The following is a 55,566-nucleotide window of genomic DNA, read 5'->3' as shown; positions in this document are numbered from 1 at the left end:
CAATGGCCTCGCCGTTGCCGATCGAGGAGATGAAGCTCGTCGTCGAGATCGATGAATTCGGGATGGCCGAGCGGATGATTTCCTGGTCGCGGTCGTTGGCAAGGCGCATGGCAAACAGCGTCGAGCACTGCGACAGGATTGTCTGGTCGAGCTCGCCCGGCCGCTGGGTGATGATGCCGAGGGAGACGCCGTATTTGCGGCCTTCCTTGGCGATGCGGGCGATCGCCTGGCGCGTCGGCACGAAGCCGAGGCTGGGATCGGAGGGGATGTAGCGGTGGGCTTCCTCGCAGACGACGAGCATGTGGATCGCGCCCTCGCTCCAGAGCGCCACTTCGAAGGCCATGCGGCAGAGCACCGAGGCGACCGAATTGACGACTTCGGAGGGGATACCGGCCAGCTGAAAGGTGCAGATCGGCTTGCCATCGCCGGGGATGCGGAAGATCTGCGCGATCGTTTCGGTGATCGTGTCGCTTATCGTATTGTTGGAAAACATGAAATGATAGCGCGGATCGTTGATCGCGGCGATGAGGCGCATCTTCAATGAACGCAGGAAAGGCTTTTCCGCACGGCCCTCCAGGCGGCCGATGCGCTCGTCGATCAGCGCCAGCAGATCGGCCATGCGGTAGGGAACCGGCGTATCCGCAGTGATCGAGCTCTTTTCAGTCGTGCGGCGTACCAGCGAATTGTCGCTGCCGCGGAAGGCGCGCTTGGCCTCCGGCATGATATCGCGCAGCATGTCGAGCTCTTCGGGCACCGGCGAGCGGCCGCGGAAGACCACTTCGGCGAATTCTTCGAGCCGCATCAGCCAGAAGGGCAGGTCGAGCGTGTCGGTGTCGATGGTGACGGCGTGCTTGGGAAAGGCGGCGGCGAATTCATTGTGCGGATCGAGGATCAGCACGCGCAGCTTCGGGTTCGCCGCGATCGCCTTGTGCAGGAGCAGCGACACGGCCGTCGACTTGCCGACGCCGGTGGAGCCGACGACGGCGAAATGCTTGGAGAGCATCGAGGGGATGTGGATTGCCGCATCGATGCTTTCGTCCTGCGTCAGCTTGCCGATGACAGCTGTTGTGCCTTCGCCGGCATCATAGATGCGCATCAGGTCGGCGGCGCGGATGCGGTGGGCGATGGCGCCGAGATAGGGGTAACGCGAGATGCCGGTCGAGAATTCCTCGGTGCCGTCCTCATCGACGCGGACTTCGCCGAGCAGCTCGGTCTCGATCTGGAAGTAATTGTCCTCGCCTTCGCCCCAGGCATGGCTGCCGGTATTCATCTGATAGACGAGGGCGACGACGCGGTTGCGGCCGACGCTGATCGAAATCAGCCGGCCGACGGACCAGAGTTCGGTGAGATCGGTGCCGCCCTGTTCGGCGACGGCGGCAATCGTTGCCCTGGAGCCGCTGCACGCAACGACGCGGCCGAGAAAGCGATTTCCCGGCGCATGGCCGTCGCGTCGATCGGGCTCGCCTGCCTTGCCAGACATGCGCAAGTCGTTGTTGAGCAAAGGCTACTCCTTGCAGTAGCGTTAAAGGATAAAGTCGATCCTTTAACAAATCCTTCATCCTATCGATTTTCGGGGGCGCGGGCCTGGGGCAGTTTTTTATTGCGGCATGCGTTGACGCTGCGAAATTTTCTGTCTATCACTTCCGACCATGAAAATCGCAACGGCTCTTATCGTGGTGGGAAGGCGCATGGGCAGGGTGGTGTAACCATCCGGCGATAGCCACCCATGCGCTAGATGACAGGCTCCTCCGGGGCCTTTTTTTATGCCCGAAATCAGGGCTTCCGGCCACAAACGCAAATCCCAGCATCAAACGGAACATACAGATGAGCACGGACAATCAGGCGGCAGGCAATCGGATGACGGGAGCGGAGATCGTTCTCAAGGCGCTGAAGGACAATGGCGTCGAACATATCTTCGGCTATCCCGGCGGCGCGGTTCTGCCGATCTATGACGAGATCTTCCAGCAGGACGAGATCAAGCACATTCTCGTGCGCCACGAGCAGGGGGCAGGCCATGCGGCCGAAGGCTACGCCCGCTCCACCGGCAAGGTCGGTGTCATGCTGGTCACCTCGGGTCCCGGCGCCACCAACGCGGTCACACCGCTGCAGGACGCGCTGATGGATCTGATCCCGCTCGTCTGCCTGAGCGGCCAGGTTCCGACTCCACTGATCGGCTCCGACGCCTTCCAGGAGTGCGATACGGTCGGCATCACCCGGCCTTGCACCAAGCACAACTGGCTGGTCAAGGATGTCAACCAACTCGCCGCCATCATTCATGAGGCCTTCCGCATCGCCCAGTCCGGCCGTCCGGGCCCCGTCGTCGTCGATATTCCGAAGGACGTGCAGTTTGCGACCGGCACGTATACGCCGCCCGCCGATTACGCGATCCAGAAGAGCTACCAGCCGAAGATCCAGGGCGATCTCAACCAGATCCACGCGGCAATCGAGATGATGGCGAATGCGCGCCGTCCGATCATCTATTCCGGCGGCGGCGTCGTCAATTCCGGCCCTGAGGCCTCCAAGCTGCTGCGCGAACTGGTCGAGCTCACCGATTTCCCGATCACCTCGACGCTGATGGGCCTCGGCGCCTATCCCGCTTCTGGCAAGAACTGGCTGAAGATGCTCGGCATGCACGGCTCCTACGAGGCCAACATGGCGATGCACGACTGCGACGTCATGGTCTGCATCGGCGCCCGCTTCGACGACCGCATCACCGGCCGTCTCAATGCCTTCTCGCCGAACTCGAAGAAGATCCACATCGATATCGATCCTTCCTCGATCAACAAGAACGTCCGTGTCGATATCGGCATTCGCGGCGATGTCGGCCATGTCCTCGAAGATATGGTCCGCCTGTGGCGGGCGCTGCCGAAGAAGCCGGAGAAAAGCCGCCTCGCAGACTGGTGGAGCGATATCGCCCGCTGGCGGGCGCGCAATTCCTTCGCCTATACGAAAAACAGCGACGTGATCATGCCGCAATATGCGCTGGAACGGCTCTTTGCGCATACCAAGGACCGCGATACCTACATCACGACCGAGGTCGGCCAGCACCAGATGTGGGCGGCGCAGTTCTTCGGCTTCGAGCAGCCGAACCGCTGGATGACTTCGGGCGGCTTGGGCACGATGGGTTACGGCCTGCCGGCGGCCCTCGGCGTCCAGATCGCCCATCCCGAAAGCCTGGTCATCGACATTGCCGGCGACGCATCGATCCAGATGTGCATCCAGGAAATGTCGACGGCGATCCAGTACGATGCGCCGATCAAGATCTTCATCATGAACAACCAGTACATGGGCATGGTGCGCCAGTGGCAGCAGCTCTTGCACGGCAACCGCCTGTCGCACTCCTATACGGAGGCGATGCCCGATTTCGTCAAGCTGGCGGAAGCCTATGGCGCGGTCGGCCTGCGCTGCGACAAGCCGGATGAGCTCGACGACGCCATTGTCGAGATGATCGAGGTCAAGAAGCCCGTCATCTTCGATTGCCGCGTCGCCAATCTCGCCAACTGCTTCCCGATGATCCCATCGGGGAAGGCCCATAATGAAATGCTGCTGCCCGACGAAGCCACGGATGAAGCGGTCGCCAACGCGATCGACGCCAAGGGCCGCCAGCTAGTCTAAGAAGAAGTCAGAGGAAACCCAGGATCATGAACGCACACCTTCAGCCCACGGGCTCTGCCTACTTCATCTCTCCGGAAACGACGGCGGTCGAGAGCCATACGCTCTCGGTTCTCGTCGATAACGAGCCGGGCGTGCTTGCCCGTGTCATCGGGCTGTTCTCCGGCCGTGGCTATAATATCGAGAGCCTCACCGTCTCCGAGACCGAGCACCAGGCGCATCTTTCCCGCATCACCATCGTCACCCGCGGCACGCCGCAGGTGCTGGAGCAGATCAAGGCGCAGCTCGAGCGCATCGTGCCTGTTCATCGCGTCGTCGATCTGACGGTGCGCGCCCGCGAACTCGGCCAGGAACGGCCGATCGAGCGTGAGGTGGCACTGGTCAAGGTGATCGGTGAGGGCGAGACGCGCGCCGAGACCCTGCGCCTTGCCGATGCTTTCCACGCCAAGGTGGTGGATGCGACGATCGACCATTTCATCCTGGAAATCACCGGCAAGTCGTCGAAGATCGACCAGTTCGTAGCGATCATGAAGCCCCTTGGCCTCATCGAAGTCTGCCGCACCGGTATTGCTGCGATGAACCGCGGCGCGCAGGGGATGTAAGAATTGGGTTCCGTTATGCCGGTGCGGTGTAACGGATTCCGCCCAGCTGAAACGGTGCCGTGCCACTTTCCCAGATCGTGGAATGTCCGACGAATGCGGATCGTCGGCTCGGCCTCGTTTCACTGAGGTTTCTTCGATAGTACCACCGCCGCCATGTAGGGTTCATGGGGTTTGGGGTCTTCGGAGAGGCGACGCTCGAAACGGCTGAACAACTCGTCGACGAACGCGGTCTGTTCGCATGAAGCTGGAGCTACGCCGGCGAGCAGCGGGCCGCTCCAGGCGCGTGTCATGTCTGCATGCTGCCTGGCGAACGCCAGTCTGTCGCCGCTGCCTTCGAATTCCGGCCAGAACGGATCGCTCACTTTCACCAGATCGAGATGTTCCAGCGCCAGTTCGGCGAAAGAACCGGACTGCCTGAAAGGAGCCTTGATATCCTCCAGGGACCGAAGGCCGATCGGTATGGTCACCTGCTCCTGTTCCTGTTCTGAGAGCAGGCCATCTCTTCTCATGTCTGCAAGCGCCGACCATAGCTCGCCAAGCAGCCACTCCCAGCCGGTCTCAGCGTTTGCGCGGGCCGTGAAGCCGGCCACGAATTTCGCGCCCGGCCGCATCTCCCGGGACCGTTGCGTCAGAAAGCATTCCCAATCGCTGGCCTGCTGCGCCGCGACTGCAGCGGCTACGGCCGGTGACCTGCTCATGCCCGCGAGAATATGATCTGGCGCATCGATGGCATTGGTACTCATCCATTGCAGCGACCAGGTCGACCAACCAAGGTGCACGCGGCCAGGCGGAAGCAACGGTGCGAAATATGATTTGCCGATGGCCAGAGGAAAAACGTCGGAGCTTCCCGTCATGTAGCTATTCGGGTCTGAAATCAGCGCTTCGAACAGGGAGGAGAAGTCGTTCGATGGAAGGTCGGTGTGGACGACTTCGATGGGAATGCTTGCGTCCACTCTGGAGCGCATAACGTCGACGGCCTTCCGCATCGGGATCATCGAATTCCGGCCTTGCGAGCAACCATAATCGACGATGGTCACCGGACGGTCGCTAATATCCACCGTCTGGCACGCGGCTTCCCATAGGGAAAGCAGAGCGGCAATGCCGGTGGCCTGCATGGTGGAGTGCCTGTTGTAGAAGCCGCCCCCTTGCATAGCCGCTAAATCACTGCGCGTCGGACCGCCTGGCATGGGATTGCCTCGCTTGCGATCCGCAAATTATCAGGCTTTCTGAGACGTGGCGAGCCTATTCCCTTGCGCCGCCGGCGCTCAGAGCATCTCCAGCGACCTTTTGCTCGCCGGCGGCGGGAAGACGGCGTCGAGTGCGTGCCAATCCTCGTCGGTGATGTCGAGCGAGACGCAGTCGCGGTTTTCGCGAACTCGTTCGGCATTCGATGTCTTCGGAATGACGATGACGCCGTCGCGTTTGAGCAGGAAGGCGAGCGCCAGCTGGGCGGGCGTCGCCTGATAGGCCTTGGCGATGCGGATCAGTTCAGCATTGTGCAGGATGCGTCCCTGTTCGATCGGCGAATAGGCCATGATCGGGATGTTGCGGCTCTGGCACCAGGGCAGCAGATCGAATTCGATGCCTCGGCGGGAAAGGTTGTAGAGCACCTGGTTGCCGGCAACATTGGCGCCGTCGGGCACGCGGAGTAGCTCCTGCATGTCGTCGGTATCGAAGTTGGAGACGCCCCAGGCGCCGATCTTGCCCGTGGCCTTCAGCGTCTCGAAGGCTTCGACCGTCTCGGCGAGCGGATAGTTGCCGCGCCAATGCAGGAGATAAAGATCGATGCGGTCGGTGCCGAGCCGTTCGAGGCTGTTCTCGCAGGCTTCGATCGTGCCCTTCAGGCTGGCATTCCAGGGGTAGACCTTGCTGACGATGAAAACCTCGTCGCGCCGTCCCTTGATTGCCTGGCCGACGATCTCCTCGGCGCCGCCGTCGCCATACATTTCGGCCGTGTCGATCAGCGTCATGCCAAGATCGATGCCGACCTTCAGGCTTTCGATTTCGGCCTTCGCATATCCGGCATCCTCGCCCATGGCCCAGGTTCCCTGGCCGAGTGCCGGCACTTCAGCGCCGTTCTGGAATGTGACTGTAGGGATCGGGTCATCTTGCATGATTTTTTCCATTTTGGAGGAGATTGCGCGGCGTTCTTATCTTTCAAGTAATCCTGTCATCGTGACAATGATGTCATGGCATCAACAGTTTAGGGCAGTTATGCTGACCTAAATAAAAGCGGGCCTGACAAAAGCCGGCTTCGGGAGGTCGCATGCCGCTGGATACATTTTTCGCTCTCTTTCTTTTCGCCTTCACGACATCGATCACGCCGGGGCCGAACAATATGATGCTTTTCGCTTCAGGCGTGAATTTCGGCTTTCGCCGAACGATCCCGCATATGTTCGGGATCGGCGCCGGCTTCTTCTCGCTGCTCATCGGCGTCGGCCTCGGGCTCGGGGCGCTGCTGCATACGATGCCCATGGTCTATATGGTGCTGAAGTTCGCCGGCGGCGCCTATCTCGTCTGGATCGCCTGGAAGATTGCCTCTTCGCGTTCCCTCAGCGAAGGCAATAGCGGTGCGGCGCCGATGTCGTTTTTCTCGGCCGCCGCCTTCCAGTGGGTCAATCCGAAGGCCTGGGTGATGGCGGTCACGGCGATGGCAACCTATACCGATCCCGAGCTCTATCTCTTGAGCGTGCTGATCGTCGGCCTGGCTTTCGCGGTCGTCAACGTACCGAGTGTTTCGACCTGGGCGGGCTTCGGCTCGGCGCTCCGGGAATGGCTTTCCGATCCGGTGCGGTTGAAATGGTTCAACATCAGCATGGCCGTGCTTTTGGTCGCGAGCCTCTGGCCGATGCTAAAATAGCGCGATAGACGGTTTCGTCAGCATCAGCCAGAGAATTCCGACGACGGCGAAAAAGGCCGGAAAGCCGCAGGCGAACCAGATGCGATAGAGACTGATATAGATCGGCGGGAGGGCTTGTCCCGAGCTTGCTGCGGCGCGGGCGAGATCGCGCAACCGGATCTGGATCCAGACGACCGGCAGCCAGAACAGGCCGGTCACGACATAAAGCAGCAGCGACAGCGCAATCCAGCCTTCCCAAAGGTCCCAGCCGATCGAGCGCGCCAGGAGATAGCCGGTGACGGGCTGGAGAATGGCAGCGGTGGCGGTGAAGACCGTGTCGGCGATGACGACGGTTCCGGCGACATGGGCGATCACTATGGGATCGCGCGTGCGATGCGCCATCACCATGAAGAAGGCGATGCCGGCGCCGGTGCCGAAAAGCACGGTCGCGCCGATCACATGGGCAAGCAGCAGCAATTCGGCAAGCATCAGCGTTCGTCCAGAATGGCGAGAGCGGCGAGCGTCAGGAGCAGCGACGGCAGCACCTTGACGAGAGGGCCGAGCGGATCGAGCCAGAGTGCCGGTTCGAGCAATGTGGCGCCTGTGAGATTGGCGAGCGAGACGGCCAGCATGCCGAGCAGGGCGCGTTTCGTCAGCGGGCGGACAAGGACGGCCGCGCCGAGCGCGATGTCGATGAGGCAGGTCGCAAGCGTCAGTGCCGTCGCCGCCGCCTCGGGCATGAAGGGCAGGAAGTGAGCGGAGGTCTTCTCCAGCGCCAGCAGCGGGATAAAGCCGGAGAGCAGCCAGAAGGCCGAGAGGCCCGATATGAAGAGCGGCTTCAGGAGATAGAGGCGGGCAAACCAGAGATCCTGCACGCCGGCGGGATTGGCTGCGAGCACTGCTGCCGCGGATGTCCCGGCGAGGCCGTTTCCGGCTTTCGCGCTTCTGATGCCTTCCGACATGACCGTCATCGCTGTCGAGCGCAGCGGCGAACGCCAGCCGAGCAGGCCCGCTAGATCGGCGAGCCAGGTCACCGGCTTCGCAAGCCAGGGAGCAAAGGCGATCACGCGGGCGGGTGGAAGGCCCAGCCATTGCCGGTGCAGGCGCACGAGATCGGCGAGCGTCAGCGCCTCTTCGGCGGCGAGAACGCGATCACCGCGGAGATCTCCCGCGACCGCCCGCGACACGGCCTCCGCCACATCGTCCACGGAAAGCGTTTCGACCGGGTTTTCGGCATGTACGAGCGGCAGTGCCAGGGGACAAGCGGCAAGCGCCCGGATGAGCGACGGGCCGCCATGGGCATTGCGGCCGAGAACGAGGGCAGGGCGCAGGATGAGGTGAGGCAGGCTGCTTGCCGCCAGCGCCTCGTCGGCCCGCCGCTTGGTGGCGAGGAAGGGCAGATCGCCGGCCGGCCCGGCCGTCCTTGCGGATATCTGCACGATCAGAGCGCGCGAGCGTTCTGCGGCGGCATAGAGCGCCAGCATAGCATCCGTCTGCGTGGCCGCCAGATCGTCCGACAAACCGTCCTGCAGGGCGCCGGCACAATTGATGACGGCATGCTGGTCCTTGAGTAGATCCTCCCAATCCTCGGGCCTTGTCATCTGCGAGAGGTCGGCCTGGCGCCAGTCGATGGCCGGCTGCTTCAGGCGCGCCCGCCCGGGATTGCGCCCGAGCCCGGTGATGACATGGCCATCGGCCACGAGCCGGGCCGCGACGACGGAGCCTATGAAGCCGGTTGCACCGAGAATCAGGATGTTCATGGCAGGAGATTAGCGGAAAAGCGTCAGTGGGATAGGAGGGCTTGGCGGGCGCGTGGCGTGTGATAAAAGGCGCAGACGATGTTTACATTGCTTGTCTGGATGCTTCGAGGGAGCGTGGGGTCTTGCCGCAGATCTCTTCTCCCCAGCGGGGAGAAGGTGCCGGCAGGCGGTTGAGGGGGCGGCACGGCACGACAAATATCGTGCCTTCGCCTATGCTCAGTGCATTCGCGGCCTTGCCGCTCACCCCCTCATCCGGCTGCCGCCACCTTCTCCCCGCTGGGGAGAAGGGGATCCAGACAGCCGCCGCAGAGAAAGAGTAGACGTCGCCTATTTGCGTTTCGGGAGGACATTGCCTTGCACGACCATGACCACCATGACCATCATCACGGGCACGATCACGACAACCATTACTCCGACATGCAGGCGCGCGTGAAAGCGCTGGAGACGCTGCTGACGGAAAAGGGGTTGATCGATCCGGCGGCGATCGATGCGATCGTTGAGACCTATGAAACGAAGGTGGGGCCGCGGAATGGCGCGCGTGTCGTCGCGAAAGCCTGGAACGATCCGGAGTTCGCGGACTGGCTGAAGCGCGATGCGACGGCGGCGATTGCGAGCCTTGGGTTTACCGGCCGGCAGGGCGAGCATATGCGCGCCGTCTTCAATACGGCCGAGACCCATAATCTCGTCGTCTGCACGCTCTGCTCCTGTTATCCCTGGTCGGTGCTCGGCCTGCCGCCGGTCTGGTACAAGGCGCCGGCGTATCGCTCGCGCGCGGTCATCGATCCCCGCGGCGTTCTTGCCGAATTCGGGCTGGTGCTGCCAGAGGAGAAGAAGATCCGCGTTTGGGATTCGACGGCGGAGCTGCGTTATCTCGTAATCCCAGAGCGGCCAGCGGGCACGGAAGGAATGGACGAGGCCGGGCTTGCCGGGCTTGTCAGCCGCGATGCGATGATCGGGACGGCCGTTGCCGGCAGCGCGGAGGCTCTGTCATGAACGGACCGCACGATCTCGGCGGGCAGATGGGTTTCGGTCCCGTCGCGCCCGAAAAGGACGAGCCCTATTTCCATGCCGAATGGGAAAAGCGGGCGCTCGGCATCACGCTTTCCTGCGGCGCTTTCGGTGCCTGGACGATCGATGAAAGCCGGCATGCGCGCGAGAATATTCCACCGGCCGATTATCTCTCGGCGAGCTATTACGAGATCTGGATCCGCGGCGTGGAGACATTGCTCGAACGGCACGGCTTTGCGACGCGCGAGGAGCTCTCGTCCGGGCACAAGCTGCAGGACGGGACGACGCCGAAGCGAGTGCTGAAGGCGGAGATGGTTGCGGCGGCTCTCGCCAAAGGCGGGCCTTGCGATCGTTCCGTCGAGACCGCGCCGCTCTTTGCGGTCGGCGCGCACGTGAAGACGAAGAATTTCAACCCGGCGACCCATACGCGGCTGCCGCGTTATGCGCGCGCCAAGGTGGGTGTGGTCGAAGCGGTGCAGGGATCTTTCGTCTTTCCTGATGATAACGCGCATGGCAAAGGCGAGAACCCGCAATGGCTCTATACCGTCGTCTTCGATGGCGGCGAGATCTGGGGCGAGGGCGCGGATCCGTCGCTGACGGTCTCGATCGATGCGTGGGAGAGCTATCTTGAGCGTGTGTGAAAACCCCTCCCAGCTCTCGCAATCCCCTGATCGGCCGAAGTCGCCGGAGGGCGATCCCGTCTTCCCGGAACCCTGGGCGGCCGAGGCTTTCGCCATGACCGTGCATCTGCACGAAAAGGGGCTGTTTTCTTGGGGCGAGTGGGCGGAAACCCTTTCGCGGCAATTGCATCAGCCCGGCCGCGCCGAAGACGGCAGCGATTATTTCGACTGCTGGGTGGCGGCGCTTTCCGAGCTATTGGTCAGCCGCGGCGTGGCCGATGCAGGCGCCATCCTCGACCTGCAGAAAAGCTGGCAGCGGGCAGCGGAGGCAACGCCGCATGGGCGGCCGATCGAACTTGCCAACGATCCGCTGCGCTGACCCTTACGACGGGAACTGCCTGTAGCACTCCTCGGCCACTGCGCGCAGCGTCTCGCGCGAGATTTCGCCGGTGACGGCGTAGCCGAGTTCGCCGTCGATCCAGTAGAAGGTTTCGAGATTGCCTGAGGAGGCAAAGCGGAAGCTCGTGGTGCGGTTTTCCCTGTTGCGGCCGACCATGACGGTCAGGCGCTCGCCGGCCTGGTTCTCGTACATGAACATCGCCCCCGGCTTGCCGTCGACCGGCAGCAGGCGGCCGCCGACCAGCTTGAAGCCGAGTTGCTGCAGGTTCGGGATCTTGAGGTTTTCGATCGCCAGGCGCTTGCCGAGCCAGGTGGCGAGATGCGCCTCCTCATCGGCAAAGACCTCGACGGGGTGGCGAACCTCGGCGGCATAGATCGTGAAGGCGGTCTCGGCCTGTTTCGGCAGGGTTTCGGAGCCGGCAAGCTGCAGGTCCGGCTTTTCCAGAAGGGCCGGGCCATAATGACCGCTGACGGCGCCGAACGCGAAGACGAGGAGAGCCGCGGCGGCGGCCGCCCAGCGTTTGGCTCCCGGCGAGGCGGTACGCGGGGGTGCCAGAAGCAGGGGATCGGTCTCCCTGGCCTTCTCGTAGTCTGCAAACAGTGAGCGGATCGCCCCATTCTGGCCCTGCCATTCGGCAATCATCGCCGCTTCGTCCGGATTGTCGGCAAGGTAAGCCTCGATGTGGGCGCGCGCGGCTTGCGGCATCTGGCCGTCGGCATAAGCGTGAAGATCGGCTTCGGTGACGATCGGATTGGTCTCGTTCATTTCGGTCTCCGAAGCGTAATGATGTTGTCGGCCTTCAGGTGTTCGGCCACACGCCGGCGGGCGCGCGACAGGCGGGACATGACCGTGCCGATCGGGATATCGAGAGCGTCGGCGACCTCGCTATAGGTGTATCCCTCGATGACGACCAGCATCAGCACGGCGCGGTGCTCCTCCGAAAGGCTGTTCAGCGCATCGTTGAGACGGGCGCGCTCCAGCGGATCGGCCGGCGGTTCGGGTGCCGCCATGTCTTCGGCGGCGTCGAGTTCGACCAGGCTGTCGCGCGTCCTGCCGCGCCGGCCGTTGCGGTAGAGATTGGTCATGATGGTCAGGACCCAGCCGCGCAGGTTGAGGCCGCGCCATTGGCCGCGGCGCGTCAGGATCTTCTCGACGCAATCCTGCAGCAGATCCTCGCCATCGGCATCCGAGCGCGTCAGGCTGCGCGAGTAGCGCCTGAGCGACGGCAGGAGGGCCAGGATCTGGCCCTCGAAGGTTTCGGGTGCGGGTGTCTTCACGCCTGTTCTCTTGTGATCAGGGCTTGACGAGTTCCCAGTTGCCACCGACGCCATCGCCGGTGATGTCGCCCATCTTCTTGTCCTTGACAAAGTAATAGAGCGGCATGCCGTCCTTGGCCCATTGCTTCGTGCCATCCTTGCGATCGATCACCGAATATGCACCATCGGCCTTGGCGTCGCCAGCCGCCATCAGCGGCGGCCAGTTCTTGGCGCAATCGCCGTTGCAGTTGGAAACGCCTTTGGCATCCTTCTTGAAGGTATAGAGGGTCATGCCGTTTTCGCCGGCAAGAACCTTGCCTTTGGTGGAATCGACCGTGTTGACAGGAGCTGCGGCAAAAACAGCGGTCGCGGCAAGTGCGCCAGCCGCCACGACGGACAGGAATTTCACGGACTTCATGATGTGTCTCCTCAGGTTGGGCACGCAATCCTGCGATACCTCCCATGAGACACGGGCCGAGGCGGTTTTATTCCCGATGCTGAAAAGTTTTGGCGGGCAGGCAGGTTGAACCGCCTTGCCCGCGCATCATGCGCTTCGTCCTATTGCGCCGAAGCGGCGGCCGCCATGTCGGCAAAGAGCGCTTCGAATATATGCCCGTCCGGGTCTTCGAAGGCGCGGTTGTAGAGCCAGCCCATATCCGTCGGCGGGCGCGGATCGGCCTTGCCGCCGGCTCCGGCCGCCGCTTCGACGATCGCATCCACCTCGTGGCGGCTCTCCATCGTCAGAGCGATCAGCACCTCGCTCGCCTTCTGCGCCTCGGCGACGGGCTTCGGCGTGAAGGTCGCGAAGAAATCGCGGGTCAGCAGGTGAAGGAAGATGGTGTCGGACCAGACCATGCTCGAGGCCTGGTGATCGCTGAACTGTTCATTCTTGCTGCAGCCGATCGCTTCATAGAAGCGGGTCGCGGCGCCAAGGTCTTTCACCGGCAGGTTCACGAAGATCATCTTCGGCATTGCTGTCGTCTCCTCTTCCATTGTCTGGGCGTTCGGCTGCGCTCACAGGAATTCCTGCACGATCGTATCGCTGGCATGAATGCAGATGATTTCGAGCCGTCCCGTGCCGATATTCTCGAAGCGGTGGGGCGTGTTGGCAGGCACGACGACAATGTCGCCTGAAAAGGCGCGGGTCTTGACGTTATCAACGGTGAATTCCGCTTCGCCCCGCCTCACGGCCCATGTTTCCGAATAGGGGTGGACATGCAGATCCGGCCCCTGGCCCGGCTCGTTGTCGACAATGAAGAGAGATATGGCGCCGCCATGGTCGCGGCCCTCGAAATGGACCGTACGGCTCTGGCCCGGCTGCGGCTCCTGGTGGCGAAGAATCTTGAACATCATGTGCCTCCAGCATGTCGTCCTGAAATTATCTTCGCGAGAAGATATATTCCCAAAACTATCTTCTCGTCAAGATATTTTCGTGGCTCGTCTGTCATGGAAAGTGTATGTATCGGCGCTGTCACCGGGGCGTGAGGCAAAATGACGGACGGAATCGCAAAAGAGGACCATGTTGATCGGCTGCGGCGCCAGTGGGCGCGCGAGCTGCCCGATCTCGATACGGAGCCCATGGCTATCCTCGGCCGTGCCTATCGGCTGTCGAACCTCGTGCGCCCCAGCATCGAGGCGACCTTCGCCGATTTCGGGCTCGACCGCGGCGAGTTCGACGTCATCGCCACGCTTCGCCGGTCCGGACCTCCTTATCGGCTGACGCCGACCGACATGTATGCCGCGCTGATGATCTCTTCGGGCGGCCTGACCCACAGGCTAGATCGGTTGGAGAAGGCGGGTCTGATCCGCCGGGAGAAATCGCCACATGACGGGCGAAGCGTGCAGGTGGCTCTGACCGAAGCCGGCGCGGCGCTTGCCGAAACGGCCTTCCGCACCGATATGGCAAGCGAATCCTCCTTTCTGCAGGGGCTTGACGCGAAGGAGCGCGCGACGCTGGCGGCCTTGCTGCGCAAGCTGATCGCTGGCATCGAAGGGGAGCCGAGGCCGAGCGGAGGCGAGACCGAGGCGTAGCGGGCCGCATCAACCTTGCCGGTACGTTAACAGGTTGCTTTTGCAGATCATTTACATCATGCCGCTTTGCGGATATCATATATCCTTAATTCTATTCGCCGAGCCAGCCATGACGAGTTGCTGAATGATCCTGAAAAGCCAGGTCGAGTGGGCGCTGCATTGCTGCGCCATTCTCGCGGGCCTGCCTACGGGCAGGTATCTCTCCACCAAGGCGCTCGCGGAGCTTCATGGTCTGCCGAAGGAATATCTCTCCAAGGCGCTGCAGAGCCTGTCGCAGGCGTCGCTCGTCGATACCACGCTCGGCCCGAGCGGCGGCTACAGGCTGGCGAGGCCCCCGTCCGAAATCAATTTCCTCGACATCGTCGAGGCGGTCGAGGGCAAGGCGCGCAGCTTCACCTGCACTAACATTCGCGAGAACAATCCGTGCCGGCCGGCCGGCTATTGCGACAGCAAGCCCTGCGCGGTCGCCCGAATCATGTGGGAAGCCGACGAGGCCTGGCGGGAGACGCTGAGGCGCGTGCGGCTTTCCGATCTCGTCGGCACCTTGTCGGAAGAGGTTCCGCCCGATGTCTGGCGGGAGACGTTTGAATGGGTGCTGAAGCGCGCCGGCTAAGAGGGCGTGCGGGGTGGATTTTCATCGCGGCATCGGCGAAGCAGTGGGCGCCGATGCATCAGTGTTTCAGCGCATGTCCGTTGTCTTGCCGGCTTCTTCCCGCACTCTGTGCGCGATGCTTTTGCAATAGGCCCGCAGCTTTCTTAGGCTTTTTATTACCGCAACCGTCAACGACACGAAGAGCGATTCCAGAGCGAAGCGTATCGGCTTCCTAAAGATCACCAGAATCACGAGCAGGACTAAAACCGCTGCTGCGATGCCGCCCGCGACGACACGGTCGTGGAACTGCTCGGCTCGAACCTCTTCTGCCCATGCGTTCTCTTGCACCAGGCATTCTCGGAGGAGTTGTTGCTTGTCCGCTGGCTTCCCGGTCTTACCTTCCGAGACGCGGGCGAGATAATCGATGTAGCTGCTTCCGCAATGGGTATTTATCAAAAAATCTGACGGCTTCACCGCGTCCGGCATGCTCAATGTGCTCCCAAGAATATGCCAGAGATTGCACGAAATAGTAGAATATTCCAGTGGTTTCGCCGCTGGCGGCGGCCTCTCGCACTACGGCCTGAAGATGGTTCTGATGGTTTTCAGGATGGCGTGGGCGCTGCGGGCATGTTCCGGCGGCAGGGCCGCGCCGTCGCGGAAGCGCTCGGCGCGGCCGGCGAGGACTTCGGCAATTTCCTGGGCCAGCGGCGGACGCTCCGTCAGCAGCGGCGCGAAGGCTTCCTGGTCGATTTCATAGACCGTCACCGGGGTCAGGGCCTCGAGCGTGCAGACTTCCTGCATGCCGGCGAGCAGGCCTGTCTCGCCGAAAAAATCACCCGGTGCCAGCCGCCCGCGCTCCTCGTCGCCGCGCCGCGCGGCGATGGTGCCGGCGCGCACCATCATCAGCGAGGGCAGCATTTCAGCCTCCCGCACGATCACGTCGCCCTTGCGGAACTGCCGGACAGCGGTGGTTTCGGCGAGCTTTGCCTTTTCATCTGATGTCAGCGTCGCAAAGACCGGAATGGCGTCGATCAGCGCAAGCGGCGTCACGCTCGGCGGCTGCGCGTTTTCTTCCGTCGGCAGTTCTGATGTCAGCACCGTCGCCGCCGGCGGAATGGCCAGCAGCAGGCCGGCCGATTTGCAGTGGCGATAGACGAGATCGAGCACCTCGTTTCTTGCGGAGATGCGTTGGCTCGGGCTCGAGACCCGGAACTGCAGCTCGATTTCGAGCGACGTCGCATCCAGCCCCTTCAGCGCGACCACCGGCGGCGGCTCACGAACGATGGAATTGCAGCTCGTGAGCGCCGTCAACATGATCTCTCGTATCGACGCCGGCATGCGCGTCGGGGCGATGTGGATGGGCAGGGTCTGCAAATGGGTTTCATCCGGCCGGCTGATATTCGTCAGAGCGAGCTTTGCCAGAAAGCTGTTCGGCAGCACAATGACATTGTGCGCGCCGGTCAGGATGTGGGTCGCGCGCCAGTTGCTTTCGACGACGCGCCCTTCGGTGCCGTCGCTCAAAAGGATCCAGTCGCCGATGACATAGGGCCGGCCGAGGGTCAGTGCGATGCCGGAGAAGACGTCGGCGAGCGTGCTCTGAAGCGCGAGGCCGAGGATGATCGCGACCACGCCCGAAGTGGCGACCAGCGTTCCGATCGGCACGCCGAAGACGAAAGCCAGGATCGACAGCGCCATGCCGATATAGACGACGCCGACGACGAGATCCTGGAGCAGGCGGGCCTCCCGCGGGTTGCCCTCCAGCACCAGATAGAGCCTGATGAAGCCGATGACGGCCCATGCCAGATGGACCCACCAGAGCGATTTCGCCAGGACGACGAGCAAGGCCTGCGGGTCCTCGGACTGATATCCCTGAAACCGGTGGGGTTCGATGCCGCTGCCGACGATGATGAGCGTCATCATGCCAAAGAAGAGGATCTGCACCACCAGCCGCGTCGTGGGCCGCTGGCGGGAGAGGAGGAACCAGACGACGATACCGGCAAAGCCGACGGTAACGAGGGATATCAAAGGCTTGCCGAAGAGTACGTCGTGAATCATCTATCAGTCTCCGGGATGGCAGGCGGCACATGATTCAGCATGTCGGCCGCCCGCGCAAGCATCGAAGCTTCGCGCGGGCGGCATGATCGGACCGTTACTTCTTCAGCGGGAAGGTGAGCTCTTTCTGCTTGGTGTCGACGACGAAGACGGCGAGCAGTCGGGCAGGCTTGGTATCGCTGCCGTTGGCGCTGACGCCGTGGCGGTCGCCCGGCATTTCGGAGAAGCTCTCTCCGGCCTGATAGACCTTGACCGGGCCGTCGTTGACCTGGCTGCGGATCGATCCTTCCAGCACGGTGGCGTAGATGAAGGCCGAGTCGGGATGGGTGTGGCCGTCGGAAAAGCCGCCCGGACCGTATTCGACGAGTACGCCCTTGATGCTCTTGCCCGGCACATTCGGAAGTTCGTGCTCATAGACGAGCGTGACATTGGCAGCCTTGCTGCTGTCATGCGCGCCGGCGCCGGTGGCGGCCAGAAAGGCGAGGGCGGCGGCGAGGAATGATTTTCTGATCATCGGAATCTCCATGGATTCTGGGTTGGGAAGGAGGCGGCCGAGCGGCCGCGTCCTGAGGGCAGGCCGGTCACTTCGGTTGCGCGGACGTTGCGAACCATTGCTCGAAGGTGATCGAGCCGAGCCGCGGATTGGCGTCGGAGACGAGCGACTCGTCGTTGAGCCTTGCGCCGAAGTATTTCGCTTCGGCATCGGCCTTGACGGTGCGCGGGTCTTTCATCGCCTGGAGATAGCGGGCGACGAGTTCGCTGAGGCGCGCCCGTTCCGGGCCTGATATCTCGACCGTCGCATTAGCGGGGGCGGAAAGAGCTACGTCCGCCATGGCGTCGGCGACGTCGTCGGAGGCGATCGGCTGCACATAGGCCGGCGACAGGTGGACCGTCTGGCCGACGGTGCCGGATTGGGCTATGCCGTTCAGGAATTCCATGAACTGCGTCGAATGCACGATCGTATAGGGAATGCCCGACGCCTTGATCAGCTTTTCCTGGGCAAGCTTGCCGCGGAAATAGCCGCTCTCCTGCAGGCGCTCGGTGCCGACGACGGAGAGCGCGATATGGTGCTTCACGCCGGCGGTCTTTTCGGCGGCGAGAAGGTTGCGTCCCGAGGTTTCGAAGAATTCGAGCACCGCCTTGTCCTCGAAGGAGGGCGAATTGGCAAGGTCGAGGACTACTTCGGCGCCTGCGAGCGCTTCGGCCAATCCTTCTCCCGTGATCGTGTTGACGCCTGAGTTCGGCGAGGCGGCAATCACCTCATGCCCGCGCTTGCGCAGGCGTTCGACAGTCTTTGAACCGATGAGGCCGGTTCCGCCGATGACAACGATTTTCATGACAGATCTCCATTCGCTGCCGGATGCCCGGCAGCGTCAAAGTTGAATCTTCTCAATGAATTGTGAGAGTTAGTTCAGGCCTGCCTTATCGAGGCCGTAAGCCTTGTCGGCCGAGCCGGGCACCGCCTTGAAGCCGACATTGACGCGGTTCCAGGCGTTGATCGCCATGACGACGAAGGTCAGGTCCGAGATTTCCTTCTCCGAAAGCTGGCCGCGAACCCGTTCATAGATCTCATCGGGAATGCCGCCTTCCGGCAGCTTCGTCAGGGCTTCGGTCCAGGCAAGGGCGGCGCGCTCGCGGGGGACGAACAGGTTCGATTCCCGCCAGATGGCGACGTGATGGAGCCGCAATTCGCTTTCGCCGAAAATCTTCGCCTGCTTCACATGCATGTCGAGGCAAAAGCCGCATCCGTTGATCTGCGAAGCGCGGATCTCGATGAGGGCCTGAAGCTTTTCGTCGATCACGCTGCTCTTCAGCGCCATGCTGAATTCCATGAACTTCTTGAAAAGCTCGGGGGACTGCTGGGCGTAGTTCAATCGCTGGGTCATGTCGTCTCTCCTTTAATTAAGGACATCTGATATCCTTATGGATAAAAGATATCCGTAATTGCTGGACTGTAAAGCCATTCCGGCCTAGTCAGGCTGCATAAAGCCTATGCGCAAAAGTATGAGGGGGCAGGGATGGATATCGTTTCGGCATTGCGGACGTTTCAGCGTGTCGCGGAGGCGGGCTCGTTTTCGGCGGCGGCGCATGATCTCGAGGTGACGCAGCCGGCGGTTTCGCGCCAGGTCGCGGCCCTTGAAAGCCATTTCAAAACGCGGCTGCTGCATCGCACGACAAGCGGCCTGTCGCTGACGGCGGAAGGGGAACGGATGATGCCGATGGCGTTGCGGATTCTCGAAGCGGTGGAAGAGCTGGGTGAGGCTGCCGGATCGGGCGGCGTCGTGGCCTCGGGAAAGGTCAGGCTCAGCGTTCCCGCGCCGCTCGGCCTTTATCTCAGCGAGCGGCTCGGCGATCTTCTCGCCGCCCATCCGAAGCTCTCGGTGGAGCTCATCTTCAGCGAGCAAAGCTCCGATATGATCGAGGAGCGCCTGGATCTCGAGGTGCGTTTGGGTTCGGTCGCAGACAGCAGCCTCGTCTGCCGGCGGATCGGTTGGACGACGGCTTTCCTTGTGGCGTCACCCGCCTACCTCGCGCGCAAGGCGGCGCCACGCCAGCCGAGGGACATCAAGGACCATGAGTGCCTGTGCTATAGCAGGGCGGGCGAGGCCAATGCATGGTCGTTCTCGAACGGTTCGGAAGACATATCCGTTCGGGTGTCGCCGCGAATGACCGCATGCAGCGCGGTTGCCATTCACCGGGCAGCGCTTGCTGGCGCCGGCCTTGCGGTGCTTTCCCATATCATCGCCGTGCCCGATATCGTCGCCGGCCGGCTGATCCCGGTCATGGAGAATTATCAGCCGAGCCGACTGCCGATCACCGTCGTCTATCCCTCCAGACGCAACATGGCGCTCCGCGTCAAGACGGTCCTGGATTTCCTGACCGAAACGATCGGGCAGGATCCGTCGATGTGCGCGAGTGGTGCGGATCGCCGGTGGGATGGATGATTGTCGGCCGGATGGGGTGGCGGCATCTTGCGGCGATCGTTCTGCCGCATCAGTTTCCGCCTTGCCTAAATCAGGCAGAATCCTGCCAAGTCCTGCGATCATGCAATTTGCGCCGCAACAAGACGAAGCCCTGAAGGCTGTTTCGAAATGGCTGAAGGAAGGGCGCTCGCCGCTCTTTCGCCTGTTCGGCTATGCCGGAACGGGAAAGACGACGCTTGCCAGGCATTTCGCCGAGAATGTCGACGGCGACGTCCTGTTTGCCGCCTTTACCGGCAAGGCCGCGCAGGTGCTGCGCTCGCGCGGCGCCTCCAACGCCAAGACGATCCATTCGCTGATCTACCGACCACGCGGCGAGGAGGCGGTGGAAGACGAGGAAACCGGCAAGACCTCGATCGCGCCGATGTTTTCGATCAACAGGCAGAGCCCGGTCGCCAAAGCGGCCCTGATCATCGTCGACGAATGTTCCATGGTGGACGAGGCGCTCGGCAAGGACCTGATGAGCTTCGGCACTCCGATCCTGGTGCTCGGCGATCCCGGCCAGCTGCCGCCGGTCAGCGGCGGCGGTTACTTCACCAACCAGGACCCGGACTATCTTCTGACCGATATCCATCGGCAGGCGCGTGACAATCCGATCATCAAGCTTGCCATGCAGGTGCGCGAAGGCAACGAGGTGATGTACGGCGATTACGGCACGGCCAAGGTGATCTCGAAGAACGAGGTGACGCAGGATCTCGTGATGAAGGCCGACCAGGTGCTGGTCGGCACCAACCGGACACGGCGCCGCTACAACCAGCGCCTGCGCGAATTGAAGGGCTTCAGCGCCGACTATCCACAGACCGGTGACAAACTCGTCTGCCTCCGCAACGATCCGGCCAAGGGCCTGCTCAACGGCTCGCTGTGGCAGGTGATGACCTCGTCCAAGGAAACGACGAAGCCCGGCATCAATCTCCTCGTGCGTCCCGAGGATGACGACATGGATCGCGGGGCGGCCAAGATCAAGCTGCTCAAGCAGGCCTTCGAGGATGTCGAAGGCGAGATCCCCTGGAACACGCGCAAGCGCTACGACGAATTCGACTACGGTTATGCCCTGACCGTTCACAAGGCGCAGGGTTCGCAGTGGAACGACGTCGTGCTCTTCGACGAGAGCTGGGCCTTTCGCGATACGCGGGAACGCTGGCTCTATACCGCGATCACGCGCGCGGCGGAGACGCTGACGATCGTGCGTTGATCCCGATCACGTCAGTGATGTGGCCGGCGAGAGGGAGACGGTGGCGGCCGTCGGGAATGCCCTAAGCTTGCACGATGCCGAGCAGAACGGCCTTGGCGATCGCCTGGAAGCGGTTGTTGGCGCGGAATTTCAGGATGATTCCGGCTTCGAGATCCTTGGTCTCGTCATGCTTCAGGTCGAGCGCGCGGGCGATTCGCTGGGTGGAATAACCCTCCGCCATCAGTTCCAGGCAGCGAAGCTCCCGCGGGCTTAGACTGGAGCTGTCCTGATTGTCGTTCAGCGGCGCCATCTCCGTGCCGCCGTCGAAATCCAGGAGGTCGCCGACCTGCTGGAGCTGGCGGTGCAGCGTCGACATCTCGGCCGTCAGCTCACGCTTGCGCACCTGCAGGGCCTCGCGAAACATTGTCTCGGCCGATTCCTGCAGATCGGCTTTGCGAAGCTCGTCCATCAGTTCCTGGATGACGGCGATCGGCATGCCCGTCTCGCGACAGACGGTGATGACGGCCATGCGCATCACGTCGTCCTGGCCGTAGACCCGCATCAGGCCGATGCGATTGGCGGAGATCAATCCCTTTTCTTCGTAGAAATGCAGTGTCCTGTGCGTAACGCCAAATGCGTTGGCCATATCGGCAATGGGCACGGGACCGTCTGGTAGATCCGGCGGCAGCGCAGCCGAAGGCAAAAACCGGTATTTCGACCGAGCCTCCGAAGCAATACCGGCGGTAGCAAACAGGCGTTTGGAACCGTCTGGCATGAACCCTCCTAGGGCACCTTGTTGCACCTCATGCGGTTTTGCCAGTTGCTTCCCGGGCGCGGCGAGTGGGGTTTCCTCTAGGCGTTCTTGTCATTGGGAAAGAAGCAGTACGCGGCCTACAAACGCGATACGATGTCCACGTTATGCGCGAACGGGTTTTTTTATAAGTGCTAAAAATAATCTCTTTTAAATGGGATAGCAACGCGACGGCCTAATTTACCGAGGCGTTAAGTGTGCTGCAGCAAAACAGCCACTGCATTGCGGCATCGGCCGGTTGTCTTTTAAGGCCACGAGAATTGCTATTTATAGTACTCGATCGTACGGTAATTTTCGCCCATCAGCGATCGGCATTGCATCCATCTGCGAATCTCGTTGGTCATCGCACGGTACTTGGCTTACAAGCAGAGCCTCTCGTTTCGTGACCGATGGATGCCAGCCATGCCCGCCAAGCTCTCCGTGAACCTCAACGCCGTCGCCATGCTGCGCAACCGGCGCGACCTGCCCTGGCCGAGCGTCGAAGGGCTCGGACGAATAGCGCTTGCCGCGGGCGCCAGCGGGCTGACGGTGCATCCGCGACCCGACCAGCGCCATATAAGATTTTCCGATTTGGCGGTTATCCGCAATCTTATCGATGACGAATTCCCCAAGGCCGAATTCAACATAGAGGGCTATCCCACCGAGGAATTCCTCGATCTCTGCGCCGGCGCCGCACCCGAGCAGGTGACGCTGGTGCCCGACGATCCCTCGCAGGCGACCTCCGATCACGGCTGGGATTTCCGCAAGCACCAGGCATTCCTGACCGATGTCATCGTGCGGCTGAAGGCGATGGGTTGCCGTGTCTCGCTGTTTGCCGATGGAGACGGCGACGCCGAAGCGGTCAAGATCGCCAAGGCTGTTGGAGCCGACCGGATCGAACTATATACCGGCCCCTATGGCGGCTGCTACGACGCACCGGAGCGCGCTGTCCCGATCCTCGAAGCGCTCGGGCAGACCGCGGACGCAGCGCTCGCGATCGGCCTCGCCGTCAATGCCGGCCATGATCTGACGGTCGCGAACCTGCCGCCGCTGCTGGAGCAGATCCCTGCTCTGGCCGAAGTCTCGATCGGCCATGGGCTCACTGCCGATGCGCTGGAATACGGCATGGCGGAAACGGTGCGGCGGTTCTGCCGGGCTTGCGGGCAGGCGGTTTGAGGAAGGTTGGTTCCTTTTAGGCCCTCATCACGTTTGCGATCCGTAACTTGATGAGTGGTGAAGAGAGTCTTTTGCGCCCAAGGACTTGGCGCGCTGGATTCCTGTGACAAGCACAGGAATGAGGTGGAGAGGCAGCGCTTCCCATGAATCGTTGTCGCAATGGCGACAGGAAATCTTGGTGAAGGCGCTCTATTTACCCTCCCTCATTCCTGTGCTCGTCACAGGAATCCAGCCACGGCGCGTCCGCGCCGTGAATGACTCACCTCACGTGATGAGATTTTCAGCATCCGGAATCGGAGTCCGCTCATCCCTGCGGCGAGCGCAGGGATGAGCGGAAGGCTCAATGGCCTCCGGCATTGCCCGAGGCAGTCAAAGCCGCCTTGTGCGCCAGGAAGAAATCCTTCAGCGACTGCGGCTGCCTGCCCGTCAGCTTGGTGAAATCCTCGGTGACGATCGCGAATTTGCCGGCGCGGGTGTTGGCGTCGGCGGAGACCAGCATGTCGGCGACGAAGCCGGGGAGGCCGGCGCCGCGCATACCCTGGCCGAGCTGTTCGTCATTGACGTCGACCACTTCGAGCGGCTTGCCGGCGGCTTCGGAGACGATGGCGGCGATCTGCCTGTTGGTCAGGAGTTCAGCGCCCGTCAGCGTATAGGAGGCGCTTTCGGAGGTGCCGGAGGCAAGGGCGGCTGCGATCGCCAGCGCGCAGTCGTCGCGCGAAATGGTCGAGATCTTGCCGTCGCCCGTGGCGCTGTACCATTTACCGCCCTGTAGGTTGTGCGGCATGCCGTGCAGGTAATTGTCGTGATACCAGGCGTCGCGGATGATCGTGTAAGCGAGGCCGCTTGCCTTGATGGCGTTTTCGCTGCCGAGGTGGTCAGGTGCGAAGGTGACGAGCGAATCGTCGGGCGCCGGCATCGAGGTATAGGCGACGTGCTTGACGCCTGCCTTGACGGCGGCGGCGACGGCGGCCTTGTGCTGGGTGAGACGCTTGCCAGGGGTGTCGAGTGCATCGGTGCTGATGATCAGCAGCCGGTCGACGCCGGCGAAAGCCTTCTCCAGGCCGGCCGCGTCATCGAAATCGGCCTTGCGGGTGACGACGCCCTTGCTTGCGAGATCGGCGAGCTTTTCGGGGCTGCGTGTTGCCGCGACGATGTTGCCGGGGGCGACCTTGTAGGTCTCGATGAGGTGGTGGATGACACGCTGGCCGAGCTGTCCGGCAGCGCCGGTGACCAGGATGGTTTCGCTCATGGGTCGTTTCCTTTTGCGTTGGGCAAGGTGGTCTCGAAAAGAGACTAACGCTAGAATAGGAATTGACTTCGCGGTGTAAAGGAGGCAGTTTTTCGGCTCTACGTTACCAAAAGGGAACCAGCAGATGAGCGGCGCGGTCCTCAGCCTGAAGAACAGAATGCCGGGGATGCGGCGCGAGATCGATCTTGCCGCTCTCGATTTTTCCAATTGCCCGGTTCGGGACATGATGCAGCAGATCGGCGGCAAATGGTCGACGCTGCTGCTCGAGGTGCTGGCGGCCGAGCCCCGTCGGTTCGGCGAGCTACGACGGATGCTCCCCGATATCTCGCAGCGCATGCTGACGCAGACGCTGCGCGACCTGCAGAGGGACGGTTATATCGCCCGCGAAGTCTTCCCGACAAAGCCGCCGAGCGTCGAATATTCGATGACCGATCTCGGCCGCTCGCTCTACCAGCCGCTGTCGCAGCTTCTGAACTGGGCGGAAGCGAACCATGAGGCGGTTCGCGCCGCCCGTTCGCGTTTCGATTCCGCCGAAGGTTAGGCTTATTTGCCGCGCCCCTCTGTCAGGAACAGCAGGAAGGCCAGCGCCGGGAAAGCAAAGCCGATCCAGGCGGTCATCGACCAGCCGCCGGTGGCATAGGCCCAGCCGCCGAGTGCCGAGCCGAGCGCGCCGCCGGCAAAGAAGGTCGCCATGAAGAGGCCGTTCAGCCGGCTGCGATGTTCCGGGTTCAGCCCATAGATGGCGCGCTGGCCGCAGACGAGATTGGTGGTTACCCCGAAATCGAGCATGATCGCCGCCGCCGTCAGAAGGATCAGGGCGGTAAGCGAGCCGTCGCCTGCGAAATGGCTGATCAGGAAGGAGGCCATGCCGAGCAGCATGGCGATCGTCGTGGCGATCCTGGTCATGCCGCGGTCGGCAAGCCGGCCGGCGATCGGCGAGGCGACGGCGCCGGCTGCACCCGCCAGCGCGAAGAGGGCGATGCCGTTCTGCGTCAGGCCGAAGGCCGGGCTTGCGAGCAGCAGGGGCGTCGTCGTCCAGAACAGGCTGAAGGCGCCGAACATGCCGGCCTGATAGAGGGCGCGGCGCTGCAGCACGCGCGAGGTCATCGCCAGATGGGCCATGGAGGCGAGCAGTTCGCCATAACGCAGCTTTGTCTTCGGAACGCGCACGGGCAGGTTGGCGCGCAAGACGATGGCGAGCACGATCATCAGCCCGGCGGTGAGGTAATAGACGACGTGCCAGGAGGAAGCCTCGGCGACGAAGCTTGCGAAGGGCCGCGCCAGCATGATGCCGGCGAGCAGGCCGCTCATGACATTGCCGACGACCTGGCCGCGTGTGGCATCGGGCGCCATGTTCGCGGCGAAGGGAACCAGCACCTGGACGGCGACCGAGGCGAGGCCGATGGAGAGCGAGGCAGTGAGGAAGGCGGCAGGCGTCGTTGACAGCGCTGCGCCGATCAGCGCGACGGCCGAGACTGATATCAGCAGCAACACCAGGCGGCGATTTTCCGTGAGGTCGCCGAGCGGCACGATCAGCAGCAGACCGAGGCCGTAGCCGATCTGCGTCAGGGTGACGATCAGACCGGTGGCGGCGGGTGTGAAGCCGAGATCGGCGCTGATCGGGCCGGCAAGCGGCTGGCCGTAATAGAGATTGGCGGCCACCAGCCCGCAGGCGGCGGCGAAAAGGAAGGTGAGCCAGGGCGATAGCCCTCTCGGAATGGCCTGTTCAGGCGTGGTGGCTGAAATGCTCATCGGAAACTCCGGTATTCGACGATTTGTGAAGATTGAATGCAAAAATACTGGCTGGGGCCACCCGATCCTTGACCGGATGCCGTTATCTTCGATTGCCTGGGGTCCGACCTCAGGTCACGAGCTTCATCGACGCTTCCGCCGCGGCGACCATCTCCTGCCTGCTGCGTCCTGTTTTGCCGATGACGCGCAAGCCCTTGGTGAAGCAAAGAAAGGCGAGGGCGGCGGCATCGGGGTCCACGGTCTGCGGAATGGTGCCGTCGGCCTGGCCGAGGCGGATGAGATCGGCCATCAGCTTCTCGTCGGCGGCAAAGGCCGTCGCGACGTTGGCGGCGGCTTCCTCGTCGAGCAGAGAGAAATCGTTGGCGCCGCCGACGACGAGGCAGCCTTTGCGGCCCACATCGCCATAGGAGTGCTCGGTATAATACATCACCATCTGGAAGACTTTTTCGCGGCCCGTTTCCGCAGACGCGATCATCGCTTCCAGACGCCGGCGGCCGAGCTGGCGGTAGCGCGCAAAGGCGGCAAGAAAGACGCCGCGCTTGTCCTTGAACGCCTTGTAGATGCTGCCCGAAGCGAGATCCATCGCCTCGGTCAGATCGTTGATCGAGGTGGCGTGGTAGCCGCGTTCGGAAAAGACCCGCAGGGACGCATCCAGGGCGGCGTCCATATCGAACTCGCGCGGACGGCCACGACTGCGGGCTTTTTCGTCTGAGGTGAGGTTGGTATCGGTCATAGCCCTAATTAGGGAATGATCGTTTCCAAATCAAGCGATATTTTTGCGACGCAACAATCGGAGCGGGATCAGAGGGTGAGAACCCAGTTCTGGCCGTTCGCCTCGGGGCCGAACATGCGATGTCTCTCCTCGGAGACAAGGCGGAAGCCTGCTTTGACGTAAATGGCGCGGGCGGTTTCCAGCATGTCGTTGGTCCAGAGCGAAAGCTCGCGGTAACCCTTCTGCCTGCAAAAGCGGATGCATTCGTCGACCAGCAGCTTGCCGAGCCCGAGACCGCGGGCCGATTTGTCGACATAGAGCAGCCGCAGCTTGGCGACGCCGTCGCCGCCATTGGTGACGAGGACCGAGCCGAGATTGATGCCGCCGCGCTCGGCAATCCAGCAATATTCGAGCGCCGGATCGAAATTGGCGAGGAATTTGCCGGCGACCTCGGCGACCAGTGCCTCGAAGCGCAGGTCCCAGCCATACTCCTCGGCGTAGAAGCGGCCCTGGCTCTGGACGATCCAGCCGATATCGCCGGCGCGATGGGGGCGGAGGATGGCCGGAGCCGGTTTTGCTGCCGGGTCGAGCAGGGCGCGGATCGTGCCCATGGCGCGGACCGCCGCCTCCGGCTCCCCGGCTACGAGAGTATCGAAACGGGCGGCGATCTGCGCATTGGCGCGCCGGCCGAGCTCCTCGAACTGTTCGCGTCCCCGATCGGTGACAGTGATGACCTGGCTGCGCAGATCCGCCGGATCGGGATTGGTCTCGATCAGCCCCTCGGCGCGGAAACGCTTGAGGATACGGCTGAGATAGGCGGGGTCGAGATGCAGGTCGCGCACGAGGCCGACGGCGCTGACGCCGTCGTGCGAGCCGATCTCGAAGAGGATGCGGGCGTCGGTCAGGGTGAAGGGCGAGTCGAGATAGGCCTTGTTGAGGAGGCCGAGGAAGTTCGTATAGAAGCGGTTGAAATCGCGGGCGGTTTCGATGAGCGGGATATCGGACATGGCAAAGGTCTCCAGGTGGAGACTCTGAGGCCTCCGGACGGAGATCTTTATCGGTCTGGCGACAAACGGCGCTCTTTACTCGGCGTTATCCTCGGCCTCGTGCCGAGGATCTGCTGCCCTATCGAACGGTTGCAGATGCTCGGGGCACAAGCCAGAGCATGACGAAAGAGAGGTGGCCGACTACGTCTACAAACGACGGAATCTCCGAACGAAGATATTCGTCATCTATTTAGTGGACTGAGTCAACTAAATTGTCGCTGCAATTCAGGCGGCTTCCTCTTCCGCTTCTTCTTCAGCCCCAAGCGCGAACTCCACCGCCGCGCGGGCATGGATCGTGGTCGTGTCGAAACCCGGCAGCGGCAGGCGATCGGGATCGAGGATCAGGCAGATCTCGGTGCAGCCGAGGATGATGCTATCGGCGCCTTTTTCCATGGCGCGGTCGATGATCGCGATCAGCTTCTCGCGCGAACTATTGTGCACCCTGCCGGCGCAGAGCTCGTTGAAGATGATGTCGTGCACGATGGTGCGGTCGGCAGCGTCCGGCACCATGATGTCGAGACCGAGGCCCTTCATGCGCTCGGCGTAGAAGCCGTGCTCCATCGTGTAGCGGGTGGCAAGCAGCAGCGGACGCTTGCGGCCGCTCGCATTCAGCGATTTCGCCGTCTCGTCGATGATGTGGATCAGCGGCACGGAGATCTTCTTCGCAACCTCGTCGGCGATCAGATGCATGGTGTTGGTGCAGATGAGGACGCAGCCGGCGCCGCCTACCTGCAGGCGCAGAGCCACATCGGCGAGGCGGCGGGCGGCCATGTCCCAGTCGCCGGCCTTCTGCAGCGCGACGATTTCCTCGAAATTGACCGAATGCAGGATCAGCTCGGCCGAGGCGAGGCCGCCTTTGCGGGCGCGCACCATCTCGTTGACCAGGCGATAGTAGACCGCCGAACTTTCGAAACTCATGCCACCGATCAGGCCGATCGTTTCCATCTCTTCATGCTCCCATGCTTCAACTGCTCAAATCATGCCGCAATCCCGGCGCGGCGTGTTTGCGTTGTTTGTCCCTAGTGCGGGATATGTGCTAGGACTTTGCGCGGTTTTCGGAATTCACGCAAAATCAGGGCGCAATGGACATGCTGGACGATCGCGACAGACGTATTCTCGACACGCTGCAGAAGGATGCAGGCATATCCGTGACCGATCTCGCCGAGCGCGTGGCGCTTTCGGTCTCGGCCTGCTCGCGGCGCATCCAGCGGCTGGAGGAGAGCGGCCATATCGCCCGGCGCATCGTCGTGCTCGACCGGGAAAAGATGGGCGTGCCGACGACGGTCTTCGCGCTGGTCAAGACGGCGCACCATTCCGACGAATGGACGGAAAGCTTCCGCCGGATCATCAGTGATATTCCCGAGATCGTCGAGGCGCACCGGCTGACCGGAAACCACGATTATATCCTGAAGATCGTACTGCCGCGCGTCGAGCATTACGACGTGATTTATAAGCAGATCGTGCGAAAGCTGGAACTCTTCGACGTTTCGGCATCGATTTCGATGGAAGAATTGAAACATGGAATGGCGGTACCTGTGGGGTATGTCCGGTGAACCGCGGATGAGCGTCTGGCACCCGACCTTGTCTGGAAAAGGCAAGGTTGGAATGCCACAGGAGCCGATAATCCTTGGCGCGCCATCGCTAGCGATTAATTTGTCTCTCTACGGAACGTTTTTCGACATATTACGTTCACCTTTGGTTCAGGAGGGGGTAAGGTATTTCCCCCCACTTGGAGGAGGAGAACGATCATGAGAAAGCTGACCGGTGCCGCGTTATGCTTGATCATAGGTGCCCCCGGCATCACGCCCGCTCAAGCGTTTCCGGCCATCAACCCACCCAGGATCGAAGCACCGGCGCGAATAGAGCAAGTGCAATGGCATGGCCATGGCGGCCACTGGGGTGGCGGTTATCATGGGGGCGGGTATTACGGAGGCGGGTATTACGGCCATCATCATGGTGGATCGGGCTGGGGCTGGGCCTTGGGTGGTCTGGCCGTCGGCACCATCATTGGCGGCGCATTGGCCCAGCCCTATTATGGCGGTTCTTATTACGGTTCGCCCTTCGCCTATTACGGCTCGCCTTACGGCTACTACGGTTCGCCCTACCGCTATTATGGTTCGCCGTACCGCTACTATGGCTCGGGGTACGGCTATTATGGCCGTCCCTATCGGGCCTACGCATCGTCTGCCTACTATGGCGGAGGCGGCAACCACGAGAACTGGTGCTATGCGCGTTATCGGTCGTACAGGGCGTTCGACAATACGTTCCAGCCCTATCACGGGCCGCGTCGCCAGTGCGTCGGTCCCTATTGATCGGCAGGTAACGCATCTGCGCCGTAAACTGGTTCCGGGCCGATCAGCGCCTTGCGACCCGTCCGAACGGCATGTCCATGCCGCAGCTCGACCGACGCTCGGCCTGGGCAGTTACATCTTGGCCTGACTTCCGCTCCATAAGCTTTGCCGCGCCGGATTGCAGCAGCATCCGGTAATCTCGACTGCGATCGGCGCAGGGGAGACATGCCGAAACGGCGGTTGCAACCTTTGCGGCGAAGGCCACATTGGCTTTCAGCGAAATGGCGCAAAGGGGCAGGTTATGGGCGATCATCATGTCGTCGTTGTCGGCGGCGGTTTCGGCGGGCTGCAGCTCGTCAACGGGTTGAAGGGCGCAGGCGTGAAGATCACGCTCGTCGACCGGCGTAACCATCATCTCTTCCAGCCGCTGCTCTATCAGGTCGCGACGACCATTCTCTCCACCTCGGAAATCGCCTGGCCGATCCGTCGCCTCTATGCCGACCGGCCCGACGTGACGGTGCTGCTCGGCGAGGTCACCGGCGTCGACAGCGGCGCAAAGACGGTTTCGTTACGCAACGGCATGACTCTCGGTTATGACACGCTGGTTCTGGCGACCGGGGCGACGCATGCCTATTTCGGCCGTGACGAATGGGAGCCGGTGGCGCCTGGCCTGAAGACGCTGGAGGATGCGACGACGATCCGACGGCGCGTGCTGCTCGCCTTCGAAAAGGCCGAGATGGAGGCCGATCCCGCCGTGCGCGATGCGCTTCTGACCTTCACCATCGTCGGCGCCGGGCCGACCGGCGTCGAGCTTGCCGGCATCATCGCCGAACTCGCGCATTTCACCCTGCCGAAGGAATTCCGCAACATCGACACGCGCAAGACCCGCGTCGTGCTTGTCGAGGCCGGCCCGCGCGTGCTGCCGACCTTCGCAGAGGAGCTTTCGGCCTATGCGCAAAAGGCGCTGGAGAAACTCGGTGTCGAGGTGCTTCTCGGCAAGCCGGTGACCGCGTGCAGCGCTGACGGCGTGCAGATCGGCGAGACCATCGTGCCGAGCCGGACGATCGTCTGGGCGGCGGGCGTCACCGCCTCGCCGGCGGCTCGCTGGCTTGAGGCGCCAGCCGACCGGGCAGGGCGCGTCGTCGTCGAAAAGGATCTGAGCGCGCCCGGCCTGCCCGACATCTTCGTCATCGGCGATACCGCCTCGGTTCTGCGCGAGAACGGCAAGCCGGTGCCGGGCATCGCGCCCGCCGCCAAGCAGCAGGGCGGCTACGTCGCCAAGGTCATCCGCGCGCGTCTCTCGGGCAAGCCGGCGCCGGCACCCTTCAAATATAGGCATCAGGGGAGCCTGGCGACGATCGGGAAGAGCGCGGCGATCATCGATTTCGGCCGGATCAAGCTCAAGGGCTGGATCGCCTGGTGGATCTGGGGCCTCGCTCATATCTACTTCCTGATAGGTACCCGATCGCGCTTCTCCGTCGCCTGGAGCTGGCTGTGGATCTATCTCAGCGGTCAGCATAGCGCCCGGCTCATTACGCAGCGGGAGACGATGCGGGAGGAGGGGTAGGCTTCGTCGGGTTAGGTTGGAAGACAGAGGAAGAGGGCGTGCCGTGGGGTCACCCCCTCTGCCCTGCCGGGCATCTCCCCCACAAGGGGGGAGATTGGCAAGAGGCCAGACCTTCGTGTCCAACTACCATTTCGCCGGACCGTGACGCTAGTTGTTTGGGGAAACCATTGCGCCCAACTAATCTCCCCACTTGTGGGGGAGATGCCCGGCAGGGCAGAGGGGGGCGCCACACGGCACTATTGCGGAAGAATCCAGCTATGCGCGCCCGCGCCGTAAATGCGATAGCACCAACCTTGACACATCTCCCGACACGCCCTTAGCATTCCGCTCGCGTCTCCCATCACCCGGGATGCCGCATCCAGCCGTAACAACGGATAGAGGTTCCAATGCGCCGAGTCACTTCTCACGAAAATCACATCCGAATTTCTGAGAAGTTGGTGGTTCATGCGAACTTTGAATCTGGGCATCCTCGCCCATGTGGATGCAGGCAAGACTAGCCTTACCGAAAGACTGCTTTTTAACGCCGGCGTCATCGACAGGCTCGGCAGCGTCGATACCGGCGATACGCAGACGGACAGTCTCGAACTCGAACGGCAGCGAGGCATCACGATCCGGGCCGCAGTCGTGTCGTTTAAGATCGGCGACAGGACCGTCAATCTGATCGACACGCCCGGCCACCCGGATTTCATCGCCGAGGTCGAGCGGGTGCTCGGATTGCTCGATGCCGCGGTCGTCGTCGTTTCGGCGGTCGAAGGTGTGCAGGCGCAGACGCGCGTGCTGGTGCGGGCGCTGCGGCGGCTTGGCGTTCCCTTCGTCTTCTTCGTCAACAAGGTCGATCGTCCCGGCGCCCGATATCAGGAGGTGGTGGAGGCGCTAGCGGTGCAGCTCTCGGTCCGGCCGATCGCCATGTCTTCGGTGATCGATGCCGGAGCCAAGCTTGCCCGGGTGGAGGCGCTCGCTCCGGGAGATGAGCCGCTTTTTTCGGCGCTTTGCGAGGCGCTCGGGGAAAACGATGAGAAGCTACTCGATGACTATGTGCTCGCACCCGAGCTGCTGACCGAGGAAAGGCTCGGGCGCTGCCTTGCCGATCAGGTGGCGCGCGGCCTCGTGCATCCAGTCTTGGCGGGCGCCGCGATGACCGGCGTCGGCATGTCAGCTCTGGCATCGGCGATTGCGACGATCTTGCCCGAGCAGTGTCCCGACCCGGATGGACCGGTCACCGGCAGAATCTTCAAGATCGAACGCGGCTGGGGCGGGGAAAAGCTTTCCTACATCTACCTCGCCTCCGGCACGGTTCGGCTCCGGCAACATCTCCACCTGCCCAAAGGCCCGGAACGGGTGACCGCGATCCATGTGTTCGAGGCCGGCCGGGTTCATGGCGCCGAGAGCCTCCGCGCCGGTCAGATCGCCCGCGTCAGCGGCCTTGCCGGCGCGCGTATCGGCGATGTCGTGGGCTGTGATTCCACGGGTGGTCGAGCTCACTTCGCGCCGCCGACGCTCGAAACCCGTGTTTTTGCCCGGCGGCCTTCCGAAAAGGCGGCGCTCTGGCTGGCACTGAACCAGATGGCCGAGCAGGATCCCCTGATCAATCTGCGCCGGAACGAGGCGATGGACGAAGTCTTCGTCTCGCTCTACGGTGAGGTGCAGAAGGAGGTTGTCCAATCGACCCTGCTGACGGATTTCGGCCTCGAGGCCGGGTTCGAGGAAAGCACGGTCATCCTGGTCGAGAGGCCTCTGGGCATCGGAGCCGGCCTGCAGATCCTCTTCAAGGAGCCCAATCCGTTTCTCGCGACGATCGGCCTGCGTGTCGAGCCGCGTCCTGCCGGGACGGGCAACAGCTTTGCGCTCGAAGTGGATGTCGGCCAGATGCCGGTCGCCTTTTACCGGGCGGTCGAGGAAACCGTGTTCGAAACGCTGAAGCAAGGTATTTCAGGCTGGCAGGTCATCGATTGCCACGTGGCGATGACGGCGGCCAGGCACAGTTCGCCCGCTAGCACCGCCGCCGATTTCCGCCAACTGACGCCCTGGGTGCTGGCGACGGCGCTAGCGGCCGCGCAGACCGTCCTCTGCGAGCCGGTCGACCGCTTTCATCTCGAGGCGCCCATGGAGAGCTTGAGCGGTGTGCTCACTCTGCTGGCGAAATCGGCCGCGATGACGACGGATTCGGTGATCACAGATGGTGTGGCCCGGCTGGAAGGCACCATGGCGTCCCAGATGGTCCAAAGCGTCCAGCAGCAATTGCCGGGGCTGACGAGCGGGGCGGGGACCATGGAAACCGCTTTCGATCACTACGCCCCGGCGGCCGGGCCTCCGCGCCTGCGTCCGCGTTCGGGGCCTGATCCCTTCAACCCGGTGGAATATCTCCGGCGGCTGCGGGGGAGCGCTGAGGGTGTGTCGTGAAAAATCCGCGCTACGCAAAAGATCAGCCGAGGAAGCCCTGCTTGCGCAATCGTGTTTGTCGCCAATGTTATCGCCGTGGCCTTGGGAAGCGATGCCGAGTGGGGCTTTCCTGTTCGCGTATACTTGCGGTGCGGAACTGATCCGACGGCATATGGCGTCGACGCAGAGCAATTTCCTCGCTAAAGATCTCCGTATCGAATAACGATAAGTCTTATGCGGAAGAAAGCGTGAGATCTTTTCATGGAGAATGAGGTAGCCGCTGAGGGAAGCCGTCGTTTCTGGATGCTTGATTTATTGCGCGGCGCGTCTGCAATACTCGTATTGATCTACCATTCCAGCCATTCATTCCCCATTGCTTATGCTGCTGTCGATCTCTTCTTCATGTTGAGCGGCTTCGTTTTGGCGGAAAGGTATGGCGAGACGCTGTTGCAGACGGGTGGCCGCCGAGACTTCATCAGTCACCGTATCGCGCGATTGTATCCCGTCTATCTCGCCTGCACATTGCTGGGCGCTATCTCGGTTTTCCCGTTGATTGGTCGCCTTCAAAACTGGAGCGCTAGCGCTTTTGCCGTTTCCTCCGTTACCAGCCTGTTCATGCTTCCGGCGCCGTCGGACACTGTCCTTGGCATTCTGCCCCTGAATGGGCCGGCATGGTCGTTGTTTTTTGAAGTCGTGGCCAACGTGGTCTTTCTCGTTACTGCGGCGCGTCTGCGGGTGGCTGTTTTCATCGTCGCGGCGTCAGCGCCGGCGTTCGTCGTTGCGATGTGGTACTTTCGGTACCCGCCAGGCTCCGTCTGGAGCGATATTCTTGGCGGCTTTCCACGGGTACTGGCATCTTTCTACGGCGGAGTGCTTCTCAGTCATCTCTGGCGACGAGGCTTCCGCATCAGGCTTGCCGCCTGGGCCGGCGTAATTCTGGTGGCCGCGCTCGTGGCGCTTTATTCGGGATTCGTCCTCACCGAGCGGAAATACTATCTGCTCCTGGCATTTGCCGCTCACCCGATGATCATCTGGTTCGGCCTGGGGTTGGCAAGACATGCGGGGCTCGAACGTCTCGCTACCTGGATGGGTGAAATTTCCTACCCGCTCTACCTCGTGCACATACCGATGCTGATCTTGCTCGCAACGTTTGGGGTGGGCGATTGTTTTGCCTTGCGCAACTATCTCGGGCTCGGACATACCTCGTGGGGTGGCGAGTGCAGCCGAGACGCTATTTCCCTGGCCGTTTTCCTTCTACCCCCGTCATTGTTAGCCGCGCACCTCATCGCCATCTCGATCCAATCGCCCGGGCGAAAGTTGTGGCTTCGCTGGAGACTGATCTAGCCCGCCCAGCCGGTGGGCGGCCCCCGAAGGAGCCGCCTTCCATTTCCTCAAGCCGCCAGCGAGGCGATGTCGATGACGAAGCGGTAGCGGACGTCGCTTTTCAGGACGCGTTCATAGGCTTCGTTGACCTGGTCGATGTTGATCTTCTCGATTTCCGAGACGATGTTGTGCTTGCCGCAGAAGTCGAGCATTTCCTGCGTTTCCTTGATCGAGCCGATCATCGAGCCGGAGATGCTCTTGCGGCCCGGAATGATCGAGAAGGCATGCACCGGGATCGGGTTCTCGGGCGCGCCGACGACCACGAAGGAACCGTCGACCTTCAGCAGGCCGAGATAGGCGTTCCAGTCGATCTCGGCGCTGACGGTGCAGATGATCAGATCGAAGGTGCCGGCGAGCTTGGTGAAGGTTTCCGGATCGTTGGTGGCGTAATATTCCTTGGCGCCGAGCTTCAGGCCGTCTTCCTTCTTGGAAAGGGTCTGGGAGAGAACGGTGATGTCAGCACCCATGGCCGAACCGAGCTTGACGCCCATGTGGCCGAGGCCGCCCATGCCGACGATCGCGACCTTCTTGCCGGGGCCGGCATTCCAGTGGCGCAGCGGCGAGTAGAGCGTGATGCCGGCGCAGAGCAGCGGCGCGGAGGCGTCGAGCGGAAGGTTGTCCGGGATGGACATGACATAACCTTCTTTGACGACGATCGAGTCGGAATAGCCGCCCTGGGTGCGCGTCTTGCCGTCGGCTTCGAAGTCATTATAGGTGCCGGAAAGACCCTGCATATACTGCTCGCGATCGAGGTCGCGCTCGGCGCAGCCGATGCAGGAATCGACAAAGCAGCCGACGCCGACGCGGTCGCCGACCTTGAACTTGGTGACGGCGGAACCGACGGCCGAGACGATGCCGGCGATCTCATGGCCGGGCACGATCGGGTAAACGGCGTTCTTCCACTCGTTGCGGACGGTATGGATGTCGGAATGGCAGATGCCGGCAAACTTGATGTCGATGACGACGTCATCGGGATTCGGGTTGCGGCGTTCGAAGGTGAACGGGGTGAGCGGCTTGGAAGCGTCGGTTGCGGCGTAGCCTCTTGCGATAGGCATGGGAACCTTCCTTTTCGTTTTTTGGGAGGGGTTGAAAGGGATGGTGGACTATTGCCCGGAACCGCGTGCGAGGGTTAGAGCGATCCTCTCAGCTTTTTGCATGATCCTGCAAAAGTGAGGCGCCTGCCTGTTTGCGAAATGGCCAAGGCACTCTAGATAAGGTCGGTATGGCCGGCGTCGGACCGTTGACAGAAAGAGTTGCCGCATGACTTTGCCTTTTAGCCCCTATCAGGAAATCGTCGACATCGCGATGCGCTTCGCGCCCGGCGATGGCGAGTTCTCGACTGCGATCGGCAATCTCCATATCAGCCGCCGGTCGCAGCCGAGCAATCCCTTGCACAGCAGCTACCGGCCCTGCTTTGCCTTCGTGCTTCAGGGGGCCAAAAGCCTGCGCCTCGGCACGGAACTGATCAGCTACGGGACCGGGGACTATCTTTTGACCTCGCTCGACCTGCCCGTCGCCTGGCGCGTCACGGAGGCGAGCCCGGAGGTTCCGCATCTCTGCCTGGCGCTGGCAATCGATTCCGAAAAGCTGCTGGAGTTGCTGAGCCGCATCGATATTCCGCGCCCGGCCGCCCATACCGATGGGCAGCGCGGGATGGCGGTGAACGTCGCGCCGCCGGAACTGCTCGACGCCGCCATCCGCCTGCTGCGCTTGCTCGATCGTCCAGGCGATATTCCGGCCATGGCGCCGCTGATCGAGCAGGAAATCCTCTACCGCGTGCTGACCGGGCCTGATGGAGCGCGGCTGATCAACATCGCTACCGCAGACAGCCATAGCAACAGGATCGCGCGCGCCGTCGCGTGGCTGAAGGAAAATTTCGCGCGACAGCTGCGCATCGAAGACCTTGCCGAGCGCGTCAGCATGAGCGCGTCGTCCTTCCATCACCACTTCAAGTCGGTGACGGCGATGACGCCCGTTCAGTATCAGAAGCAGCTTCGCCTGCACGAGGCGCGCCGGCTGATGCTCGTCGAGCGGCTCGACGCCGGCACGGCCGGCCACCGCGTCGGCTATCAGAGCCCATCGCAATTCAGCCGCGAATACAGCCGCCTCTATGGCGCATCACCCGCCCGCGACGTCGACGGCGCGCGCGAAATCATGGCGGCGGAATAGAGCATCGTAAGTTCGGCAGAGATCTCGGCGCGGTTGCCATTAAAGGATGTTTGATGTTTCGCGATTAGTCTGGCGCGAAACATCAAGCAGGCACCGATGTCCGGATGACGCAAACACCATTTCTTTCCATCGTCGCGCCTTGTCACAACGAGGAAGAGGGCCTGCGCGAGTTCTGCCGTCGCGCCACCGCCGCTGCTCGCAGCGTTGCCGGCGATGCATTCGAGCTCATTCTCGTCGATGACGGCTCGTCCGATGGCACCTGGGAGATCATTTCGGCCCTGGCGGCCGACGTGCCTGAGGTGCTCGGCATTCGTCTCCTGCGCAATCACGGCCACCAGCTGGCATCGACGGCGGGTCTTTCCGCGTCACGGGGCGAGCGTGTGCTTCTGATCGACGCCGATCTTCAGGATCCGCCCGAACTGCTCTTGATGATGATGCCGATCATGGAGCGCGGCGCCGATGTCGTCTACGGCCAGCGCACCCGCCGCGAGGGCGAAACCTGGTTCAAGCTCGCCTCGGCTTCGCTGTTTTACCGTGCGCTGTCCAGGCTCGCATCGGTGACCATTCCGCGCGATACCGGCGATTTCCGGCTGATGCGCCGGCGCGTCGTCGATATCCTGCTGGCGATGCCGGAGCGCGATCGCTTCATCCGCGGCATGGTCAGCTGGATCGGCGGCAGGCAGGTGGCTCTGCCTTATGAGCGCGACGCGCGCTATGCCGGCACGACGAAATATCCGCTACGCAAGATGATCAATTTCGCGCTCGATGCGATCACCAGCTTCTCGACGACGCCGCTGCGCATCGCCACATGGCTCGGCATGATCAGCGCCGGCGTTGCGATCGCGTTGCTTTTTTATACCTATGTTCGCTGGCTGCAAGGCGAAACGGTCACCGGCTGGTCGTCGATCATGGCCGCCGTCAGCGCTTTCAGCGCCATCCAGCTGATCTGCATCGGCATCATCGGCGAGTATCTCGGCCGCCTGGTGCAGGAGAGCAAGAGGCGGCCGATGTTCATGATCGAGACGATCCTGCGCGGCAGCGAACACGCCGAACTGCCGGCCGTTTTTTCCGAGATGAGCGCAAGCGACAAACGCGCCGCGCTGGATGCGGTCCTGGCTTCCGGTGAGCCGCCGCGGCCGCAAAAGAACAACCGGATCGGATAATGGCCCAGATCACCGCACCTGATGTGGTCGCAGCCGCGCCCGATGCATCGACCGCGAGGCAGGATTCAACGATTGCGATCGCCGTTTTCGTTGCGTTTGCCGCGGCCTTGGTCGTGCTGTTTCGCTTCCCGCCTGTTCTCGACTATGCCAATCACTACGCTCGTATCTGGCTGCTTTCGGGCGGCATCGGCGAGCAGCCGTTTCCTGAGATCTATGCCGTCGATTGGAACCGCACCTTCACCAATGTCGGGATCGACCTGCTAGCCACCTGGCTGGGGCCGTTCATCGGCGCCGACGGGCTGGCGCGGGCTTCGCTTTTCCTGGCGATCGTACTGCCGCCGCTCGGCGCGATTGCCCTGCACCGCGCACTGTTCGGCGGCCGGCACTACTGGCAGATCGCCATGCTGTCGCTTGGCTGGTGCGCCACCATGGTCGGCGGCTTCATCAATTTCCAGATCGGCCTCGGCATGGCCTTGTTCTTCGCCTGCGCCGATCTGCGGCTGCAGCGCGGCAACCCCGCCATGCTTTTCGCCTGGCGGCTTGCTGCTGGTCTGCTGCTGACGGTCATGCACATCTTCTCGCTCGGTTTCTATATGGCGATCGTCTGCGGCCTGGAATTTTCCTGGCGCATCGACATATTGCGGTCGAGGGCGGGGATCACCAGCCTCGCCGGCCGGTTGGCGCTGGCGATCGGGGCCTGCGTCCTGCCGCCGCTCGCGCTCTATCTCCGCACCACTGCATTGCCGAGCGACGGCGGGAGCGGCCTTGGCCTCGTCTGGAACGATGGCGTCGCCCTGATGGTCATCAACCTGCTCTCGGCCGTCAGCACCTATACCCCGGCGGTGGATGTCGTGCTGATTTTGCCGCTGATCCTCATCTGCACCCGGGCTGCGCGGGCGGGCGACATCCGCATTCATGCCGGGCTTGCCGTCGCCGCTTGCGGGTTGCTGTTGCTCTCCTGCGTTTCGCCGCGCCATATGCTCGGCACTGGATGGGTCAGCTGGCGCTTTCCAATCATGACGGCGCTCGTCGCCATGGCGATGGTGTGCCCCTTTGCTAATCTGACGCGCCGGCAGGCGCTGTTGCTGGCGCTCGTCGTCAATCTCGCGGTCTTCGGCCGAACCGGCTGGATCGGCTGGAACTGGTGGCTGGCGCAGAAGGACGTCGCCGCCGTCGAGACCGTACTGAAAAAAGTGCCGGCCGGCGCAGCCATCCTGCCTCTCGGGCACGAACCTGTGGCGATCAACGACCTCGCACATTCCAGCCGGCATTTTGCCTGGGGGCTGGATACATTCCGGCATCTGCCGACGCTTGCCGTGCCCTTGTCGCATGCTTTCGTGCCGACGCTTTTCACGGCCAAAGGCAAGCAGCCGCTCTCCGTGCTGCCGCCGTGGTCCGAGATCGCGGTTCCGGAAGGCAACCTGCCGCCGATCGGCGTGCTTTCATGCCCTTCGGTGATGCGGGAGTACAGAGACTACGCGCCTTATCTGTCGGATTGGCGCAGGCGGTTCGATTTTGTCCTGGTCGCGAATGCCGATATTCCCGACTTCTACGTCGGCAACGTCATGCCAGAGGGCCTGACGCTCATCGAGGATGCCGGTTTCGCGAAGCTATACGCGATCGACAAGACGATGCAGGAAGAAGCTCCGCCGACCGGCGGCTGCGCTGCGGCGTCGTAGGCTGCCTGCTCTCTGTTTTTCGATTCACGCTCCGGTCAGCCGGGAAGTTTCAGCGCCTTGTCATTGCGGCATTTGGCGAGCTTCAGTTGGCGGAAGGAGAGGATTTTCGTGATGCGGTCCTTGCCGTCGGTCTCCACGCTCATGCAGGCGCAGGCATAGCCGTAACTGCCGTTGGTGCTGACGTAATCATGCTCGGATATGTCAGGGATCAGGTCCATGCCTTCCACCGCATCGGCATCCTCGCCCTGGGTCATGATCGTCCAGGTGCTTTCCGCATCCTCTAGCCACCAGTTGGCAGGCGTCGGGTTCTCGATCCAGCCGCAGCGCGTCTCCGCGGCCTGTGCGTTCGCCGCGATGGCGAGGGCTGCGGCGATGATTGCGGCTGATATCCGGTATTTCATTGGCTGTTCCCCGTCGCCGGATTTCAATTGTTGATGGCGATGATCGCCCAATGGCTGTCCTGGCAGGCGTCGTCTTCGCAGACCGCACCCATCCAGACGGCGCCGTTGGCGATCATCACGCCATCGCTGCTGACGAAGAGATCCTTGTATTGCTGACGCCCGACGGCGCTGCGGGTCTCCGGCGTCACCAGATCGTCGAAATTCTCGACGAAATCCTCGGCGTTCTCGACATCGTAGGTCTCGCCGTTCGCCTTGACGGTCAGCGGGTATTCGGCAAGGCCGGCGATGGCCTCGGCGTCGCCCGAGCGCATCGCCTGAACGAGCTGGCGCAGCGGCCGGTCGAAGCCGGTGGCATCGCCGTGCAACTCCTCGATCTTGTTATAGACCTCGTTGTCCGTCTGGGCGAAGGCGCCGGCGGCAAGCGGCGTCGTTGCGAGCAGCAGCGTTCCGGCTAGGAGAAGGGCGGCAGGCAGGCGCGGCATGGAAGGCTCCCCGGGGCAAATGGCGTGGCGCGACATTATGCGATTCCCCGGCAGGCGCGCCTTGCAATTCTGGTATTTCCCGGCGATATCGGTCATAAAAATCTGTCGCCGCTTCTTGACGGCCCGATCGGTTTGCATCATAAAGCTCACGAACCGTACCGTACGGTACTTATCTGGGAGCCATGACCGTGTCCGTCGATACCGCAGAGCCGAGCGAATTTTCGCCGCGCCAGAACGCCGTTCTGGAGCAGGCGCTGCGGTTGCTCGTCGATGGCGGCGAGAAGGCGCTGACGACCTCGGGGGTTGCGCGCGCCGCCAATTGCTCCAAGGAAAGCCTCTACAAGTGGTTCGGCGACCGCGACGGCCTCTTGTCGGCGATGATCGCCTACCAGGCGAGCAAGGTGCGCACCTTCGAGCGCAACGGCGAGCGGCTGACGGCGGCAAGCCTGCATGACCACGTCGTCATCTTCGCACGCGACCTGTTGGAGGTTCTGGCCGGCGACGTCTCGCTGGCGCTGAACCGGCTGGCGATCGGCCAGTCCAACCGCGACGGCTCCAAGCTCGGCAAGCTTCTGCTCGAACGCGGCCGCCGGCAGATCGACCGCCGCGCCATGGCGCTGATCGATGCCGGAAAAAGGGCAGGGCTCCTACGGTTTTCCGATGCCGACGAAGCCTATCACACGCTTTACGGCCTTGTCGTTTCCGATCTGCATGTGCGCATGCTGCTCGGTGAACCCGGCCTCAAGGATACCGCGCGCCAGGCGGAGAGGGCGGTGACCGCCTTCCTCCGGCTCTACGGCACGGACAAGGTTCTGGCGGAAATGCCGGTTCTCGGCTAACCCGCTTTTTTGACAGTCAACAAGACAAGCACAAGGGAAGGAACTTCAAATGCGCGTCTATTACGATCGTGATGCCGATCTCAACCTCATCAAGGCCAAGAAGGTCGCCGTCATCGGCTACGGCTCGCAGGGCCGTGCCCATGCGCTGAACCTCAAGGATAGCGGCGCCCAGAACCTCGTCATTGCTCTCAAGGCCGGTTCGCCCACAGTCAAGAAGGCCGAAGCCGACGGCTTCAAGGTCATGACGGTTGCCGAAGCTGCCGGCTGGGCCGACCTGATGATGATGGCAACCCCGGACGAACTGCAGGCCGACATCTACAAGGCCGACATCGCTCCGAACATTCGTGACGGCGCTGCGATTGCCTTCGCTCACGGCCTCAACGTTCACTTCGGCCTGATCGAGCCGAAGGCTTCGGTCGACGTCGTCATGATCGCGCCGAAGGGCCCGGGCCACACGGTTCGCGGCGAATACCAGAAGGGCGGCGGCGTTCCCTGCCTCGTTGCCGTTCACCAGAACGCTTCCGGCAACGCGCTTGAACTCGCTCTCTCCTACGCCTGCGGCGTCGGCGGCGGCCGTTCCGGCATCATCGAAACCAACTTCCGCGAAGAGTGCGAAACCGACCTCTTCGGCGAACAGGTCGTTCTCTGCGGCGGTCTCGTCGAGCTCATCCGCGCCGGTTTCGAAACGCTCACCGAAGCCGGTTACGCGCCTGAGATGGCCTATTTCGAGTGCCTGCACGAAGTGAAGCTGATCGTCGACCTGATCTATGAAGGCGGCATCGCCAACATGAACTACTCGATCTCCAACACGGCCGAGTGGGGCGAATACGTCACCGGTCCGCGCATCATCACCGAAGAAACCAAGGCTGAGATGAAGCGCGTCCTGAAGGACATCCAGACCGGCAAGTTCACCTCCGAGTGGATGCAGGAATACCGTTCGGGTGCGGCCCGCTTCAAGGGCATCCGCCGCAACAACGACAGCCACCAGATCGAGGAAGTCGGCGCCAAGCTGCGCGGCATGATGCCCTGGATCGGCAAGAACAAGCTGGTCGACAAGAGCGTGAACTAAGCACTTTCCGAAGCGCGCCGCATCGAACCTGGTTCATGCGGCGCGCTTTGGTTTTTATCTTATGCGGCCCTGATCTTGCGGATGCGTGTCGAGCACCACCGCCATGCGGGCACCACGGCAAAGCTGACGGCAGGGATCGCCGCCAATCCGATGGCGATGCCGATGAGGCCGGAGCCTGCGGCTTGAACCAGCCAGGACACCAATCCGGCAAAGGCCGGGAGCGCATGGGCGGCACTTTCGCCGGCATCATGGAGAAGATGGCTCGGCCAGCCGAACCCGAACTCCTCGGCGCCATGTACGATGATGCCGCCGCCGACCCAGATCATCGCTGCCGTCCCGACCGCGCCCAGCACTTTCAACAGATAAGGCATGCCCTGCACGAGGCCGCGGCCGAACATGCGGGGAAGAGCGCCCGCTGGGGACGAAGGCGCGCGCCGGGCGAGCCAGAGCCCGAAATCGTCAGCCTTGACGATCAAGGCGACGACGCCATAGACGCCGGCGGTGATCGCAATGCCGACGATGGCGAGCACCAGCGCCTGCATTGCAAGGCCCGCTTCGGGAACCGAACCCAGGGTGATCGCCATGATCTCGGCCGACAGGATGAAGTCGGTCCGGACGGCGCCTGCCACCTTCTCATCCTCGAAGGCCTTCGGATCGACGCTGCCCACATCGAGCTCGGCCTCGTGGGCGTGCGCGGCATGGGGAAAGACAAGCTCGTAGACTTTTTCGGCGCCCTCGTAGCAGAGGTAAAGCCCGCCGAGCATCAGCAGCGGCGTGATGGCCTGAGGCAGGACAAGGCTCAGGATCAGCGCGGCCGGCAGGAGGAACAGGATCTTGTTCTTGAGCGAGCCGAGCGTGATTTTTGCAATGATCGGCAATTCGCGTGCGGGCGAAAAGCCGGTGACATAGCGCGGCGTGACGGCAGTGTCGTCGATCACGACGCCGGCGGCTTTTGCGCCGGCCTTGCCGGCCTGGGCAACCACATCGTCGAGAGAAGCGGCCGCAGCCTTGGCAAGCGCTGCGACATCATCAAGAAGGGCAATCAGGCCGACACTCACAGGAAACCTCTCATTTGGGCGTTAGCGCCGATGAAACTATACAGCCAGTCAGCGACCGGGAAGGGGGCGATAGCGCAATGATTGCGGCATCTCCGGGTCACGTTGCCAGGGACGTGACGGACGCTATCAGGCTTTTCCGCCGGAAACGGCTTCCTCGACGGCAAGCTTGGCCATGGCGAGCGCCGCCTCTCGGGTCCTCGCGGCGGCGATGAAGCGGCCGTTATGGCAGAAGCTTGCGCCGCCGACGCCGCAGACGGCCTCCAGTTCGCCATTGGTGAGGCCAGCCCAGGCCGCCGGCAGATCCGCCCTCAGCTCGAAGCCTTCGTCGGTGCGGCGGATGCCGGTCACGCACCAATCCTTTTCGCGCGGGTGGACGACGAAAAGCAGATGGTCGGCGCCGGCCTTCACGATCGCAGGACGGAAAGGCATTCCGGTTGGCAGTTCGAGAACGCGCCCTTCGCCGTTATCGAGGATTGCCCGATGCACGAGCGCCTCGGCCCGCAATTTCGCGGCGCTCTGGGCGATCTTCGCCTCGACGAAGCTGCGGGCGACGGTAAGTGCCGCGTGGAAGGCGCGATCGTCGGCCTCGGGACCGCGATCGTCGAAAACCGGCTTCAGTGTTTCCAGCAGCGCGGGCAGGGTGAGGCCGGCCAGCGGCCCGGAGGGGCTGAGCGCGCCATTGTCCGTTAGATCGATCGGCAGCACGAAGCTTGCATCGAAGGAGGCGTGCACGAGCCCGATATGCTCTTCGGGAAGCCCTGCGGCGGCCAGATAATCACGGCCATAGTGTTTCCAGATCAGCCCGAACGAACTGTAGGGCTGGCCATCTTCCCTGAGCGGCGCGCCGCGCTGATGGTGATCGAAAATCCCCGCCTCTGCGTCATAGGCGCCGCCGACATCGTAGATGATGCGGTCTCCACCCGGTGTGATCCATTCCGGCGCCCGGCTGCGGACGATGCGCGCCTGGGGGAAAAGCCGGGTCAGGATGACACTCGACAGCAACTCGTCGGCATGGAAGCCACCGGAATGGGTGACGAGGAAATCTGGGATCATGAAGCTGTGGCCTTGTCTTTTGCGGAGGACCCGCCTGAGGTTTGCCTGAGATAGCCGTTGCCGGACGCCATCTCAACCCGTCATTCTCGGATTTGAAGGCCTGGCCCGCACTTGCCGGATCGCCAGAGACGGGCGCGCTTTACGAAATTGTATAGTTCGGGCGAAGTCCCGGTGAGTTTTCGGGCGCAGGCTTGGGTGCAATCGTAACTACCCAAGTCGAGGCCAGTTCTCCATGAATATGCGTGCCACAGCTGCCGATGTCGTTTCGGCCGTTCATCCGGTCAGCCTGCGGATCAAGACCTACCTCATCAATCTCGACCGGGCGGAGATCCGCCGGTTTCGAATGGAGCGCCTGCTCGCAGAGATCGGTATCGAATTCGAGCGCGTCGCGGCTTTCGACGGCGTGGCGATTGCCTTGCCGCGTCGCGATTTCGACGCGAAATCCTATCTGCGCCGGCACGGCCGCAGGCCGAATCCCTTCGAGATCGGCTGCTATCTCAGCCATGTCGAGTGCGCGCGGAAGTTCCTTGCCAGCGACGGCGAATTCGCTCTCATTCTCGAAGACGACCTCGACATCGACGACGACTTCGCCGAGGTGCTCGCCGCCGCGCTCGAGCGTAAGGAATCCTGGGATATCCTGCGTCTTTCCACCGTGAACCGCGGACGCAAGCATAGGGTGACGCCGCTGACGGCCTCCCGCTCGCTGGCGATCGCGCTCACCCGCGAGAAGGGATCGGGCGCCTATCTCGTCAATCGCAAGGCCGCCGGCTGGATTGCCGATATGCTTCTTCCGATGCGGCTGCCCTACGATATCGCGCTCGATCTGGAGTTCGACGAGGGGCTCAGGGCCTGCTTCGTCGATCCGGTTCCGGTGAGCCAGCGGGCGGACGCGCATTCGCAGATACAGGCGGGCCTCTCGACCTACCGGATTGGCCGCCGCCGCCGGCCATGGAGCGTCCTGCCGTATCGCGCGGCGGCTGAGGCGCGCCGGTTTGCGGCCCGCTTCATCCGGCTCGTGGCGTGGAGGATGAGAGGCCAGAAAGATGGGCCGGCAGCAGCGGGAAGCCTATCGAAATCATGAGGCCGGGATGGTTGTCTCCCACGACGATCTCAGCCGAGTGCAGGTCGGCAATCGCCTTGACCAGGCTGAGGCCAAGGCCGCTTCCCGTCGTCGTCCGGCTCTTGTCGAGGCGGTAGAGGCGGCGGAAGACCTTGTCCCGCTCTTCGGCGGGAATACCCGGGCCATTGTCGGCGACCGTCAAGATGGCGCGATTGTCCCGGCATCGAAGCGACAGCGTGGTGACCGTTCCGGCCGGGCAGTGATTGATGGCGTTCTCCACGAGATTGGCGATCATCTGCGTCAGCAGATCGCGGTCGCCCCAGACGACCGCCGGACTGTGGCCGGAGATGGCCAGAGACTGGCCGGCGTCTTCCGCGACGTCGGCATAGACTTCGGAAATGACGGCAAGCACATCGTCGATATCGGTCGCCTGGAAACGCTCCCTGCGGGCGCCGGCCTCGATCTGGGAGATGCGCAGGAGCGCCTCGAAAGTCGCGTTGATCCGGTCGCTCTCGCTTCTCGCCTCGTCGAGGAGGGTGGAAACGTCGAGCTGCCGGTCGTTTCGCGCCGCCGCAGCATCCAGCGTCAGGCGCAGTCTGTTGAGCGGGGTCTTGAGATCGTGGGCGATGTCGGCGCTCACCTGCCGCATGCTCTCGACCAATGTCTGGAGCCGCTCCAGCGCCGCGTTGATCTGGATTGCCACCGCGTCGAGATCGTCGCCGTTTCCGCTGACCGGGATGCGGGCCTGAAGCTCGCCGTGCGAGACGTCGTTCATGGTGCGGGCGACCCTGTCCAGTCTCGCCTGGGCACGCGCGGCAAGAAAGACGCCGCCGCCGATGGCCGTCGTCACGACGATCGCGGCCGCCCATTCGAAGCTCACGAGGACGATCCTCAGCATTTCGTCGACATCGTTGAAGTTTTCGGCGACGACAAGCGTATAGGGGCCGATCTTGGAGACCTGCATCCGGTAGCGCTCGTGGCCCTTCAGCCCAACGTCCCTCGATGTGACGGTATAGACGCCGTTCGGGATGCTGGGTGCGGCGAAATTACCGGCAAGTTTGCGGCCGCTGGCGTCCGTCAGTGAATAGAGCCCGTCGGAGGTCGACTGGAAGCTCGCATAATTGTTCAGCGTGTTGACGAGGTCCTCGGTGTCGTGCGCCTCGTAGGCCGAGGCGATCAGCGAGTTCATCTCGTGGAGCGATTGCTCCAGGTCGCGCTCGAGGCCGCCGCGCAGCATGTGGTACATGATCGCGCCGCTGAAAATGAAAGTGACGACGAAGAGGACGCCGAAGGTGACGGCAAGCCGGAACGGCGTGCTCCTGGGCAGCTTAGCGAGGCGCATGCAGGCTGTATCCGGTATTGCGGACCGTGTGGAGAAGCTGCGTCTGGAACGGCTTGTCGACCTTCGCCCTCAGCCGGCTGATATGCGTCTCGACGACGCTGGTCTTCGGGTCGAAGTGGAAGTCCCAGACCCGCTCCAGCAGCATCGTCTTGGTGATGACGCGGCCTTCGCCGCGCATCAGCACCTCGAGCAAGGTGAATTCGCGCGGCTGCAGCTCGATGACCTGCCCGGCGCGGCGGGCCTCCCGCCGGATGAGATCGAGCTCAAGATCGGCAACCTTCAGAACGGTCTTCTGCTCCTGCACCGGCGGCCGGCGGCCGAGCGCGTTCACGCGGGCGAGAAGCTCGGAGAAGGCAAAAGGCTTGACGAGATAGTCGTCACCTCCCGCTTCCAGCCCCTCGACCCGATCGTCCACGCCGCCGATCGATGTCAGAAACAGAGCAGGCGTGCCGATCCTGGCGGCGCGCAGGGAGCGCACGATCGCAAGCCCGTCGAGGCCGGGAAGCATACGGTCGACGACGATGACGTCATAGGCTTCCCGCTGCGCCTGAAAGAGGCTGTCGCGACCATCGGCGAACACATCGCAGACATGCCCCGCCTCCGAGAAGCCCTTGGAGACATAGTCCGACGTCTTGGGGTCGTCCTCGATAAGCAGGATTTTCATCGGTTGGGTCGTTCGTGCGTCAGTGGAGGGGTGAGTCTAGCGGACAGGGGGCGCTGGCCGCAACATACGGATTGGTAAGATAAGAACGCAATCGCGACCCCGATGACCAGGAAAATGTGATAGTCAAAGTTTTGCGGATTGGGTCAACTCCAGGTCCACTCAGAGCCTTTTGTGCAGGGCAGGAGCCGTGCCTGGCCAGCGCGCATGACAATGAATGGCGCGGCGCCGGGCTTCAGCGGCCGCTTGCTCTTCGCTGATGGCGATCACGCGTCAACGACCTCGCCTGAAGCTCCGCCACCACTTCACTTCGCCGGCGTCGCCGCACTCGCCTGCTGGGCTCGGATCGCCTGGGCAGCCGCGGCCGCGCTGCCGTCCTTGTCGTCGCCTCCGACCTGCACCGTCGGTTGGGCGAAGGCGATGCCGTTGGCCAGGAACACTTCGCGGATCTTGGCGTAGGCCTTGCGGCGCACAAAGGTCTGCATGCCGGGGACGGTGGTCATGGCGAAGCTCAGGACGATCCCGTAGTCGGCGAATTCCTCGACGCCTTTCATTTTCAAGGGCTCGATGAAGAGCTTGCCGAGTTCGGCATCCTCCTGAAGTTCGGCGCCGACTTTCTTGGTCAGCTTGCGCGCCTTCTCGATATCGGTGTTGAAGCCGACCGTGATCCTGAACTTGTCGATGACCCAATCGCGGCTCATATTCTCGACGGCGCCGAGTTCGCCGAAGGGCACGGTGAACACCGGACCGCGATGGTGACGCAGCCGAACCGAACGGAGGCTGAAGCCTTCCACGGTTCCCTTGTAGTCCTTGGCCTGGATGTATTCGCCGACGCGGAAGGCGTCATCCAGCATGTAGAACACGCCGCTGATGACATCCTTGACGAGGGTTTGCGAGCCGAAGCCGATGGCGACGCCGAAGATGCCGGCGCCGGCGATCAGCGGTCCGATCTGCACGCCGAGCTGCGCCAGCACGATCAGTCCCGCCATAACAGCGACGAGGACGGCGAGCGCATTGCGGAAGATCGGAAGAAGCGTGCGGAACCGCGCCCGCCTTGCGGCGTCGGCCGGTGCGAGAGACGTCGTGTCGGTCGCCACGCGCAGCGTTCGATCGATCCAGCCTTTTGCCAGCTGCCAGAGAAGATCGGCGCAGACGAGGATCAGGACGCTCTTCAGTCCGCCATAGAACAATGCGACGGCGAAGGGATCGCGCTGGCCGAGCGTATCCGGATTGAGCTGCCAGACGAGCGCGAGCCACGCCACGGCGAGCGCGATGACCACAGCGCGTGCGCCTCTGACGATCAGGATGCCGCGAAGGCTGGCGGGGTCGCTGATGAAAGAGCCTGCGATGCGCCCCGTCGTACTGAGGATCGACGGCAGGACAAGCGCATAGATACCAATCCAGAAAAGGCCTCTCATGTTGACGCACCAGATCAGCCACAGCACGACAAGGAATGCGGCCACGGCGGCTTTCCACGTCCGGGATCGCTGCGAGGTGGCCCACACGGCCTCGATTGCGAGGATGAGTCCGACGACGGAGAAACAGTAGCTGATCGCACCGGTGACTACAGGCGGAACGCCAAGCGGTTTGCCGACGGCCGCCGTCGCAGCCGCCAGACAGACGACGCCGAAAATGATTGTCAGCCGCACGCGCAAGGGTGCCGCGATATCGGCTGCCGACAGACAAACGATCGCCAGGCGAAACAGGATGAAGGCGGAGAGATAGGCGAGCAGCGTGACGCGGGCGAGAGGCGGCCAGTCCACCGCGAAGAAGACGATCGCCATGGCGCCCGCGAAGATGCCGACCGGGGCCAGGCGTCCAAGCAGCGTCTCGCGGCGCGCCACCAGCCTGCCGTAGAGTGCCTCGGCGAGAAGACCGAGAGCGACCAGCCCGCCGAAGATGACGAAGACCGGCGCGTAGCCCCGGCTTGTGGCATCCTGCCGCGCCCTGACGGCGGCGGCCGCCACTTCGGCCGGTATCGCCGGTATCGCAGCGATGATCTCATGAACGTGCGCCCGTGCAGCGGTCTCCCAGTCGGCCAGATTGGAGTCGGCCGGATTGGAAGCGCCTGCCGCCGAAGCCGGGCTTGCTGAGGAAGCCGGGCTCGCTGCAGGTGCTCCGGCCTCCTTTCGGCTGTTGAGCCAGGCCTGCACATCTGGGTCCTGAAGAAGCCGGACGAGTTCGTCGATCTTCTGTTGCGGCGCGGCCGCGGGCGCCTGCGCCATGGCGTTGAATGCGAGGAGAAGTCCGGCGATGAAAGACAGAATCCGTTTCATGCCGGTTCTCCCTATTGCGTCAGCGGCTGCGGCTTCAGGTCGCCGCCAAGCGTATCGCCGGCCGGCTGCGGCTTCCCCCTTTGCATCAGCGGCTGCTCGATGATCGTGGCCGGGACCGCGACGGCGGTGGCTGCCACAGTGCCGATATTCGTAACCGTCCCGCCGACCACGGCCGTGATGCCCTGGCCGAGCGTGACCTTCGAATCTGTCAGCGTCTGGCCGGTCATCAGGCGCTGGCCGATGAGTTGGACGATCTCGGGGCTTTCGGCGAACTTGCCGTGGTTGAGCCCGTCGCCTGACTTCACCTTCGTCAGGTCGATGGCGGTGATGCCGGCTTTCTCGAGCTTGGAGCGATAGGGCTCTTCCGCCGGATTGATCGAGCCGAGACGGGAGACGCGGCCGGTGATGAAGCTCGAAAGGGCAAGGGCCTTGTCGTCCTGGGAGACGAAGATCGTGAACTTAGGATGCGGCTGGCCCATTTCGACGAACTGCTTGGCGAAGACCTGAATATCGATATCGGGCGAGGCGAGGATCACATTGCGAATTTTCGGATTCACATGGCCGTCGCGTATGCCCATCTGCCGCAGCGATTCCATGGCAAGCCATGTTCCCATCGAATGCGCCAGGATGGTGATGTCCTTGACATCGGGGTCGGCGGCCAGCGTGCGCAGAGCCTGCTCCAATCCCGTGCGCGAATAGTTCGTGCTTTCCTTGTCGTATTGGTATGCCGTGATCGCAGCACGCGACGGCCAGGTGAACAGCACCGGCGTCGCCTGCATCTTGCTGTCGTGCACGATCTGCGCCAGCCGAAAGACGGAATCCTCGTAGGTGTTGTTGAAGCCGTGGATGAAGACCAGCGCGTGACCGCCGACCACGTGCTGCCCGAACCATTTTCTGCCTTCGGCGATCGTGTCGATCTGCTGGACATTGGTCACGGCGAAATCCGTTGCGGGATCTGGCGGAAGACGCTTGGGCCACTGCACCGTGCCCGGCTCGCGTTTCGGCGGGATCGAGACGGTGATCTGCGTCAGATGCGGCTTGGAGCTGCGCTCGCCGTTGAACAGCGTGGCCGGGTCGCCCGATGGTTCGCGCGTGGTAGCCACCAGCATTGCCACTTTGGACGTTGGGGTAGTGGAAGCCGAAAGCGGAACCGGCGTCATGACGCCATTGGGATGTCCACAACTTGTCAGAAGAAGGAGAACGAGGAGGACACTACGTTTTAGCATGCACGCGTTCCAGTTATCGCCTGGGGAGAATGCGCATCTCAAGAGTGGATTCTAGCAGGTGGCGCGTAGCGAAGCCTGTAGCATCACGTAATATCTGTGCGGTTGGACGCCGCCCTAGTGCTAAATTGCCACGCCTTCGAAAGGACGGCAATAGGGGCCGTCAGACGAGCGCTGGGCCGCGCCTTCAGGGCAGAAAGCGCTGTTTTCAGCGTCTTGCGCTCACCGTCAGCCAGTGGGTCGGCTTGTCGTCATAGCCGCTGCCGTCGTGTTCGCCGATGGCAAGGTTGCGCCAGCCGCCTTTCGTCAGAAGCTCCGACAGCCATTCGGCGGAAGGGTAGTTGTAATAGCGCCCGAGGCCGTCATGGCCCTCGGCTTTCCCGGCTTTGAAGCTTGCGTGGAGCAGGCCGCCTGTTTTCAGGGCGCGACGGATGCGGGCGAAGACGTCGGGCAGTTCGGACCGGGGGACATGAAGGAGGCTCGCATGCGCCCAGACGCCGTCATAGGCACCTTCGGCGTCGAGGTCCTGGAACAGCATGACCCTGACGGGTCGGCCGATCCGTGCCTCGGCCTGCCTTGCCAGTTCGGCCGAGCCGTCGGTCGGCGTCACGTCGAAGCCTTGCGATAGCATATAGGCGCTGTCCTGCCCGCCGCCGCAGCCGAGTTCGAGGATTGCTGCACCCGGCACAAGCCCGGCCAGGAAGGCGTCTAGCGTCTGTTTCGGCAGGCTCCGCGCCCGGCCGGCATAGGTCTCGGCGTTTTCCCGGTAAAAGGTGGCGGTGCTGTCATCAGGCATGCGGGTCGGCCCGGCGGGATCGTCGGCTGGATTGAAGGTGCTGTTCGGGAAGCCGGTCCGCGCCGATAATGTCGAGGACGAGGATGCCATCGGGTATTTCGCGATAGAAGGCGACATGGCGCATGTGGAGAAGGCGGCGAAGGCCGGCGCCGAGCTCTTCGCATTCGTCTCCCATGGAAGGCACGCGCGAAAGAAGCACGAAGATCCTGTCCCAATCGAGAAGATAGGCATCGGCCTGCGCCTCGCCGAAATGCAGACAGGCATATTCGTCGATGCCCGAGAGCACGGCGTCTGCGGTTCGGGTCAGGCTATAGGTAGCTGTCACGCAGTTTCGCCTTCGTTTCCATCAGGATATCGGGGATGCGCCGGTCGCTGACGCCGCTCTCCTCGGCCAGCCTCAGAATGTCGCGCAGTTCGTCGTCGTCGAGCTTACGGTGGTCCTGATCCTTCAGAACGAGCTCCGCCAGGAATGTGTCGGCACTGTCGTATCGGCCGCTTGCGACACGGCGCGCGACGTAGTCCGCCAGGTGATCCGGAAGCGAGATCGTCATTTTCGCCATTGAATTCGGTGCCGTCCGCCCATGCTGGTACCAGCTATCCCCAATGCCAGATTACCATTCCCCCGACTGTGATAAAAGCGTTAACCGCCGCCGTCGAGCACTTGGGTCACATGCGGGTCAGTCTTTTTCGTCGATGTAGAGGACGCGCTCGAGACCCTTGAAATGGGCATCGCATGTCAAGATATCGGCATTGTGGTGCTCGGCCGTCGCATAGATGATCGCATCGGCGTTGGCGAGCTTCAAGGCTGCGGATATTTCGGCCGCGCGACGGGCGAGGCCGAGGCCGGCGCCCACCATGCCGGTGTCGGCGCCGCCATTTCAGTGGAAGGTCTGGAGGTCAGGCCGTGATGAGGCGCGTCCAGCCGTGCTCATCGTTCGTTACGCCCTTCTGCAGGCTGACGAGCTGCTGACGCAGTTCGCTGGTCAGCTTGCCGGTCTGTCCGTCCCCGACCAGAAACTCGCCGCCGGCATGTCGAACCAGGCCGATGCCCGCAAGGACTGCGGCCGTGCCGCAAGCGAAGGCTTCGACGAGCTTGCCGCTGGCGGCGTCGGCCTGCCATTCGGTGAAGGAGTAGGGACGCTGCTCGACGCGCAAGCCCCGTTCTTCTGCGAGCATGATGACGGAGGCCCGGGTAATGCCCGGCAGGATCGTGCCGCCGAGCGGCGGGGTCACGACCGATCCATCGTTCATCACGAAGAAGACGTTCATGCCGCCGAGTTCCTCGACCCAGCGATGCTCCGCCGCATCCAGGAAGACGACCTGATCGCAGCCCTTCTTCGCGGCTTCCGCTTGCGCCACCAGGCTGGCTGCATAGTTTCCGCCGCATTTCGCAGCGCCGGTGCCGCCGCTGGCCGCGCGGGTGTATTCGGTCTCGACCCAAAGGGAGACGGCTTTCGCGCCGCCCTTGAAGTAGGCCCCGACCGGAGAAGCGATGATGCAGAAGATATATTCCTGCGCCGGACGAACGCCGAGAAATGCCTCGTTGGCGAACATGAAGGGGCGGAGATAAAGGCTGGCGTCGCCCGAGGGTATCCAGTTCTTGTCGACACGCACCAGCTCTTCGACGGCCTTCAGGAAAAGCTCTTCCGGGACTTCCGGCATGGCCATGCGGGCTGCCGACTGCGCGAAGCGGCGGGCGTTTTCTTCCGGCCGGAAGAGCAGGATGCGGCCGTCATCGGCCTTGTAGGCCTTCATGCCTTCGAAGATTTCCTGCGCGTAATGCAGCACGGCGCTTGCCGGATCGAGTTCCAGGGGGCGGCGCGGCGTCACCTTCGCATCGTGCCAGCCCTTGTCGGCCGTCCAGCGTGCCAGGACCATGTGATCGGTGAAGATCTTGCCGAATCCGGGTGTTTCCAGTGCCTTGATGCGGTCGGCGTCGGGAACGGGAGACTTATGGAATTCGATTGTGATTTCAGGAGAAGTCGACGTCGCGGTCATGCTGGCACCTTGATAGTCCATTGAATAATGGCGCGCACACTACTGCCCCCAGGCCGGTTTTGGAAAGGACTGAATCGGTCGGTTTCGGCTTTTTGAGCAGAGGAATAGCCGCTCGAACCGGCAAATTTTCACGCAACAGGCTGGGCCATTTGCGTGAAACCTCCAACGTCTGTCCAATTGGCTGGGGCTTTCGAATGCCGGATCTTCAAACTTTGTCACGGTAACAAAAAAATAGGTCAGTATTGTTGACATAAATTTCCCCGCGTGATCAGCTGCGGATATTGGAGCATGTCGCGCAAAAGTGTGCAGCGGTTTTGCGAGAACGACATGCGTAAAAACAAAGACCTAAGGCGCGAAGAGCGAATCTGAAAGATCGCGACGCGCTTTAGAAAATAAGAGGAAACCTCCATGCTGAATTGGGACGCAATGTTTGCGACGCGCTCTTCCCGTATGCGCGCTTCGGAAATCCGCGAGCTTCTGAAACTTCTCGACCGGCCCGACATCATCTCCTTTGCCGGCGGCATTCCGGACCCGGCGCTGTTTCCGGACAAGGAATTCAAGCAGGCATACGCGGATATTTTCGATGGTTCGGCCGTCAACTCGGCTCTGCAATATTCGGTTTCCGAAGGCTACAAGCCGCTGCGGGAATGGCTGGTCGGGCAGATGGGTGCGCTCGGCATCCCCTGCGATCTCGACAATGTCTTCATCGTCTCCGGCTCGCAGCAGGGGCTCGATTATCTCGGCAAGCTCTTCTTGTCGCCTGATGATACCGCGCTCGTGACCTGGCCGACCTATCTCGGCGCGCTGCAGGCCTTCAACGCCTATGAGCCGGCCTACGACCAGCTGACGCCGAGCGGCAACCGGACGCCTGAGTCCTATCGCGTCGCCGCGTCCGCTGCCGGCGGCAAGGTGAAGTTCGCCTATCTCTCCACCGATTTCTCCAATCCCACAGGAGAAACCGTCGATCTCGCCGGCCGCAGGAAGGTGCTGGCGCTTGCCGAAGAGCTCGATATCGCCGTCATCGAGGA

The 55,566-nt window shown here is 62.5% G+C and carries 58 protein-coding genes and 1 pseudogene (2 of these 59 cut by a window edge); 24 read left to right on the top strand and 35 right to left on the bottom strand.

The annotated features are described in order from the left end of the window. Positions 1–1,501, bottom strand: the 5' portion of a protein-coding gene (locus NE852_RS14580) for an ATP-binding protein (protein WP_008533492.1). 527 nt of this gene lie to the left of the window's left edge; the window shows 1,501 of its 2,028 coding nt (coding positions 1–1,501); its start codon is at positions 1,499–1,501; the stop codon falls past the left edge of the window. Between the two features lie 323 nt (positions 1,502–1,824). On the opposite strand from NE852_RS14580, the gene NE852_RS14575 reads away from it, so the two are divergent. Beyond that, entirely contained in the window at positions 1,825–3,615 is a 1,791-nt protein-coding gene (locus NE852_RS14575) for an acetolactate synthase 3 large subunit (RefSeq protein ID WP_258155762.1), read from the top strand. A gap of 26 nt (positions 3,616–3,641) precedes the next feature. Continuing rightward, positions 3,642–4,214, top strand: a complete 573-nt coding sequence (ilvN, locus tag NE852_RS14570) for an acetolactate synthase small subunit (RefSeq protein ID WP_008533494.1) — start codon at positions 3,642–3,644, stop codon at positions 4,212–4,214. Between the two features lie 119 nt (positions 4,215–4,333). On the opposite strand, the gene NE852_RS14565 is transcribed toward ilvN, so the two are convergent. After that, the gene (locus NE852_RS14565) at positions 4,334–5,329 is read right to left on the bottom strand and encodes a hypothetical protein (protein ID WP_008533495.1); all 996 of its coding nucleotides are present in this window, start codon (positions 5,327–5,329) and stop codon (positions 4,334–4,336) included. Positions 5,330–5,479: 150 nt separating this feature from the next. Beyond that, the gene (locus tag NE852_RS14560; protein WP_258155761.1) at positions 5,480–6,328 is read right to left on the bottom strand and encodes an aldo/keto reductase; all 849 of its coding nucleotides are present in this window, start codon (positions 6,326–6,328) and stop codon (positions 5,480–5,482) included. Positions 6,329–6,480: 152 nt separating this feature from the next. Here NE852_RS14560 and NE852_RS14555 point away from each other — a divergent pair, with 152 nt between their 5' ends. Continuing rightward, positions 6,481–7,074 (top strand): LysE family translocator, encoded by a 594-nt coding sequence (locus tag NE852_RS14555; protein WP_008533498.1) that lies wholly within the window; start codon positions 6,481–6,483, stop codon positions 7,072–7,074. Here the strand turns inward: NE852_RS14555 and NE852_RS14550 are convergent. Then, positions 7,066–7,542, bottom strand: a complete 477-nt coding sequence (locus NE852_RS14550; RefSeq protein WP_008533500.1) for a DUF2269 domain-containing protein — start codon at positions 7,540–7,542, stop codon at positions 7,066–7,068. The genes NE852_RS14555 and NE852_RS14550 overlap by 9 nt on opposite strands. Further along, positions 7,542–8,813: an SDR family oxidoreductase gene (locus tag NE852_RS14545; protein ID WP_008533502.1), complete on the bottom strand. Its 1,272-nt coding sequence runs from the start codon at positions 8,811–8,813 to the stop codon at positions 7,542–7,544. Before NE852_RS14545 ends, NE852_RS14550 begins: the two co-directional genes overlap by 1 nt. Before the next feature lie 354 nt (positions 8,814–9,167). Between NE852_RS14545 and nthA the strand changes: the two genes are divergently transcribed. From nthA to NE852_RS14530, 3 genes are read left to right on the top strand one after another with little or no spacing between them, the layout of a single operon-like run. Further along, positions 9,168–9,806: a nitrile hydratase subunit alpha gene (gene nthA / locus NE852_RS14540; protein ID WP_008533504.1), complete on the top strand. Its 639-nt coding sequence runs from the start codon at positions 9,168–9,170 to the stop codon at positions 9,804–9,806. Beyond that, positions 9,803–10,462, top strand: a complete 660-nt coding sequence (nthB, locus tag NE852_RS14535) for a nitrile hydratase subunit beta (protein WP_008533505.1) — start codon at positions 9,803–9,805, stop codon at positions 10,460–10,462. The genes nthA and nthB overlap by 4 nt, the downstream gene beginning before the upstream one ends. Beyond that, positions 10,449–10,820 (top strand): nitrile hydratase accessory protein, encoded by a 372-nt coding sequence (locus NE852_RS14530; protein ID WP_037174589.1) that lies wholly within the window; start codon positions 10,449–10,451, stop codon positions 10,818–10,820. The genes nthB and NE852_RS14530 overlap by 14 nt, the downstream gene beginning before the upstream one ends. A 3-nt stretch (positions 10,821–10,823) precedes the next feature. Here NE852_RS14530 and NE852_RS14525 read toward each other — a convergent pair whose 3' ends face one another. From NE852_RS14525 to NE852_RS14505, 5 genes are all read right to left on the bottom strand, one after another. Then, positions 10,824–11,606: an anti-sigma factor gene (locus tag NE852_RS14525; protein ID WP_008533507.1), complete on the bottom strand. Its 783-nt coding sequence runs from the start codon at positions 11,604–11,606 to the stop codon at positions 10,824–10,826. Next, entirely contained in the window at positions 11,603–12,118 is a 516-nt protein-coding gene (locus NE852_RS14520) for an RNA polymerase sigma factor (RefSeq protein ID WP_258155760.1), read from the bottom strand. The genes NE852_RS14525 and NE852_RS14520 overlap by 4 nt, the downstream gene beginning before the upstream one ends. Positions 12,119–12,134: 16 nt before the next feature. Next, complete coding sequence (locus NE852_RS14515; RefSeq protein WP_258155759.1) at positions 12,135–12,515, bottom strand: hypothetical protein; 381 nt, start codon at positions 12,513–12,515, stop codon at positions 12,135–12,137. A gap of 140 nt (positions 12,516–12,655) precedes the next feature. Beyond that, complete coding sequence (locus tag NE852_RS14510) at positions 12,656–13,069, bottom strand: VOC family protein (protein WP_008533512.1); 414 nt, start codon at positions 13,067–13,069, stop codon at positions 12,656–12,658. A 42-nt stretch (positions 13,070–13,111) separates the two neighbouring features. Next, the gene (locus NE852_RS14505; RefSeq protein ID WP_128623630.1) at positions 13,112–13,450 is read right to left on the bottom strand and encodes a cupin domain-containing protein; all 339 of its coding nucleotides are present in this window, start codon (positions 13,448–13,450) and stop codon (positions 13,112–13,114) included. A 138-nt stretch (positions 13,451–13,588) separates the two neighbouring features. On the opposite strand from NE852_RS14505, the gene NE852_RS14500 reads away from it, so the two are divergent. Both NE852_RS14500 and NE852_RS14495 read left to right on the top strand, forming a co-directional pair. Next, positions 13,589–14,128, top strand: a complete 540-nt coding sequence (locus tag NE852_RS14500; RefSeq protein ID WP_008533516.1) for a MarR family winged helix-turn-helix transcriptional regulator — start codon at positions 13,589–13,591, stop codon at positions 14,126–14,128. Between the two features lie 124 nt (positions 14,129–14,252). Next, entirely contained in the window at positions 14,253–14,741 is a 489-nt protein-coding gene (locus tag NE852_RS14495; protein ID WP_008533517.1) for an Rrf2 family transcriptional regulator, read from the top strand. Between the two features lie 66 nt (positions 14,742–14,807). On the opposite strand, the gene NE852_RS14490 is transcribed toward NE852_RS14495, so the two are convergent. The 5 genes from NE852_RS14490 to NE852_RS14470 form a co-directional block, all read right to left on the bottom strand. Next, the gene (locus NE852_RS14490; protein ID WP_258155758.1) at positions 14,808–15,206 is read right to left on the bottom strand and encodes a hypothetical protein; all 399 of its coding nucleotides are present in this window, start codon (positions 15,204–15,206) and stop codon (positions 14,808–14,810) included. 87 nt (positions 15,207–15,293) lie between these two features. After that, positions 15,294–16,775, bottom strand: a complete 1,482-nt coding sequence (locus NE852_RS14485; RefSeq protein WP_258155757.1) for a mechanosensitive ion channel family protein — start codon at positions 16,773–16,775, stop codon at positions 15,294–15,296. Positions 16,776–16,869: 94 nt separating this feature from the next. After that, positions 16,870–17,286: a cupin domain-containing protein gene (locus tag NE852_RS14480; protein ID WP_008533523.1), complete on the bottom strand. Its 417-nt coding sequence runs from the start codon at positions 17,284–17,286 to the stop codon at positions 16,870–16,872. A 67-nt stretch (positions 17,287–17,353) separates the two neighbouring features. Continuing rightward, the gene (locus NE852_RS14475; protein WP_008533524.1) at positions 17,354–18,109 is read right to left on the bottom strand and encodes an SDR family oxidoreductase; all 756 of its coding nucleotides are present in this window, start codon (positions 18,107–18,109) and stop codon (positions 17,354–17,356) included. A 69-nt stretch (positions 18,110–18,178) separates the two neighbouring features. Next, on the bottom strand, positions 18,179–18,658 hold the full coding sequence (locus NE852_RS14470; protein WP_008533525.1) for a carboxymuconolactone decarboxylase family protein: 480 nt from the start codon (positions 18,656–18,658) through the stop codon (positions 18,179–18,181). Between the two features lie 132 nt (positions 18,659–18,790). On the opposite strand from NE852_RS14470, the gene NE852_RS14465 reads away from it, so the two are divergent. Further along, positions 18,791–19,717, top strand: coding sequence for a LysR family transcriptional regulator (locus tag NE852_RS14465; RefSeq protein WP_008533526.1), 927 nt, complete (start codon positions 18,791–18,793; stop codon positions 19,715–19,717). Between the two features lie 100 nt (positions 19,718–19,817). Further along, positions 19,818–20,945 (top strand): ATP-dependent RecD-like DNA helicase, encoded by a 1,128-nt coding sequence (locus NE852_RS14460; RefSeq protein WP_258155756.1) that lies wholly within the window; start codon positions 19,818–19,820, stop codon positions 20,943–20,945. A gap of 61 nt (positions 20,946–21,006) precedes the next feature. Here NE852_RS14460 and NE852_RS14455 read toward each other — a convergent pair whose 3' ends face one another. Continuing rightward, positions 21,007–21,699 (bottom strand): MerR family transcriptional regulator, encoded by a 693-nt coding sequence (locus NE852_RS14455; protein ID WP_258155755.1) that lies wholly within the window; start codon positions 21,697–21,699, stop codon positions 21,007–21,009. A gap of 438 nt (positions 21,700–22,137) precedes the next feature. Here NE852_RS14455 and NE852_RS14450 point away from each other — a divergent pair, with 438 nt between their 5' ends. Then, entirely contained in the window at positions 22,138–22,890 is a 753-nt protein-coding gene (locus tag NE852_RS14450) for a pyridoxine 5'-phosphate synthase (RefSeq protein ID WP_258155754.1), read from the top strand. A gap of 340 nt (positions 22,891–23,230) precedes the next feature. Here NE852_RS14450 and NE852_RS14445 read toward each other — a convergent pair whose 3' ends face one another. Then, positions 23,231–24,139 carry an SDR family oxidoreductase gene (locus NE852_RS14445; RefSeq protein WP_008533533.1) on the bottom strand — a complete coding sequence of 303 codons (909 nt, stop codon included), beginning with the start codon at positions 24,137–24,139 and terminating at the stop codon, positions 23,231–23,233. Positions 24,140–24,263: 124 nt separating this feature from the next. Here NE852_RS14445 and NE852_RS14440 point away from each other — a divergent pair, with 124 nt between their 5' ends. After that, positions 24,264–24,680, top strand: a complete 417-nt coding sequence (locus NE852_RS14440) for a helix-turn-helix domain-containing protein (protein WP_008533534.1) — start codon at positions 24,264–24,266, stop codon at positions 24,678–24,680. Between the two features lie 2 nt (positions 24,681–24,682). Here NE852_RS14440 and NE852_RS14435 read toward each other — a convergent pair whose 3' ends face one another. The 4 genes from NE852_RS14435 to NE852_RS14420 form a co-directional block, all read right to left on the bottom strand. Continuing rightward, the gene (locus NE852_RS14435) at positions 24,683–25,891 is read right to left on the bottom strand and encodes an MFS transporter (protein ID WP_258155753.1); all 1,209 of its coding nucleotides are present in this window, start codon (positions 25,889–25,891) and stop codon (positions 24,683–24,685) included. Positions 25,892–26,000: 109 nt separating this feature from the next. Then, positions 26,001–26,624, bottom strand: a complete 624-nt coding sequence (locus NE852_RS14430) for a TetR/AcrR family transcriptional regulator (RefSeq protein WP_008533538.1) — start codon at positions 26,622–26,624, stop codon at positions 26,001–26,003. A 68-nt stretch (positions 26,625–26,692) separates the two neighbouring features. Beyond that, complete coding sequence (locus tag NE852_RS14425; protein ID WP_008533540.1) at positions 26,693–27,610, bottom strand: helix-turn-helix domain-containing GNAT family N-acetyltransferase; 918 nt, start codon at positions 27,608–27,610, stop codon at positions 26,693–26,695. 264 nt (positions 27,611–27,874) lie between these two features. After that, positions 27,875–28,594, bottom strand: a complete 720-nt coding sequence (locus NE852_RS14420) for an aspartate/glutamate racemase family protein (protein ID WP_258155752.1) — start codon at positions 28,592–28,594, stop codon at positions 27,875–27,877. A gap of 143 nt (positions 28,595–28,737) precedes the next feature. Between NE852_RS14420 and NE852_RS14415 the strand changes: the two genes are divergently transcribed. The 5 genes from NE852_RS14415 (at position 28,738) to NE852_RS14395 (ending at position 35,230) form a co-directional block, all read left to right on the top strand. After that, positions 28,738–29,202, top strand: a complete 465-nt coding sequence (locus NE852_RS14415) for an Lrp/AsnC family transcriptional regulator (protein WP_037174608.1) — start codon at positions 28,738–28,740, stop codon at positions 29,200–29,202. A gap of 195 nt (positions 29,203–29,397) precedes the next feature. Beyond that, the gene (locus NE852_RS14410) at positions 29,398–29,961 is read left to right on the top strand and encodes a BA14K family protein (protein WP_258155751.1); all 564 of its coding nucleotides are present in this window, start codon (positions 29,398–29,400) and stop codon (positions 29,959–29,961) included. Between the two features lie 280 nt (positions 29,962–30,241). Continuing rightward, entirely contained in the window at positions 30,242–31,507 is a 1,266-nt protein-coding gene (locus NE852_RS14405; protein ID WP_008533545.1) for an NAD(P)/FAD-dependent oxidoreductase, read from the top strand. A gap of 444 nt (positions 31,508–31,951) precedes the next feature. After that, complete coding sequence (locus NE852_RS14400) at positions 31,952–33,907, top strand: translation factor GTPase family protein (protein ID WP_008533546.1); 1,956 nt, start codon at positions 31,952–31,954, stop codon at positions 33,905–33,907. A gap of 240 nt (positions 33,908–34,147) precedes the next feature. Beyond that, a complete protein-coding gene (locus NE852_RS14395; protein WP_008533548.1) occupies positions 34,148–35,230 on the top strand; it encodes an acyltransferase in 1,083 nt (360 codons plus the stop codon). A 47-nt stretch (positions 35,231–35,277) separates the two neighbouring features. Here NE852_RS14395 and NE852_RS14390 read toward each other — a convergent pair whose 3' ends face one another. After that, entirely contained in the window at positions 35,278–36,324 is a 1,047-nt protein-coding gene (locus NE852_RS14390) for an NAD(P)-dependent alcohol dehydrogenase (RefSeq protein WP_008533551.1), read from the bottom strand. 205 nt (positions 36,325–36,529) lie between these two features. Here NE852_RS14390 and NE852_RS14385 point away from each other — a divergent pair, with 205 nt between their 5' ends. From NE852_RS14385 to NE852_RS14375, 3 genes are all read left to right on the top strand, one after another. Further along, a complete protein-coding gene (locus NE852_RS14385; RefSeq protein WP_008533553.1) occupies positions 36,530–37,438 on the top strand; it encodes an AraC family transcriptional regulator in 909 nt (302 codons plus the stop codon). 104 nt (positions 37,439–37,542) lie between these two features. Then, a complete protein-coding gene (locus tag NE852_RS14380; protein ID WP_008533554.1) occupies positions 37,543–38,601 on the top strand; it encodes a glycosyltransferase family 2 protein in 1,059 nt (352 codons plus the stop codon). Continuing rightward, positions 38,601–40,280, top strand: a complete 1,680-nt coding sequence (locus NE852_RS14375; protein ID WP_008533555.1) for a hypothetical protein — start codon at positions 38,601–38,603, stop codon at positions 40,278–40,280. Before NE852_RS14380 ends, NE852_RS14375 begins: the two co-directional genes overlap by 1 nt. Positions 40,281–40,315: 35 nt before the next feature. Here the strand turns inward: NE852_RS14375 and NE852_RS14370 are convergent, their stop codons facing one another. Both NE852_RS14370 and NE852_RS14365 read right to left on the bottom strand, forming a co-directional pair. Next, entirely contained in the window at positions 40,316–40,681 is a 366-nt protein-coding gene (locus NE852_RS14370) for a DUF4087 domain-containing protein (RefSeq protein ID WP_008533556.1), read from the bottom strand. 23 nt (positions 40,682–40,704) lie between these two features. Beyond that, entirely contained in the window at positions 40,705–41,163 is a 459-nt protein-coding gene (locus tag NE852_RS14365) for a hypothetical protein (RefSeq protein ID WP_037174610.1), read from the bottom strand. Positions 41,164–41,345: 182 nt separating this feature from the next. Here NE852_RS14365 and NE852_RS14360 point away from each other — a divergent pair, with 182 nt between their 5' ends. Together NE852_RS14360 and ilvC are read left to right on the top strand one after the other, a co-directional pair. Then, on the top strand, positions 41,346–42,002 hold the full coding sequence (locus NE852_RS14360) for a TetR/AcrR family transcriptional regulator C-terminal domain-containing protein (protein ID WP_258155750.1): 657 nt from the start codon (positions 41,346–41,348) through the stop codon (positions 42,000–42,002). 49 nt (positions 42,003–42,051) lie between these two features. Then, complete coding sequence (ilvC, locus tag NE852_RS14355; RefSeq protein WP_004668557.1) at positions 42,052–43,071, top strand: ketol-acid reductoisomerase; 1,020 nt, start codon at positions 42,052–42,054, stop codon at positions 43,069–43,071. 59 nt (positions 43,072–43,130) lie between these two features. Here the strand turns inward: ilvC and NE852_RS14350 are convergent, their stop codons facing one another. Both NE852_RS14350 and NE852_RS14345 read right to left on the bottom strand, forming a co-directional pair. Further along, entirely contained in the window at positions 43,131–44,129 is a 999-nt protein-coding gene (locus NE852_RS14350; RefSeq protein WP_008533567.1) for a DUF808 domain-containing protein, read from the bottom strand. A gap of 126 nt (positions 44,130–44,255) precedes the next feature. Beyond that, positions 44,256–45,182, bottom strand: a complete 927-nt coding sequence (locus NE852_RS14345) for an MYG1 family protein (protein ID WP_008533569.1) — start codon at positions 45,180–45,182, stop codon at positions 44,256–44,258. A gap of 232 nt (positions 45,183–45,414) precedes the next feature. Here NE852_RS14345 and NE852_RS14340 point away from each other — a divergent pair, with 232 nt between their 5' ends. After that, complete coding sequence (locus tag NE852_RS14340; protein WP_258155742.1) at positions 45,415–46,263, top strand: glycosyltransferase family 25 protein; 849 nt, start codon at positions 45,415–45,417, stop codon at positions 46,261–46,263. Here the strand turns inward: NE852_RS14340 and NE852_RS14335 are convergent. From NE852_RS14335 to NE852_RS14295, 9 genes and pseudogenes are all read right to left on the bottom strand, one after another. Continuing rightward, positions 46,187–47,584 (bottom strand): HAMP domain-containing sensor histidine kinase, encoded by a 1,398-nt coding sequence (locus NE852_RS14335; protein WP_258155741.1) that lies wholly within the window; start codon positions 47,582–47,584, stop codon positions 46,187–46,189. The two genes, NE852_RS14340 and NE852_RS14335, sit on opposite strands and share 77 nt — an antisense overlap. Continuing rightward, positions 47,571–48,248, bottom strand: coding sequence for a winged helix-turn-helix domain-containing protein (locus NE852_RS14330; protein ID WP_008533573.1), 678 nt, complete (start codon positions 48,246–48,248; stop codon positions 47,571–47,573). Before NE852_RS14330 ends, NE852_RS14335 begins: the two co-directional genes overlap by 14 nt. A gap of 302 nt (positions 48,249–48,550) precedes the next feature. Next, positions 48,551–50,521 (bottom strand): mechanosensitive ion channel family protein, encoded by a 1,971-nt coding sequence (locus NE852_RS14325; RefSeq protein ID WP_008533574.1) that lies wholly within the window; start codon positions 50,519–50,521, stop codon positions 48,551–48,553. Between the two features lie 11 nt (positions 50,522–50,532). Beyond that, entirely contained in the window at positions 50,533–51,747 is a 1,215-nt protein-coding gene (locus tag NE852_RS14320) for an alpha/beta hydrolase (RefSeq protein WP_037174618.1), read from the bottom strand. A 205-nt stretch (positions 51,748–51,952) separates the two neighbouring features. Further along, on the bottom strand, positions 51,953–52,540 hold the full coding sequence (locus NE852_RS14315) for a bifunctional 2-polyprenyl-6-hydroxyphenol methylase/3-demethylubiquinol 3-O-methyltransferase UbiG (protein WP_008533577.1): 588 nt from the start codon (positions 52,538–52,540) through the stop codon (positions 51,953–51,955). Continuing rightward, a complete protein-coding gene (locus NE852_RS14310; protein ID WP_008533578.1) occupies positions 52,533–52,865 on the bottom strand; it encodes a type II toxin-antitoxin system RelE/ParE family toxin in 333 nt (110 codons plus the stop codon). Before NE852_RS14310 ends, NE852_RS14315 begins: the two co-directional genes overlap by 8 nt. Beyond that, positions 52,849–53,100 carry a type II toxin-antitoxin system ParD family antitoxin gene (locus NE852_RS14305; RefSeq protein WP_037174620.1) on the bottom strand — a complete coding sequence of 84 codons (252 nt, stop codon included), beginning with the start codon at positions 53,098–53,100 and terminating at the stop codon, positions 52,849–52,851. The genes NE852_RS14310 and NE852_RS14305 overlap by 17 nt, the downstream gene beginning before the upstream one ends. Positions 53,101–53,217: 117 nt before the next feature. Next, positions 53,218–53,376 (bottom strand): annotated as a pseudogene (locus NE852_RS14300) (PIN domain-containing protein); the annotation flags it as partial. Positions 53,377–53,437: 61 nt separating this feature from the next. Next, positions 53,438–54,538 (bottom strand): branched-chain amino acid aminotransferase, encoded by a 1,101-nt coding sequence (locus NE852_RS14295; RefSeq protein ID WP_258155740.1) that lies wholly within the window; start codon positions 54,536–54,538, stop codon positions 53,438–53,440. A gap of 408 nt (positions 54,539–54,946) precedes the next feature. On the opposite strand from NE852_RS14295, the gene NE852_RS14290 reads away from it, so the two are divergent. Beyond that, on the top strand, positions 54,947–55,566 hold the 5' portion of the coding sequence (locus NE852_RS14290; protein WP_008533587.1) for a PLP-dependent aminotransferase family protein. Its footprint extends 601 nt past the window's final position; 620 of the gene's 1,221 nt are visible here — the first part of the coding sequence; the start codon lies at positions 54,947–54,949; its stop codon lies beyond the right edge, outside the window.

This window comes from Rhizobium sp. Pop5 (assembly GCF_024721175.1).
In the GTDB taxonomy this organism is placed as follows: domain Bacteria; phylum Pseudomonadota; class Alphaproteobacteria; order Rhizobiales; family Rhizobiaceae; genus Rhizobium.
Note: the sequence above shows the minus strand (reverse complement) of the source record. Positions and strands in the feature narration are given on the sequence as shown.

Coding starts and splice junctions, on each gene's coding strand:
- NE852_RS14315 (WP_008533577.1), bottom strand. CDS start 52,540: ATGCCTGATGACAGCACCGCCACCTTTTACCGGGAAAACGCCGAGACC.
- NE852_RS14320 (WP_037174618.1), bottom strand. CDS start 51,747: ATGCTAAAACGTAGTGTCCTCCTCGTTCTCCTTCTTCTGACAAGTTGT.
- nthB (WP_008533505.1), top strand. CDS start 9,803: ATGAACGGACCGCACGATCTCGGCGGGCAGATGGGTTTCGGTCCCGTC.
- NE852_RS14385 (WP_008533553.1), top strand. CDS start 36,530: ATGACTTTGCCTTTTAGCCCCTATCAGGAAATCGTCGACATCGCGATG.
- NE852_RS14405 (WP_008533545.1), top strand. CDS start 30,242: ATGGGCGATCATCATGTCGTCGTTGTCGGCGGCGGTTTCGGCGGGCTG.
- NE852_RS14365 (WP_037174610.1), bottom strand. CDS start 41,163: ATGCCGCGCCTGCCTGCCGCCCTTCTCCTAGCCGGAACGCTGCTGCTC.
- NE852_RS14335 (WP_258155741.1), bottom strand. CDS start 47,584: ATGCGCCTCGCTAAGCTGCCCAGGAGCACGCCGTTCCGGCTTGCCGTC.
- NE852_RS14550 (WP_008533500.1), bottom strand. CDS start 7,542: ATGCTTGCCGAATTGCTGCTGCTTGCCCATGTGATCGGCGCGACCGTG.
- NE852_RS14490 (WP_258155758.1), bottom strand. CDS start 15,206: ATGCCGGACGCGGTGAAGCCGTCAGATTTTTTGATAAATACCCATTGC.
- NE852_RS14345 (WP_008533569.1), bottom strand. CDS start 45,182: ATGATCCCAGATTTCCTCGTCACCCATTCCGGTGGCTTCCATGCCGAC.
- NE852_RS14370 (WP_008533556.1), bottom strand. CDS start 40,681: ATGAAATACCGGATATCAGCCGCAATCATCGCCGCAGCCCTCGCCATC.
- NE852_RS14485 (WP_258155757.1), bottom strand. CDS start 16,775: ATGATTCACGACGTACTCTTCGGCAAGCCTTTGATATCCCTCGTTACC.
- NE852_RS14360 (WP_258155750.1), top strand. CDS start 41,346: ATGACCGTGTCCGTCGATACCGCAGAGCCGAGCGAATTTTCGCCGCGC.
- NE852_RS14495 (WP_008533517.1), top strand. CDS start 14,253: ATGATCCTGAAAAGCCAGGTCGAGTGGGCGCTGCATTGCTGCGCCATT.
- NE852_RS14340 (WP_258155742.1), top strand. CDS start 45,415: ATGAATATGCGTGCCACAGCTGCCGATGTCGTTTCGGCCGTTCATCCG.
- NE852_RS14505 (WP_128623630.1), bottom strand. CDS start 13,450: ATGATGTTCAAGATTCTTCGCCACCAGGAGCCGCAGCCGGGCCAGAGC.
- NE852_RS14435 (WP_258155753.1), bottom strand. CDS start 25,891: ATGAGCATTTCAGCCACCACGCCTGAACAGGCCATTCCGAGAGGGCTA.
- NE852_RS14430 (WP_008533538.1), bottom strand. CDS start 26,624: ATGACCGATACCAACCTCACCTCAGACGAAAAAGCCCGCAGTCGTGGC.
- NE852_RS14555 (WP_008533498.1), top strand. CDS start 6,481: ATGCCGCTGGATACATTTTTCGCTCTCTTTCTTTTCGCCTTCACGACA.
- NE852_RS14295 (WP_258155740.1), bottom strand. CDS start 54,538: ATGACCGCGACGTCGACTTCTCCTGAAATCACAATCGAATTCCATAAG.
- NE852_RS14465 (WP_008533526.1), top strand. CDS start 18,791: ATGGATATCGTTTCGGCATTGCGGACGTTTCAGCGTGTCGCGGAGGCG.
- NE852_RS14500 (WP_008533516.1), top strand. CDS start 13,589: ATGACGGACGGAATCGCAAAAGAGGACCATGTTGATCGGCTGCGGCGC.
- NE852_RS14510 (WP_008533512.1), bottom strand. CDS start 13,069: ATGCCGAAGATGATCTTCGTGAACCTGCCGGTGAAAGACCTTGGCGCC.
- NE852_RS14445 (WP_008533533.1), bottom strand. CDS start 24,139: ATGAGCGAAACCATCCTGGTCACCGGCGCTGCCGGACAGCTCGGCCAG.
- NE852_RS14330 (WP_008533573.1), bottom strand. CDS start 48,248: ATGAAAATCCTGCTTATCGAGGACGACCCCAAGACGTCGGACTATGTC.
- NE852_RS14525 (WP_008533507.1), bottom strand. CDS start 11,606: ATGAACGAGACCAATCCGATCGTCACCGAAGCCGATCTTCACGCTTAT.
- NE852_RS14560 (WP_258155761.1), bottom strand. CDS start 6,328: ATGCAAGATGACCCGATCCCTACAGTCACATTCCAGAACGGCGCTGAA.
- NE852_RS14305 (WP_037174620.1), bottom strand. CDS start 53,100: ATGGCGAAAATGACGATCTCGCTTCCGGATCACCTGGCGGACTACGTC.
- NE852_RS14325 (WP_008533574.1), bottom strand. CDS start 50,521: ATGAAACGGATTCTGTCTTTCATCGCCGGACTTCTCCTCGCATTCAAC.
- NE852_RS14470 (WP_008533525.1), bottom strand. CDS start 18,658: ATGACCCAGCGATTGAACTACGCCCAGCAGTCCCCCGAGCTTTTCAAG.
- NE852_RS14480 (WP_008533523.1), bottom strand. CDS start 17,286: ATGATCAGAAAATCATTCCTCGCCGCCGCCCTCGCCTTTCTGGCCGCC.
- NE852_RS14515 (WP_258155759.1), bottom strand. CDS start 12,515: ATGAAGTCCGTGAAATTCCTGTCCGTCGTGGCGGCTGGCGCACTTGCC.
- NE852_RS14375 (WP_008533555.1), top strand. CDS start 38,601: ATGGCCCAGATCACCGCACCTGATGTGGTCGCAGCCGCGCCCGATGCA.
- NE852_RS14415 (WP_037174608.1), top strand. CDS start 28,738: ATGCTGGACGATCGCGACAGACGTATTCTCGACACGCTGCAGAAGGAT.
- NE852_RS14455 (WP_258155755.1), bottom strand. CDS start 21,699: ATGCCAGACGGTTCCAAACGCCTGTTTGCTACCGCCGGTATTGCTTCG.
- NE852_RS14575 (WP_258155762.1), top strand. CDS start 1,825: ATGAGCACGGACAATCAGGCGGCAGGCAATCGGATGACGGGAGCGGAG.
- NE852_RS14400 (WP_008533546.1), top strand. CDS start 31,952: ATGCGAACTTTGAATCTGGGCATCCTCGCCCATGTGGATGCAGGCAAG.
- NE852_RS14475 (WP_008533524.1), bottom strand. CDS start 18,109: ATGAAAATCGTTGTCATCGGCGGAACCGGCCTCATCGGTTCAAAGACT.
- NE852_RS14565 (WP_008533495.1), bottom strand. CDS start 5,329: ATGCAGGCCACCGGCATTGCCGCTCTGCTTTCCCTATGGGAAGCCGCG.
- NE852_RS14460 (WP_258155756.1), top strand. CDS start 19,818: ATGCAATTTGCGCCGCAACAAGACGAAGCCCTGAAGGCTGTTTCGAAA.
- NE852_RS14425 (WP_008533540.1), bottom strand. CDS start 27,610: ATGTCCGATATCCCGCTCATCGAAACCGCCCGCGATTTCAACCGCTTC.
- NE852_RS14420 (WP_258155752.1), bottom strand. CDS start 28,594: ATGGAAACGATCGGCCTGATCGGTGGCATGAGTTTCGAAAGTTCGGCG.
- NE852_RS14390 (WP_008533551.1), bottom strand. CDS start 36,324: ATGCCTATCGCAAGAGGCTACGCCGCAACCGACGCTTCCAAGCCGCTC.
- NE852_RS14380 (WP_008533554.1), top strand. CDS start 37,543: ATGACGCAAACACCATTTCTTTCCATCGTCGCGCCTTGTCACAACGAG.
- NE852_RS14440 (WP_008533534.1), top strand. CDS start 24,264: ATGAGCGGCGCGGTCCTCAGCCTGAAGAACAGAATGCCGGGGATGCGG.
- ilvN (WP_008533494.1), top strand. CDS start 3,642: ATGAACGCACACCTTCAGCCCACGGGCTCTGCCTACTTCATCTCTCCG.
- NE852_RS14395 (WP_008533548.1), top strand. CDS start 34,148: ATGGAGAATGAGGTAGCCGCTGAGGGAAGCCGTCGTTTCTGGATGCTT.
- NE852_RS14545 (WP_008533502.1), bottom strand. CDS start 8,813: ATGAACATCCTGATTCTCGGTGCAACCGGCTTCATAGGCTCCGTCGTC.
- NE852_RS14450 (WP_258155754.1), top strand. CDS start 22,138: ATGCCCGCCAAGCTCTCCGTGAACCTCAACGCCGTCGCCATGCTGCGC.
- NE852_RS14410 (WP_258155751.1), top strand. CDS start 29,398: ATGAGAAAGCTGACCGGTGCCGCGTTATGCTTGATCATAGGTGCCCCC.
- ilvC (WP_004668557.1), top strand. CDS start 42,052: ATGCGCGTCTATTACGATCGTGATGCCGATCTCAACCTCATCAAGGCC.